At 68.1% G+C, this 57490-nt stretch carries 49 protein-coding genes, 1 tRNA gene and 1 pseudogene; 24 read left to right on the top strand and 27 right to left on the bottom strand.

Annotated features, from left to right (window positions below; genetic code table 11):
• The 5 genes and pseudogenes from Q0L89_RS08730 to Q0L89_RS08750 all read left to right on the top strand — a co-directional run.
• A pseudogene (locus Q0L89_RS08730) lies at positions 1–604 on the top strand (hypothetical protein); the annotation flags it as partial.
• Positions 601–1098 (top strand): cytochrome c maturation protein CcmE, encoded by a 498-nt coding sequence (gene ccmE / locus Q0L89_RS08735; RefSeq protein ID WP_296763901.1) that lies wholly within the window; start codon positions 601–603, stop codon positions 1096–1098. The pseudogene Q0L89_RS08730 and the gene ccmE, both read left to right, overlap by 4 nt.
• On the top strand, positions 1095–3071 hold the full coding sequence (locus Q0L89_RS08740; RefSeq protein ID WP_296763903.1) for a heme lyase CcmF/NrfE family subunit: 1977 nt from the start codon (positions 1095–1097) through the stop codon (positions 3069–3071). The genes ccmE and Q0L89_RS08740 overlap by 4 nt, the downstream gene beginning before the upstream one ends.
• 32 nt (positions 3072–3103) lie before the next feature.
• A complete protein-coding gene (locus Q0L89_RS08745; protein WP_296764043.1) occupies positions 3104–3553 on the top strand; it encodes a cytochrome c-type biogenesis protein in 450 nt (149 codons plus the stop codon).
• A gap of 71 nt (positions 3554–3624) precedes the next feature.
• The gene (locus tag Q0L89_RS08750) at positions 3625–4401 is read left to right on the top strand and encodes an enoyl-CoA hydratase-related protein (RefSeq protein WP_296763905.1); all 777 of its coding nucleotides are present in this window, start codon (positions 3625–3627) and stop codon (positions 4399–4401) included.
• 84 nt (positions 4402–4485) lie between these two features.
• Here Q0L89_RS08750 and gltA read toward each other — a convergent pair whose 3' ends face one another.
• Together gltA and gltX are read right to left on the bottom strand one after the other, a co-directional pair.
• Positions 4486–5781: a citrate synthase gene (gene gltA / locus Q0L89_RS08755; protein ID WP_296763908.1), complete on the bottom strand. Its 1296-nt coding sequence runs from the start codon at positions 5779–5781 to the stop codon at positions 4486–4488.
• A gap of 148 nt (positions 5782–5929) precedes the next feature.
• Positions 5930–7330, bottom strand: coding sequence for a glutamate--tRNA ligase (gltX, locus tag Q0L89_RS08760; RefSeq protein WP_296763910.1), 1401 nt, complete (start codon positions 7328–7330; stop codon positions 5930–5932).
• 88 nt (positions 7331–7418) lie between these two features.
• Here gltX and Q0L89_RS08765 point away from each other — a divergent pair, with 88 nt between their 5' ends.
• Positions 7419–9437 (top strand): ComEC/Rec2 family competence protein, encoded by a 2019-nt coding sequence (locus tag Q0L89_RS08765; protein WP_296763912.1) that lies wholly within the window; start codon positions 7419–7421, stop codon positions 9435–9437.
• On the opposite strand, the gene lexA is transcribed toward Q0L89_RS08765, so the two are convergent.
• From lexA to Q0L89_RS08795, 6 genes are all read right to left on the bottom strand, one after another.
• The gene (lexA, locus tag Q0L89_RS08770) at positions 9431–10147 is read right to left on the bottom strand and encodes a transcriptional repressor LexA (protein WP_296763915.1); all 717 of its coding nucleotides are present in this window, start codon (positions 10145–10147) and stop codon (positions 9431–9433) included. The genes Q0L89_RS08765 and lexA overlap by 7 nt on opposite strands.
• Before the next feature lie 88 nt (positions 10148–10235).
• On the bottom strand, positions 10236–11408 hold the full coding sequence (gene glp, locus Q0L89_RS08775) for a gephyrin-like molybdotransferase Glp (protein ID WP_296763917.1): 1173 nt from the start codon (positions 11406–11408) through the stop codon (positions 10236–10238).
• Positions 11405–11881 carry a cyclic pyranopterin monophosphate synthase MoaC gene (gene moaC / locus Q0L89_RS08780; RefSeq protein WP_296763920.1) on the bottom strand — a complete coding sequence of 159 codons (477 nt, stop codon included), beginning with the start codon at positions 11879–11881 and terminating at the stop codon, positions 11405–11407. The genes glp and moaC overlap by 4 nt, the downstream gene beginning before the upstream one ends.
• Entirely contained in the window at positions 11881–12693 is an 813-nt protein-coding gene (gene trpC / locus Q0L89_RS08785; RefSeq protein ID WP_296763922.1) for an indole-3-glycerol phosphate synthase TrpC, read from the bottom strand. Before trpC ends, moaC begins: the two co-directional genes overlap by 1 nt.
• Complete coding sequence (gene trpD, locus Q0L89_RS08790) at positions 12690–13715, bottom strand: anthranilate phosphoribosyltransferase (protein WP_296763925.1); 1026 nt, start codon at positions 13713–13715, stop codon at positions 12690–12692. The genes trpC and trpD overlap by 4 nt, the downstream gene beginning before the upstream one ends.
• Positions 13712–14305, bottom strand: coding sequence for an aminodeoxychorismate/anthranilate synthase component II (locus tag Q0L89_RS08795; RefSeq protein WP_296763928.1), 594 nt, complete (start codon positions 14303–14305; stop codon positions 13712–13714). Before Q0L89_RS08795 ends, trpD begins: the two co-directional genes overlap by 4 nt.
• Before the next feature lie 174 nt (positions 14306–14479).
• On the opposite strand from Q0L89_RS08795, the gene Q0L89_RS08800 reads away from it, so the two are divergent.
• Complete coding sequence (locus Q0L89_RS08800; RefSeq protein ID WP_296763930.1) at positions 14480–15991, top strand: divergent polysaccharide deacteylase family protein; 1512 nt, start codon at positions 14480–14482, stop codon at positions 15989–15991.
• Positions 15992–16019: 28 nt separating this feature from the next.
• Here the strand turns inward: Q0L89_RS08800 and Q0L89_RS08805 are convergent, their stop codons facing one another.
• The 6 genes from Q0L89_RS08805 to fabI form a co-directional block, all read right to left on the bottom strand.
• The gene (locus Q0L89_RS08805) at positions 16020–16571 is read right to left on the bottom strand and encodes a pseudouridine synthase (RefSeq protein WP_296763933.1); all 552 of its coding nucleotides are present in this window, start codon (positions 16569–16571) and stop codon (positions 16020–16022) included.
• Positions 16572–16670: 99 nt separating this feature from the next.
• A complete protein-coding gene (gene trpE / locus Q0L89_RS08810; protein WP_296763935.1) occupies positions 16671–18182 on the bottom strand; it encodes an anthranilate synthase component I in 1512 nt (503 codons plus the stop codon).
• A 12-nt stretch (positions 18183–18194) separates the two neighbouring features.
• A complete protein-coding gene (locus Q0L89_RS08815) occupies positions 18195–20045 on the bottom strand; it encodes a peptidylprolyl isomerase (RefSeq protein ID WP_296763938.1) in 1851 nt (616 codons plus the stop codon).
• A 48-nt stretch (positions 20046–20093) separates the two neighbouring features.
• Positions 20094–21305 (bottom strand): aminotransferase, encoded by a 1212-nt coding sequence (locus Q0L89_RS08820; protein WP_296763940.1) that lies wholly within the window; start codon positions 21303–21305, stop codon positions 20094–20096.
• Positions 21306–21419: 114 nt separating this feature from the next.
• On the bottom strand, positions 21420–21926 hold the full coding sequence (gene gpt, locus Q0L89_RS08825) for a xanthine phosphoribosyltransferase (RefSeq protein WP_296763943.1): 507 nt from the start codon (positions 21924–21926) through the stop codon (positions 21420–21422).
• Between the two features lie 39 nt (positions 21927–21965).
• Positions 21966–22775 carry an enoyl-ACP reductase FabI gene (gene fabI / locus Q0L89_RS08830; RefSeq protein WP_296763945.1) on the bottom strand — a complete coding sequence of 270 codons (810 nt, stop codon included), beginning with the start codon at positions 22773–22775 and terminating at the stop codon, positions 21966–21968.
• 109 nt (positions 22776–22884) lie between these two features.
• Here fabI and pdxH point away from each other — a divergent pair, with 109 nt between their 5' ends.
• The 11 genes from pdxH to Q0L89_RS08885 all read left to right on the top strand — a co-directional run bounded on the left by pdxH (position 22885) and on the right by Q0L89_RS08885 (position 36455).
• Positions 22885–23490 (top strand): pyridoxamine 5'-phosphate oxidase, encoded by a 606-nt coding sequence (gene pdxH, locus Q0L89_RS08835; RefSeq protein WP_296763948.1) that lies wholly within the window; start codon positions 22885–22887, stop codon positions 23488–23490.
• Positions 23491–23612: 122 nt separating this feature from the next.
• Entirely contained in the window at positions 23613–24152 is a 540-nt protein-coding gene (locus Q0L89_RS08840) for a cold-shock protein (protein WP_296763950.1), read from the top strand.
• Positions 24152–24622 carry a DUF192 domain-containing protein gene (locus tag Q0L89_RS08845; protein WP_296764044.1) on the top strand — a complete coding sequence of 157 codons (471 nt, stop codon included), beginning with the start codon at positions 24152–24154 and terminating at the stop codon, positions 24620–24622. Before Q0L89_RS08840 ends, Q0L89_RS08845 begins: the two co-directional genes overlap by 1 nt.
• A gap of 76 nt (positions 24623–24698) precedes the next feature.
• A tRNA-Pro gene (locus tag Q0L89_RS08850) sits at positions 24699–24775 on the top strand.
• A gap of 578 nt (positions 24776–25353) precedes the next feature.
• Complete coding sequence (locus Q0L89_RS08855; RefSeq protein WP_296763953.1) at positions 25354–29055, top strand: vitamin B12-dependent ribonucleotide reductase; 3702 nt, start codon at positions 25354–25356, stop codon at positions 29053–29055.
• A 213-nt stretch (positions 29056–29268) separates the two neighbouring features.
• Positions 29269–29499: a DUF2188 domain-containing protein gene (locus tag Q0L89_RS08860; RefSeq protein ID WP_296763955.1), complete on the top strand. Its 231-nt coding sequence runs from the start codon at positions 29269–29271 to the stop codon at positions 29497–29499.
• A gap of 223 nt (positions 29500–29722) precedes the next feature.
• Positions 29723–30583, top strand: coding sequence for a PhnD/SsuA/transferrin family substrate-binding protein (locus Q0L89_RS08865; protein ID WP_296763958.1), 861 nt, complete (start codon positions 29723–29725; stop codon positions 30581–30583).
• Positions 30583–32016: a HAMP domain-containing sensor histidine kinase gene (locus tag Q0L89_RS08870; RefSeq protein ID WP_296763960.1), complete on the top strand. Its 1434-nt coding sequence runs from the start codon at positions 30583–30585 to the stop codon at positions 32014–32016. Before Q0L89_RS08865 ends, Q0L89_RS08870 begins: the two co-directional genes overlap by 1 nt.
• The gene (locus tag Q0L89_RS08875; RefSeq protein ID WP_296763963.1) at positions 32016–33242 is read left to right on the top strand and encodes a response regulator; all 1227 of its coding nucleotides are present in this window, start codon (positions 32016–32018) and stop codon (positions 33240–33242) included. Before Q0L89_RS08870 ends, Q0L89_RS08875 begins: the two co-directional genes overlap by 1 nt.
• A 149-nt stretch (positions 33243–33391) precedes the next feature.
• Entirely contained in the window at positions 33392–33913 is a 522-nt protein-coding gene (locus tag Q0L89_RS08880) for an arsenate reductase (azurin) small subunit (protein WP_296763965.1), read from the top strand.
• A gap of 16 nt (positions 33914–33929) precedes the next feature.
• A complete protein-coding gene (locus Q0L89_RS08885; protein WP_296763967.1) occupies positions 33930–36455 on the top strand; it encodes an arsenate reductase (azurin) large subunit in 2526 nt (841 codons plus the stop codon).
• Between the two features lie 126 nt (positions 36456–36581).
• Here the strand turns inward: Q0L89_RS08885 and Q0L89_RS08890 are convergent, their stop codons facing one another.
• From Q0L89_RS08890 to Q0L89_RS08905, 4 genes are all read right to left on the bottom strand, one after another.
• The gene (locus tag Q0L89_RS08890; RefSeq protein WP_296763971.1) at positions 36582–39707 is read right to left on the bottom strand and encodes an efflux RND transporter permease subunit; all 3126 of its coding nucleotides are present in this window, start codon (positions 39705–39707) and stop codon (positions 36582–36584) included.
• The gene (locus Q0L89_RS08895) at positions 39704–41008 is read right to left on the bottom strand and encodes an HlyD family efflux transporter periplasmic adaptor subunit (RefSeq protein ID WP_296764005.1); all 1305 of its coding nucleotides are present in this window, start codon (positions 41006–41008) and stop codon (positions 39704–39706) included. The genes Q0L89_RS08890 and Q0L89_RS08895 overlap by 4 nt, the downstream gene beginning before the upstream one ends.
• The gene (locus Q0L89_RS08900; protein ID WP_296764007.1) at positions 41005–41628 is read right to left on the bottom strand and encodes a TetR/AcrR family transcriptional regulator; all 624 of its coding nucleotides are present in this window, start codon (positions 41626–41628) and stop codon (positions 41005–41007) included. Before Q0L89_RS08900 ends, Q0L89_RS08895 begins: the two co-directional genes overlap by 4 nt.
• A 110-nt stretch (positions 41629–41738) precedes the next feature.
• Positions 41739–43286 (bottom strand): cation:proton antiporter family protein, encoded by a 1548-nt coding sequence (locus Q0L89_RS08905; protein WP_296764008.1) that lies wholly within the window; start codon positions 43284–43286, stop codon positions 41739–41741.
• A 219-nt stretch (positions 43287–43505) separates the two neighbouring features.
• On the opposite strand from Q0L89_RS08905, the gene Q0L89_RS08910 reads away from it, so the two are divergent.
• Complete coding sequence (locus Q0L89_RS08910) at positions 43506–44744, top strand: DUF4147 domain-containing protein (RefSeq protein ID WP_296764010.1); 1239 nt, start codon at positions 43506–43508, stop codon at positions 44742–44744.
• Here Q0L89_RS08910 and Q0L89_RS08915 read toward each other — a convergent pair.
• The 7 genes from Q0L89_RS08915 to Q0L89_RS08945 form a co-directional block, all read right to left on the bottom strand.
• Positions 44741–45121 (bottom strand): Na+/H+ antiporter subunit G, encoded by a 381-nt coding sequence (locus tag Q0L89_RS08915; protein ID WP_296764012.1) that lies wholly within the window; start codon positions 45119–45121, stop codon positions 44741–44743. The two genes, Q0L89_RS08910 and Q0L89_RS08915, sit on opposite strands and share 4 nt — an antisense overlap.
• Positions 45122–45130: 9 nt before the next feature.
• Positions 45131–45400: a K+/H+ antiporter subunit F gene (locus tag Q0L89_RS08920; protein ID WP_296764015.1), complete on the bottom strand. Its 270-nt coding sequence runs from the start codon at positions 45398–45400 to the stop codon at positions 45131–45133.
• On the bottom strand, positions 45397–45888 hold the full coding sequence (locus tag Q0L89_RS08925; protein WP_296764046.1) for a Na+/H+ antiporter subunit E: 492 nt from the start codon (positions 45886–45888) through the stop codon (positions 45397–45399). Before Q0L89_RS08925 ends, Q0L89_RS08920 begins: the two co-directional genes overlap by 4 nt.
• A gap of 21 nt (positions 45889–45909) precedes the next feature.
• Positions 45910–47466 (bottom strand): monovalent cation/H+ antiporter subunit D, encoded by a 1557-nt coding sequence (locus tag Q0L89_RS08930; RefSeq protein WP_296764017.1) that lies wholly within the window; start codon positions 47464–47466, stop codon positions 45910–45912.
• Positions 47463–47825: a Na+/H+ antiporter subunit C gene (locus Q0L89_RS08935; RefSeq protein ID WP_296764020.1), complete on the bottom strand. Its 363-nt coding sequence runs from the start codon at positions 47823–47825 to the stop codon at positions 47463–47465. The genes Q0L89_RS08930 and Q0L89_RS08935 overlap by 4 nt, the downstream gene beginning before the upstream one ends.
• 1 nt (position 47826) lies before the next feature.
• Entirely contained in the window at positions 47827–50703 is a 2877-nt protein-coding gene (locus tag Q0L89_RS08940; RefSeq protein WP_296764022.1) for a monovalent cation/H+ antiporter subunit A, read from the bottom strand.
• A 181-nt stretch (positions 50704–50884) separates the two neighbouring features.
• Complete coding sequence (locus Q0L89_RS08945) at positions 50885–51295, bottom strand: Rrf2 family transcriptional regulator (RefSeq protein WP_296764025.1); 411 nt, start codon at positions 51293–51295, stop codon at positions 50885–50887.
• Positions 51296–51376: 81 nt separating this feature from the next.
• Between Q0L89_RS08945 and Q0L89_RS08950 the strand changes: the two genes are divergently transcribed.
• Genes Q0L89_RS08950 through Q0L89_RS08960 form a run of 3 tightly spaced genes read left to right on the top strand, consistent with a single transcriptional unit; the run spans position 51377 to position 53976 of the window.
• Positions 51377–52084, top strand: coding sequence for a 5-formyltetrahydrofolate cyclo-ligase (locus Q0L89_RS08950; protein ID WP_296764028.1), 708 nt, complete (start codon positions 51377–51379; stop codon positions 52082–52084).
• On the top strand, positions 52081–53280 hold the full coding sequence (locus Q0L89_RS08955; protein ID WP_296764030.1) for an NnrS family protein: 1200 nt from the start codon (positions 52081–52083) through the stop codon (positions 53278–53280). Before Q0L89_RS08950 ends, Q0L89_RS08955 begins: the two co-directional genes overlap by 4 nt.
• A 3-nt stretch (positions 53281–53283) precedes the next feature.
• On the top strand, positions 53284–53976 hold the full coding sequence (locus Q0L89_RS08960; RefSeq protein WP_296764033.1) for an NnrU family protein: 693 nt from the start codon (positions 53284–53286) through the stop codon (positions 53974–53976).
• A gap of 9 nt (positions 53977–53985) precedes the next feature.
• Here Q0L89_RS08960 and Q0L89_RS08965 read toward each other — a convergent pair whose 3' ends face one another.
• A complete protein-coding gene (locus Q0L89_RS08965) occupies positions 53986–56139 on the bottom strand; it encodes a protein-disulfide reductase DsbD domain-containing protein (RefSeq protein WP_296764035.1) in 2154 nt (717 codons plus the stop codon).
• A 263-nt stretch (positions 56140–56402) separates the two neighbouring features.
• On the opposite strand from Q0L89_RS08965, the gene Q0L89_RS08970 reads away from it, so the two are divergent.
• Positions 56403–56564 (top strand): hypothetical protein, encoded by a 162-nt coding sequence (locus tag Q0L89_RS08970; protein WP_296764038.1) that lies wholly within the window; start codon positions 56403–56405, stop codon positions 56562–56564.
• Entirely contained in the window at positions 56561–56758 is a 198-nt protein-coding gene (locus Q0L89_RS08975) for a hemin uptake protein HemP (protein ID WP_296764039.1), read from the top strand. Before Q0L89_RS08970 ends, Q0L89_RS08975 begins: the two co-directional genes overlap by 4 nt.
• 39 nt (positions 56759–56797) lie before the next feature.
• Here Q0L89_RS08975 and Q0L89_RS08980 read toward each other — a convergent pair.
• Positions 56798–57490, bottom strand: a 693-nt coding sequence (locus Q0L89_RS08980; protein WP_296764042.1) for a hypothetical protein, incomplete at its 5' end; no start/stop codon positions are given.

Below are 57490 nucleotides of genomic sequence, written 5' to 3' on the forward strand. Positions count from 1 at the left end.
AGCGCCGGGGCCGAGCGAAGCCGACATGGCCGCCGCCTCCGAAATGTCGGTCGATGACCGTCAGGCTATGATCAAGGGTATGGTCTCGCAGCTGGCAGCCCGGCTGGAATCAAACCCGGACGATCTCGAAGGATGGAAACGGTTGATCCGGTCCTACACGGTTTTGGGAGACGGCGAGAAAGCGGCTCAGGCCTTGACGACCGCCTCCGATGCCTTCGCGCCGGATTCCGCGGCTGGCCGGGAGATCGCCGCGCTTGGCGAGGAATTGGGGCTGACGCCGGTGGAAACGACGCGATCCGTACCGCCTCGGCCGAGCGAGGCGGATGTGGCCGCCGCCTCCGAAATGTCTGCAGGCGACCGGCAGGCGATGATCCAGGGAATGGTCTCGCAACTGGCAAGCCGGCTGGAATCCAACCCGCGGGACGTGGAAGGGTGGAAGCGGCTGATTCGCTCCTATAAGGTCTTGGGCGAGACGGACAAGGCGAGCGACGCGCTGCGAACGGCGTTTCAACATTTTGAGGCGGACACTGCTGCGGGCCGAGAAATCGCCGCTCTCGGACAGGAACTCGGCCTGGCGGACGCGGAGGCGACACAAACCCAATGACACGGAAAGCGAAACGGCTCACTTCCATCGCGGCCATCCTCCTCGTCATCGGCGCGGCGGCCGGCCTCGTCCTGACCGCGCTGTCGGATTCGGTGGCGTTCTTCAATTCACCCACCGACATCGTCGCCAGTGCACCGGCGCCTTCGCAGCGTATCCGGCTGGGTGGCCTCGTCGAAGAGGGGTCGGTCGTGCGCGGCGGTTCGCAGAAAGTGACATTTCGGGTCACCGACACGATCGAGAGCGTGCCGGTGACCTATACCGGGCTTCTGCCAGACCTTTTCCGGGAAGGGCAGGGCGTCGTCACCGAAGGCACGCTCGGACCCGACAACATCTTCGTTGCGGACACGGTCCTGGCCAAGCACGACGAGAACTACATGCCGAAGGAAGTCGTCGACGACCTGAAGGCGCGTGGCTTGTGGGAAGAGGGCACGGGCGTCGTCAAGTCCGATACGGAGCCGGCACAGACACCGACGGCAACCGGAGCGAGCTCATGATCGTCGAAATCGGCCTCTACGCGCTGATCCTGGCGCTGTCCCTGTCGCTGGTCCAGTCGCTCTTGCCGGTGATCGGCGCCCGGACAGGCGACGCCCGGCTGATGGAGACTGGAACGGTGACCGCCACCGGTGGGTTCGTGCTCCTCGCCATATCGTTTTCAGCCCTGACGACCGCCTATGTGACCTCGGACTTCTCGGTCGCCAACGTCTTCGAGAATTCCCATTCGCTGAAGCCGATGCTCTACAAGGTCACCGGCGTGTGGGGCAATCACGAGGGCTCGATGCTGCTGTGGGTGCTGATCCTGACGACGTTCGGGGCCGCCGCGGCGTGGTTCGGCGGCAACCTGCCGCCGACGCTGAAGGCGCGGGTGCTGGCGGTGCAGGCGTTGATCGGCGTGGCGTTCTTTGCCTTCATCCTGGTCACCTCGAACCCGTTCGAGCGGATCGCCGTGCCGCCGATGAACGGGCAAGACCTGAACCCCTTGTTGCAGGACCCCGGCCTGGCGTTCCATCCGCCGTTCCTCTACCTGGGGTACGTTGGGCTGAGCATGGCCTTTTCCTTCGCCGTGGCGGCGCTGATCGAGGGGCGCGTCGATGCCGCCTGGGCCCGCTGGGTGCGGCCGTGGACGCTGGCCGCCTGGATGTTCCTGACCGTGGGCATCGCCCTTGGCAGTTGGTGGGCCTACTACGAGCTGGGCTGGGGCGGTTTCTGGTTCTGGGATCCGGTCGAGAACGCCAGCTTCATGCCCTGGCTGATCGCCGCGGCGCTGGTGCATTCGGCGATCGTGGTCGAGAAACGGGAATCGTTGAAAAGCTGGACGATTCTGTTGGCGATCATGGCTTTCGGCTTTTCGCTGATCGGCACGTTCATCGTGCGCTCGGGCGTCATCACCAGCGTGCATGCGTTCGCCAACGACCCCGAGAGGGGCGTGTTCATCCTGGCGATCACCGCGTTTTTCATCGGCGGCTCGTTGGTTCTCTATACCCTGCGGGCCGGTGCGCTGGAAGCGCGCGGCGTGTTCGGCCTCGTCAGCCGCGAAAGCGCACTGGTGCTCAACAACATCCTGCTGGCGGTGGGCTGCTTCGTGGTGTTCATCGGCACCGTCTGGCCGCTGGTGGGCGAGCTGATACTCGGGCGCAAGCTGTCGGTCGGCGCGCCGTTTTTCAACCTCGCGTTCACACCGTTCATGGTGGTGCTCGGGCTGGTGATGCCGGTCGGCGCGATGATGCCGTGGAAACGCGGCTCGATCAGGCGGGTCGTGGCCAAGCTGCGGGGCGCCTTCGTTCTGGCGCTGGCGCTTGGGGCGCTGGCCTTCGCGATGCAGACCGGGCGCAGTGCCCTGGGCCCGGTGGGCGTTTTCCTTGGCGCGTGGCTGGTCAGCGGCGCGGCGGTGGACATGTGGCAGAAGACCGGCCGCCGCGGCCAGCGGCTGTCGCGGCTGATCCGCCTGCCCGGTGCCGACTGGGGCAAGGCCCTTGCCCATTCGGGGCTTGGCATCACCATGGTCGCGATTGCCGGCATGATGGCCTGGGAGCAGGAAGATATCCGCGTCGTGCAGGTGGGCGGATCGTTCGACCTGGCCGGCTATACCCTGACCCTTCAGGATGTGCGGCAGGTGCAGGGGCCGAACTACCGCACCACGATCGCCGACGTGCTGCTTGAAAAGGACGGTCGCGAAATCGGTGTTCTCAACCCCGAGAAGCGCGTCTATCCCGTCCAACAGATGCCGACCACCGAGGCGGCGCTCGATATCGGGGTGTTGCGCGACATCTACGTGGTGATCGGCGACCCGCAACAAAACGGCGGCTGGGCGGTGCGCAGCTATTACAAGCCGCTGGCCAACTGGATCTGGGGCGGCGCCATCCTGATGGCCCTGGGCGGGCTGATCAGCCTTACCGACCGCCGCTACCGCGTCGCCGCCGGCGCGCGCCGGCAGGCGGCGACCCCGACGCGGGGGGTGCCTGCGGAATGAAGGGGCGTATGCCGGCAATAGTGCGCCAAGCGATGCTGGCGCTGGCGCTGTGCCTGGCGGTGCCCGGCCCGGTGCTGGCGGTGCAGCCCGACGAGGTTCTGGCCGACCCCGGGCTGGAGGCGCGGGCGCGCGAGATATCGAAGGGCTTGCGCTGCCTTGTCTGTCGCAACGAAAGCATCGCCGAGTCGAACGCCGAATTGGCGCGCGACCTGCGGCTTCTGGTGCGCGAGAGGCTGCAAAAAGGCGACAGCAACGAGGAAGTCGTCGATTACATCGTCGCCCGCTACGGCGAATACGTGCTGCTCAAGCCCACCATGACGGGGGGTAACTGGCTGCTCTGGGCGGCGGGGCCGGTGATGTTGCTGATCGCGCTCGGCGGCGGGCTGGTCTATGTGCGCTCGCGCGCCCGCGCGACCGAGCCGGCACAGCAGGCCCTGAGCGACGCCGAGAAGGCCCGGTTGCGCGAAATTCTTGGCGACTGAAGCCGGTTTTACCCTTTTCCTTACCGCGCGGTCGGTTATTCTGAACGCCGGACCGCAAAGGGAGGCCCGAGATGGACTACCAGACCATAAAGTTCGAGATCGCCGACGACGTGGCGGTCATCACGCTCGACCGTGCCGACAAGATGAACGCGCTTAATGCACAGATGCGCGCCGAGATCGCCGACGCCGCGACCGAGGCCGGCAAGACGGCGCGCGTCCTGGTCCTGACCGGGGCCGGGCGGGCGTTCTGCTCGGGGCAGGACCTGAGCGACCGCGCCAATGCCGACGACCTGGATCTCGAACGCACGCTGCGCGACGAGTACGCCCCGATGCTGCGGGCGATCTTCGATTGCCCGGTACCCACCATCGCCGCCGTCAATGGCCCCGCCGCCGGGGCAGGGGCCAACATCGCGCTGGCCGCCGACGTGGTGATCGCGGCTGAAAGCGCCTATTTCCTGCAGGCCTTCACCCGCATCGGCCTGATTCCCGACGCCGGCGGCACCTATTGGCTGACCCGCAACATGGGCAGCGCCAAGGCCATGGGCGCGGCGCTTTTCGCCGACAAGATCACCGCCCGGCAGGCCGACGACTGGGGAATGATCTGGGAGGCAGTGCCGGATGCCGAGTTCGATGCCGTCTGGCAGGCGCGCGCCGGGCACCTGGCCAAGGGGCCGACGCTGGCCTATGCGCATGTCAAGAAGGCGATCCGCGGCAGCTGGGACAACAGCGTCGAGGACCAGCTGGCGCTGGAGGGGCGCGCGCAAGGGGCCTGCGGGCAGAGTCGCGATTTCAAGGAAGGCGTGCTGGCATTCCTGGAAAAGCGTCCGCCGAAATACGAGGGGCGCTGACCGCCCCGAAGCCCGCAACGAAGGTCGCGCAAACGAAAAGGGCCGCCCGGCGGGGCGGCCCCTGGCATGTCGCGCGGCTGGAGCTCAACGGTTTTCGACGTCGATGTAGTCGCGCTCCAACGCGCCCAGGTAAAGCTGCCGCGGGCGGCCGATCTTCATTTGCGGATCGGCGATCTGTTCCTTCCACTGGCTGACCCAGCCGACAGTGCGCGCCAGCGCGAAGATCGGCGTGAACATCGACATCGGAAAGCCCATGGCTTCGAGGATGATGCCCGAGTAGAAATCGACGTTCGGGAACAGCTTTTTCTCGATGAAATACTCGTCGTTCAGGGCGATCTTTTCCAGTTCCTTGGCGACCTTGAGCAACTCGTTGTCCTCGACGCCCATCAGTTCGAGTACCTCGTCGGCGGATTGCTTGAGCACCTTGGCGCGCGGGTCGGTGTTCTTGTAAACCCTGTGGCCGAAGCCCATCAGGCGGAACGGGTCGTCCTTGTCCTTGGCGCGTTCGATGTATTCGGGGATGCGGTCGACGCTGCCGATTTCCTTGAGCATCTCCAGGCAGGCCTGGTTGGCGCCGCCATGGGCCGGCCCCCACAGGCAGGCGATGCCCGCCGCGATGCAGGCGAACGGGTTGGCGCCCGACGAGGAAGCCAGCCGCACCGTCGAGGTCGAGGCGTTCTGCTCGTGGTCGGCATGCAGGGTAAAGATACGGTCCATCGCGCGGGCGAGGATGGGGTCGACTTCGTAGGTCTGCGCCGGCACCGAAAAGCACATGTGCAGGAAGTTGGCGGCATAATCCAGATCGTTGCGCGGATAGACGAACGGCTGCCCGATCGAGTACTTGTAAGCCATCGCGGCGATCGTCGGCATCTTGGCCAGCAGGCGGATCGAGGCCACCTCGCGCTGCCACGGGTCGCTGATATCGGTGCTGTCGTGATAGAAGGCCGACATTGCGCCGACCACGCCCACCATGGTGGCCATCGGGTGGGCATCGCGCCGGAAGCCACGGAAGAAGTTGTGCATTTGCTCGTGAATCATCGTGTGATGGGTCACGCGTTGCTCGAAATCCTCAAGCTGCGTGGCCGTGGGCAATTCGCCGTAAAGCAGCAAGTAGCAGACTTCGAGGAAATGCGATTTCTCGGCCAGCTGGTCGATCGGGTAGCCGCGATGCAGCAAAATGCCGGCGTCGCCGTCGATATAGGTGATGGTGCTGTCGCAGCTCGCCGTCGAGGTAAAGCCTGGGTCGTAGGTGAACACGCCGGCCTGCGCGTAGAGCTTGCGGATGTCGATGACATCGGGCCCCACGGTGGGCGAGAATATCGGCAGGTCCACCTGCTGGCCGTCGAAACTCAGGGTGGCGGACTTCGTGGATTCTGGCATGCGAATTCCCTTTCACTGGCCACATGCGCGGACCGCATGGGGGATAGGTGTTATCGTGCCAAGGCCGGCACGGGCGGTATTGTCGCGCGCCGACGCATCAACGAGATGTCGCGTCAGCACGCCGGCATTCCTAGTCCGCTGCGCCCGGTCAGGCGGCCGCGTCGGTCAGGCGAGCGATGGATTCGTCGCGCCCAAGAACCAGCATCATGTCGAAGACGCTCGGAGTCGCGCTACGCCCGGCCAGCGCCGCCCGCATGGGGGCGGCCAATTGCCCGAACTTCACCCCCTTATCGGCGGCGAAGGCGTTTGCGACGGCCTCCAGTTCTTCGCGGTTCCAGCTAGCATTTTGCAGCTGCGGCGTCAATTCCCGCAGTATACCACGGGATACGGAATCGAGCGATTCCAACGCCTTCTCGTCCGGCTCGATAGGTCGTTCGGCGGTGACGAATGCTGCCTTTTCAAGAAGTTCCGGGTATGTCCGGGCGCGCGTCTTGAGGTACGGCATGGCGCGCTCCATCAGGCTTGCCTTGGCGTCATCCAGCGGCGCCGCGCCGATGCTGCGCAGGTAATCGCGCAATTCGTGCAGCACTGCGGCATCCTCCATGGCAGCCATGTGCTGGCCGCAGAGATTGGCCAGTTTCTTGAGGTCGAACCGGGCGGGCGACTTGCCGATACCGTCGAGATCGAACCACGCGCGCGCCTGCGCATCGGTGAAGAACTCGTCGTCGCCGTGGCTCCAGCCCAGGCGCGCCAGGTAATTGCGCATCCCCGCCGCCGGGTAGCCCATCGCGCGGTATTCATCGACGCCGAGCGCGCCGTGACGCTTGCTGAGCTTCTTGCCGTCAGGGCCGTGGATCAGCGGGATATGCGCCCACACCGGCACCCGCCAGCCCATGGCCTGGTAAATCATCATCTGGCGCGCGGCGTTGTTGAGGTGGTCGTCGCCGCGGATCACATGGGTCACGCCCATGTCGTGGTCGTCCACCACCACCGCCAGCATGTAGACCGGGCTGCCGTCGCCGCGCAATAGTACCATGTCGTCGAGCTGGTCGTTGCGGATGCGCACTTCGCCCTGCACGCGGTCGCTGATCACTGTCTCGCCCTCGCGCGGGGCCTTGATGCGGATCGCATATGGCGCGTCGGGGTGGCTGGCCGGGTCGGCATCGCGCCACGGGCTGCGGAAAAGGGTCGAGCGGCCGGCGGCGCGGGCCTCTTCGCGGAAAGCGGCGATTTCTTCGGACGTGGCAAAGCACTTGTAGGCCTTGCCCTGCGCCAAAAGCTGGTGCGCCACCTCGGCGTGACGCTCGGCGTTGGCGGCCTGGCTCACCGCCGCGCCGTCGTGGTCGAGCCCCAGCCAGGCCAGCCCGTCATGGATCGCCTGCGTCGCCTCCGCGGTCGAGCGCGCCCGGTCGGTATCTTCGATCCTGAGCAGGAAACGCCCCCCCCGCCCGCGCGCGTAAAGCCAGTTGAACAGCGCCGTGCGCGCGCCGCCGATATGCAGAAAGCCGGTTGGCGAGGGCGCGAATCGGGTAACGACCTGGTCGGACATGGGCGGATTAACCTTTCGGTAAGCATCTGGTGCGTAGCCTTGGCGCCTGTCTACCGAGGCACCGGTGCGGGGGCAAGAGTTGCGGATCATGGGCGCAGTGGGCGACGGGTTCCTACGTCAGCGGGGGCATCTGTTCCCGTGGGTGCCGGTCTGCCTGGCGGCCGGGGTCGGCGGCTATTTCGCCCTGCCGGTGGAGCCGCGCGCGCCCCATTACGCACTGGCCGCCGGGCTGGCGCTGGCGCTCGCCGGCCTGGCCCTAAGGGTGCGACCGGCGGCAACCCCGCCGCTGATGGCGCTGGCGCTGGTGCTGGCGGGGGTCTGCGTCGCCGGGGCGCGCGCCCACATGGTGGCCGGCCCGGTTCTGGAGTGGCGCTACTACGGGCCCGTCGCGGGGCGCGTCGTGGTTATCGACCGGTCGGCCTCGGACGCGCTGCGGCTGACGCTCGACCGGGTAACGCTGCGCGACATGGCGCCGGCGCGCACCCCCGAACGGGTGCGCGTCTCGCTGCATGGCCGGCAGGGGCTGTTTGCGCCGCGCCCCGGCCAGCGGGTGGCGATGACCGCGCATCTGAGCCCGCCTGCCGGCGCGGTGGAGCCCGGCGGCTTCGACTTCCGCCGCCACGCCTGGTTCAAGCGCCTGGGCGCGGTCGGTTACACGCGCGCGCCGATGGTTCTGCTGCGCCCGGCACAGGCAGGCGCGTTGCCGGTGGCGCGGGCGCGAATGGCGCTGTCGGAGCGTGTCCGGGCGGCGCTGCCGGGCGAGGCGGGAAGCTTCGCCGCCGCGATCATGACCGGCGACAGGTCGGCCATCGGGCAGCCGACGCTGGAGGCGCTGCGCATCTCCAACCTCGCGCATCTGCTTGCCATTTCGGGGCTGCACATGGGGCTGCTGGCAGGCGTCGTGCTGGGCGCGCTCAGGCTCGGCCTTGCCGCGGTTCCGGCGGTCGGTCTTCGGGTGCCGGCGCGCAAGATCGCCGCGGCCGGGGCGTTGCTGGCCGCGGCGGGCTACCTGGCGTTGTCGGGGGGCAACGTGGCGACCGAACGCGCCTTCATCATGGTGGCGGTAATGCTGGTGGCGGTGATCCTCGATCGCCGCGCGATCAGCCTGCGGGCGGTCGCGGTCGCCGCCGTGGTCGTGTTGCTGCTGCGGCCCGAGGCGCTGTTGGGCCCCGGGTTCCAGATGTCGTTTGCGGCCACCACGGCGCTGGTGGCGGTGTTCGGATGGATGCGTGGGCGTGCACCGGCGGATGTGCCGGGTTGGCTGCGACCGGTTTTTGGGGTGGTGATCGCTTCGCTGATCGCGGGCCTGGCCACGGCGCCGGTTGCGGCCGCGCATTTCAACCAGATCGCGCGCTTCGGGCTGCTGGCCAACCTCGCCTCGGTGCCGCTGATGGGCACGCTGGTAATGCCGGCGGCGGTGCTGGCTGCCTGCCTGATGCCGCTGGGGCTGGAGGGCGCGGCGCTGTGGGCCATGGGGCTGGGGCTGGAGTGGATCCTGGGCGTTGCGCATTGGGTCGCGGCGTTGCCCGGCGCGCGCGGCGCGGTCGTCTCGCCCAGCGGCGCGGTGCTGCCGCTCATGGCGGTCGGGGCGCTGTGGCTGATCCTGTGGCAGGGCCGGCTGCGCCTGGCCGGGTTGGCCCTGGTGGCGGTGGCCCTGCTGCTGTGGACCCAGGCGCAGCGCCCCGCGATCCTGGTTTCGGGTGACGGGGGCCTCGTCGGGGTCATGACGGCAGAGGGAAGGGCGCTGAGCCGGGCACGCGGAAACGGGTTCGTGGCCCGCATCTGGTTGGAAAACGATGGCGATAGCGCCGGCCAGCAGGCCGCCGCAGCCCGCTGGCAGGGCGTGGCCCGCGTTCCCGGCGGCGGGCGGCTCATCCATGTGCGGGGCAAGCGCGCGGCACGGGACGCCGCGTGCCGCGCCGGCGATTGGATGGTCCTAAACGTGACCGCGCCGGAACGCGCGTTGCCGTGCCGGGTGATCGACCTTGCCGAGTTGCGCGAAAGCGGCGCGCTGGCGGTCAGCGGCGCGCGCGCGCGCCGTGTCCTGCGCGCCAGCGACACGGCCGGGCGCCGGCTTTGGTCGCCGCGGGTGAATCGGTTTCAGTAAGTGCGGATCAGCCCCACCAGGCGGCCCTGGATCCTGACCTGATCCTCGGGCAGCAACCGGGTTTCGTAGGCGGGGTTCGCGGCCTCCAGCGCGATGGCGCCGCCACGCCGGAAGAACCGCTTGAGCGTCGCTTCGTGATCGTCGATCAGCGCCACCACGATATCGCCGTTGTCGGCGGTCGCGGTTTCGCGGATCACCACAACGTCGCCGTCGTTGATGCCGGCGTCGATCATCGAATCGCCGCGCACCTCGAGCGCGTAATGCTCCCCTTGTGCGCCCAGCATCGCGTCGGGCACGGCGATGCTGTGCTCGGCGTTGCTGATCGCCTCGATCGGAACGCCGGCGGCGATGCGGCCCATCACCGGCAGGGACCGCGCCGGCGCGGACGCCGTGACATCAAGCGCCGCGCCGGGGCGCGGGGCGGCATCGCCGTCGATCACCTCGGGCGAAAACCCGCCGGCCTGCGGCTGATCGCGCTGTTCGGCCGCGGTCAGCACCTCGGGCAGCTTGACGATTTCCAGCGCCCGCGCGCGATGCGCGAGGCGGCGGATGAATCCGCGTTCCTCCAGCGCCGTGATCAGCCGGTGGATGCCGGATTTCGAGCGCAAATCGAGCGCCTCTTTCATCTCGTCGAAACTGGGCGGAACACCGTCGCGCTGAACGCGCTTGTGAATGAAATCAAGCAGGTCGATCTGTTTGCGTGTCAGCATGGCGCGGCATCCTCAGGCTCATCCATATTGCTTTGTTCTACGCATGTTCCCGTTTTGTGTCAACAACCGCGGATTCGAGGGCAAGATGTCAGAGCGGGATGTACGCGACCGTATCGCCGGGCACGCGCGGGCCATCGCCGATGGGGCGCGGCAGCAGGGCGTTGGCCTCGGCCAGTACGCTCAGCAGGGCGCTGTCCTGCGTCTGAAAGGGGGTGATGCGCCCTTCGCTGACATGGGCGCGCATGAAGTGCTGGCGCGGCCCGTTTTCGGGCAGGCGCGCTTCGAGCGTGGCGTGCCGGCGCACCGGGGCCCGCGGCGGCAGGCCCAGCATCGCCTCGATCATCGGGCGCAGGAACAGCACGCCGCAGACGATGGCCGAAACCGGGTTGCCGGGCAGGCCAAGCATCGGCGCACCGTCCAGGCGCCCGGCCATCAGCGGCTTGCCCGGGCGCATCGCCACCTTGTAGAACGACCGCGCCAGCCCCAGGTCGGCGGCCACCTTGCCGACGAGGTCATGATCGCCCACCGAGGCGCCGCCGATCGTCACCGTCAGGTCGGCGCCGCGCGCCAGGTCGAAGGCGGTGGTGAGCGAGGCCTCGCTGTCGCGCGCGATCGGCAGCATCCGCACATGCGCCCCCGCCGCCTCGGCCAGCGCCTTGAGCCCGAAGCTGTTGGACGCGATGATCTGGTCCGGGCCGGGGTCTTCGCCCGGCATCACCAGCTCATCGCCGGTGGCGATCAGCGCGATCTCGGGTCGCCGCGTCACCGGCAGACAGGGCAGGTCCATCGCCGCCAGCAGCGCCAGGTCGGCCGGTGACAACCGGCGCGGCGCCGCGATGCGGTGCCCGTTGGTGAAATCGGCGCCGGCGGGGCGCACATGGGTGCCGGTACCCGGCGTGCCGGTGATCTCGATCACGTCGCCGGTGCGGGTGCAATCCTCCTGGATCACGACGCGGTCGGCGCCGACGGGCATCGGCGCGCCGGTAAAGATGCGCACCGCTTCGCCCTCGTTCACGGTGCCGTCGAACCGCGCGCCGGCGGCAGATTCGCCGATCACTTCGAACCGCGCGCCCGGCCCCAGATCGGCCGCGCGGATGGCATAGCCATCCATGGCCGAGGCGGCGAAGGGCGGCTGATCGCGCCGGGCACTGACATGGCGGGCGAGCACGCGGCCAGCGGCATCGGCCAGCGGCACCTCTTCGACATCGAGCGGCCCGACCAGCGCGAACAGGTCTTCCAGCGCGTTTTCGACGGTTATCATTGTGCCTCGTATCTACCTGATTTGCCGCCATCTTTCAGTGTGACGCGGATACCGCCGATCTGCATCGCGCGGTCCACTGCCTTGGCCATGTCATAGACCGTGAGCGCGGCGGTGCTGACTGCGGTCAGCGCCTCCATCTCGACGCCGGTCTGGCCCGATGTCCTGACCGTCGCCGCGATGCGGATGCCGGGTAGGTCGGCGTCGGGCGCTAGATCGACCGCCACCCGCGTGACGGGCAGCGGATGGCACAGCGGGATCAGATCGGCGGTGCGTTTCGCGCCCATGATCCCGGCCAGCCGGGCCACGCCCAGGACATCGCCTTTTTCGGCACGTCCTTCCCGAATTATATCAAGGGTTTGCGGGTCCATCTTCACCCAGCCTTCGGCGCTCGCAACGCGCGCGGTGACGGCCTTGCCGGAGACATCGACCATGTGCGCCTTGCCGTCGGCGTCGAAATGCGTGAGTTCAGCCATCACACGCCCCCCGCGTTCAGCGGATTCGCGAGCAGCGCGCGCGTGGCCTGCGCCACGTCCGCCTGCCGCATCAGGCTCTCGCCGACCAGAAAGCAGCGCACCCCGTAGCGCGCCATGTCGGCCAGGTCATCGGGGCCGGAAAGACCCGACTCGGCGACGATCTCGCGGTCGGCCGGCACCAGCCGCGACAGTGTTCTGGTGGTGTCAAGATTGGTCTGGAAGGTGTTGAGATCACGGTTATTTATCCCGATCAAGTGCGAGTCCAGAAGCGCCGCGCGTTCCAGTTCCGGGGCATCGTGAACCTCGACCAGCGCCTCCATCCCCCAATCCGCGGCGGCGCTTTCCAGTTCCTTGGCCTGGGTATCGCTGACGCTGGCCATGATGATCAGGATGCAGTCGGCGCCAAGCGCGCGCGCCTCGGCCACCTGGTAGGGGTCGTACATGAAATCCTTGCGCAGCACCGGCAGTTCGCAGGCGTCGCGCGCGGCGGTCAGAAACGCCTTGTCGCCCTGGAAACTCGGCCCGTCGGTCAACACGCTCAGGCAGGCTGCGCCGCCCTCGGCATAGGCGCGGGCCAGCGCCGGCGGGTCGAAATCGTCGCGGATCAACCCCTTGGAGGGGCTGGCCTTCTTGATCTCGGCGATCAGGCCATAGCCGCGCTGCGATGCCTTGTGCAGGGCATCGGCAAACGAGCGCACGGGCGGCGCGGCGCGCGCCTCGGCCTCGACCGCCTCGAGCGGTCGGTCGGCCTTGTCGGCGGCGATCTCGTCCAGCTTGTAGGCCTTGATCCGTTCGAGGATGGTGGGGGTCATGCGGCCTCCTCCGTGGTGACGGTGGCGAGAATGGCAAGGCGGCGGCGCGCCTCGCCGCTGTCGATGCTCTCGGCGGCCTGGGCCACGCCCTCGTGCAACTCTGCGGCATGGTCCGCCACCACCAGCGCCGCGGCGGCATTGAGCAGCACCGCGTCGCGGTAGGCGCTTTTCTCGCCATCCAGAAGGCCGCGCAGGGCGCGCGCGTTTTCCTGCGGCGTGCCACCGAGGATGGCCTCGAGCGGATGCACGGGCAGGCCGAAATCCTCGGGGTGTAACTCGACCTCGCGGATGCGGCCATCCTCTTCCAGCGCGGCCACCCAGGTGCGGCCGGTGATGGTCATCTCGTCGGTGCCGTCGCTGCCATGGACCAGCCAGGCGCGTTCGCTGCCCAGGCGCGCCAGCGTTTCGGCCATCGGGCGGATCAGGTCGTGGCTGTAGGCACCGGTAAGCTGGCGCTTGACGCCCGCGGGGTTCGACAGCGGCCCGAGGATGTTGAAGATGGTGCGCGTGCCCAGCTCGGCCCGGCTGGGCCCGACATGGGCCATGGCGGGGTGATGCATGGGCGCCATCATGAAGGCAATACCAGCCATTTTCAAAGCTTTTTCAACAACCTCCGGCCCAATCATAACCTTGACGCCAAGTTCCGACAGCGCGTCGGCGGCGCCCGATTTCGAACTGAGGTTGCGGTTGCCGTGCTTGGCCACCGGCACGCCGGCCCCGGCCACCACGAGCGCGGCCGCGGTCGAGATGTTGAGCGTGCCCTTGCCGTCGCCGCCGGTTCCGACGATGTCGATGGCGCCGGCGGGCGCATGCACCTTGTTGCACTTGGCGCGCATCACCGCGGCGGCGGCGGCGTATTCGTCAACCGTTTCGCCGCGGGTGCGCAGCGCCATCAGCAATCCGCCGATCTGCGCCGGGGTGGCCTCACCTTCGAACAGGATGTTGAAGGCAGCCTCGGCCTCGTCGCGGCTCAGCGCGCGGTCGGCGGCGGCGCCGATCAGAGGTTTCAGCGCGTCGCTCATGCCGGCTCCTTTGCCCTTTCGGGCATGGTTTGCAGGAAGTTGCGCAGCAGCGCATGCCCGTGGTCCGAGGCGATGGATTCGGGGTGGAACTGCACGCCCTCGATCGGTTTGTCGCGGTGGCGCAGGCCCATGATGGTGCCGTCCTCCAGCTCCGCCGTTACCTCCAGGCAGTCGGGCAGCCCGTCGCGGGCGACGACAAGCGAGTGATAGCGCGTCGCGGCAAAGGGCGAGGGCAGCCCGGCAAAGACACCGCTGCCGGTGTGGTGGATATGACCCAGCTTGCCGTGCACGATCTCGTCGGCGCGCACCACCTTGCCGCCAAAGGCCTGGCCGATGACCTGGTGACCAAGGCAAACCCCCAGCAGCGGCACCTCCGCCGCCGCCGCGGCATGGGTCAGCGCCAGGCAGATGCCCGCCTTGTCGGGGTCGCACGGGCCGGGAGACAGCACGATGCCCGCGGGCCGCATCGCCATCGCCTCGGACACGCTCAGCGCGTCGTTGCGGCGCACCTTTACAGCGGCGCCCAGCTCGCCCAGATAGTGCACGAGGTTGTAGGTGAAACTGTCGTAATTGTCGATCAGGAGCAGCATCGGGTCATTCTTTGCGGTCTTGTGTTGATTTCCGGGGCTGGAGGCCCGCATCATGGTCAGGTAATACTTGTTCAGGCTTGCGCGTGAGCGTCAAGAGGGGCCGCCGCGGAACCATTCGCACGGCGCTGCGGGGCGCAAGGGATACGGCCGAACGGAACCCGGGAGGCAAGGGCAGTGGTACGAGGCGTGATAAGCGGTGTGGTCTGGGGCGGCGTGGTGTCGGTGCTGGCGGCGGCGGCGGTGTCGCTGATCAACGGCCCGGTGAGTTTTCCCCGCCCCGAGACGGCGGCGGTCGAGGTGCCACCGGGGTCGCAGTTCGACCGCGCTGCCGAGGACCGCGCCGCCAGCCCGCCGGCCGGCGACAGTGCCCCGGACGCCGCCCGCCGGGCGCCGCGTGCCAGTGCGCCGCCATCCGATGACCTGACCCCGCTGGAGGGTGCCGATACCTCTCCCGGCGCGGCGCCGCGCGCGACCATGGAGGAGCCGGGGCTGAGCCGACCCCCCAACGCGGCGCAGGATACGCCGGGAATGACGGGCCAGCGCGATGCGCCCGCCGCGAGCCCCGACCGCGACACGCCGCGGGCCAGCGCGCCCGATGCCGATACCGACGCGGCACCGACGCCGGGGCGCTCCGCGGCGCTCCCGGTGCCGCCCGATCAGCAGGGGACGGCGCCGGGCGCGTTTCCCTCCGACAGCGATGCGGCCGCGCAGACGCCGGCGCCGCTGATCCGGTCGCAGGATGACGACGCCGCCGCGGCGGCAGGCGATGAGCCCCGCGACGATGCGGCGCCGGCGGGCGCCGACGCGCCGGGCGGCGACGACAGGGCCGATGCCGGCGCATCGGGTGCCCCGGCCACGCGCCTGACCGATCGCAACGGGCAAGGCGACGGCGGCGGGCGTCTGCCCACGATCACCGCGCCGGCCACCCCGGATGCGGCGGTCGGGCCCGGCGAGGATTCTGGGGCCACCGATGATGCGACCGCGGGCGCGGCGCTGCCTGACGACGGGTCAGCGCCTGCGATACGCCGCCACGCCGTACCGTTCGAGGCCCCCGAAGATGCCCCTATGATGTCGATCGTCCTTATCGACGCAGGTCGCGGCAACATCGGCCTGGAGGCGCTGTCGGCCTTTCCCTACCCGCTGAGTTTTGCCGTCGATGCCAGCCATCCCGACGCCGCCGAGCGCATGGCCCGATACCGCGAGGCCGGATTCGAGGTGGTGGCCCGCACCGGCCTGCCCGCTGCGGCCACGCCCGCGGATGCCGAGGTGGCCATCGCGGCGGCGCTGCGGGCCGTGCCCGAGGCGGTCGCGGTGATGGAAAGCGCCCCGGGCAGCTTGCAGCACAACCGCCCGCTGGCCGAGCAACTGGGCGCCATCCTTGACGAAAGCGGCCATGGGCTGATCCTGTATCCCGAGGGGCTCAACACCGCGCGCAAGCTGGCCGCAAAGGCCGGGGTGCCCGCAATAACGGTGTTTCGCGATTTCGACGATGGCGATGCCGACGCCGCGACGATCCGGCGCTACCTCGACCGCGCCGCGTTCCGGGCCCGCCAGGGCGAGGGCGGGGTGGTGATGGTCGGGCGGCTGACGCCGGACACGATCTCGGCGCTGATCCTGTGGGGCTTGCAGGACCAGACCGGAAACGTAGCACCCGCTCCGGTCTCGGCGCTGTTGCTGTCGCAGTAAGCGGGCATGGGCGCGCCCGTCGGCGCGCTCAGACCCGCAGCGCGCGCCATTCGCCGGGCGCCAGGTCGCCCAGCGTCCAGTCTCCCACCGACAGGCGAACCAGCCGCAGGGTGGGATGGCCGACATGCGCCGTCATCCGCCGCACCTGGCGGTTGCGGCCTTCGCAGATGGTGATTTCCAGCCAGCAATCGGGCACCGATTTGCGGGCGCGCACCGGTGGCGTGCGCGGCCACAGCCAGCCGGGCGGGTCGACGCGGCGGATGGTGGCGGGGCGGGTCGGGCCGTCCTTGAGCGTGACACCCGCCTTCAGCGCGGCGAGGGCATCGTCGTCGGGGATGCGTTCGACCTGCGCCAGGTAGGTCTTGGCCATCTTGTGACGCGGGTCCGCAATGCGCGCCTGCAAGCGCCCGTCATCGGTGAGCAGCAAGAGCCCCTCGCTGTCGCGGTCGAGCCGCCCGGCCGGGTAGACGCCGGGCATGTCGATAAAGTCGGACAGCGTGGCGCGCGTGTCGCCGCCGCCGCGGTCGGTGAACTGCGACAGCACGCCCATGGGCTTGTTGAACGCGATCAGCTTCGACATGGCGGCGGTGTCATGGGACGCGGGCGTCGCCGGGGGCGCTGCCCCCCGTCGGCTGCGCCGACGCCCCCCGGAGTACTTGGGGAAAGATGAAGGGACACATCAGCCGTTGCCGCCATCGGTGAAGCGGGCCGCGTCGGCGGCGGCGCGGCGGATGGCGCCGGATTTGTGGACGGTTTCCTGGTACTCGGCCTCGGGGTCCGAGTCGTGGACGACGCCGCCGCCGGACTGGATGTAGAGCTGGCCGTCCTTGACCAGCGCGGTGCGCAGGGCAATGCACATGTCCATGTCGCCGCCGGCCGAGAAATAGCCCACACCGCCGCCATAGGGGCCGCGCTTTTCGGGTTCCAGCTCGTCGATGATTTCCATCGCGCGCACCTTGGGGGCGCCGCTGACGGTGCCGGCGGGCATGCCCGCGAAGAAGGCGCTGAGCGCGTCCTGGTCCTCGGCCAGTTCGCCCACCACGTTCGAGACGATGTGCATGACGTGGCTGTAGCGTTCGATGGTGAACTGCTCGGTCGGGCGCACGCTGCCGATGCGGGCCACCTTGCCCACGTCGTTTCGCCCCAGGTCCAGCAGCATCAGGTGTTCGGCGCGTTCCTTGGGGTCGGCCAGCAGCTCGACCTCGAGCGCCTTGTCGGCGTCGGGCGTCGCGCCGCGCGGGCGGGTGCCGGCGATCGGGCGAATGGTGACCTCGCGCCCGAACACCCGCACCAGGATTTCGGGGCTGGCGCCGACGAGCTGGAAGCCGCCGAAGTTGAAATAGAACATGAACGGCGACGGATTGGTGCGCCGCAGGCTGCGGTAGAGCGTGAACGGCGGCAGCGTGAAGGGTTGGTGCCAGCGCTGCGACGGCACCACCTGGAAGATGTCGCCGGCGCGTATGTAATCCTTGGCCTTTTTCACCGCGGCCAGGTAATCGGGCTTGGCGAAATTCGACACCGGCGCGCCCACGTCCTGGGCATCGCCCATCTCGCGGGTGGCCTGGGGCAGCGCGCGGTCGAGGTCGCGCAGCGCGTCCATCACCCGTTCGGCCGCTTGCGCATAGGCGGCGCGCGCCGACTGCCCATCGCTTGCCCAGGCCGGCGAGACCACCGTGACATCGCCCTTCACCCCGTCGAGCACCGCGACCACCGTGGGCCGGATCAGAGTCGCGTCGGGCAGGCCGAGCGGATCGGGGTTGATATCGGGCAGGTGTTCGACCAGCCGGATCATGTCGTAGCCCAGGTAACCGAACAGCCCGGCACTGGCGGCGGGCAGGTCATCGGGCAGCTCGATGCGGCTGTCGGCAATGAGCGCGCGCAGCGCGACCAGCGGATCGCCCGGCTGTTCCTCCCATGCGTCGGGGTCGAAGCGGGCCATGCGGTTGATGCGGCTGGTGGCGCCGTGGCATTGCCAGATCAGGTCGGGTTTCAGCCCGATGATCGAGTAACGCCCGCGGGTCTCGCCGCCGGTGACCGATTCCAGCATGAAGGCGTCGCGCGCCGCGCCGGCGAGCTTGAGCATCAGCGACACCGGTGTGTCGAGATCGGCGGCAAGCCGCGCATAGACCACCTGGTTGCGCCCCGCCGCATAGGCGCGCGCGAAATCGTCGAAGGCCGGGGTCAGCTCCACGCGCCGGGCTCCCTACTGGAAATTGCTGTGCACGGCGTTGATGGCCGCCTGGTTCAGGCTTACCCCGGCGCGGGCGCGCGCCGCATCGGCGAAGGCGGAATAGAAATCCTGCGCCATGGCATCGCTTGCCTGTTGGAGCAGCCGCTCGCGCATTTGCGCGACGTCGGGCGCCGCCTGGTCGGGCGCGCGCACCGCGTCGAGCCGCACCGCCGCGACGCTGTCCTGCCCGCGCACGACGCGCGCCTCGCCGACTTCCATGTCGAACACGGCCGCGATCATGTCGTCGGGGGCGTCCTGGATGAAGCGGTTGCGGGTGATGCCGCGTTCGCGGGTCAGGGTGAGCCCGAGCGCCCCGGCATCGGCCCCGTCCGCCAGTTCGGGCAGCAGGCCGCGCGCCTGCTCGGCGAGCCGGTCGCGCGTCTCGCGGGCGCGCCAGCCCTCTTCGACCGCGGCGCGCACTTCGGCAAAGGGTTTGACGCGCGCCGGCACTTCTTCGTCGAGGCGCAACGCGAAGATGCCGCCGTCCTCCAGCATCATCACCTCGGGATAGTCCTCGGCCGTGACCGCGGCGGCGGCCTCGGCGAAGGCGGCGTAGGCCGCGACGCCCTCGTCGACGTTCTCGTTCCACACGATTTCGTCCACTTGCATGGCCGTCTCTCCGGGCAGTTCCTCAAGCCTGGCGCCTCCGGCCAGCAGGTTGTTGGCTTTTTCCATGCGGTTTTCGATCATGCGGCGCGCCCTGTCGCTGGCCAGCGCCGCGCGCAGTTCGGGGCGCGCTTCCTCGAAACTGGTTTCCTGCGCCGCGAGAACGCCGTTGATGCGAAACAGTGCCGGGCCGAGGTCGGTTTGCACGGGGCCGGCGACTTCGCCCGATGCCGCTTCGAAAACCGGCCCCGCGGCGCGGCCCAGGTCATCGCGGCTGACATCGCCGAGGTCGACATCGGCCAGATCCAGACCGCGCTCTTCGACCAGCGCCTCGAAGGTGGATGCACCGGCCTCAATGGCCGATTTCGCCGCCCGCGCCGCGTCCATGTCCGGAAATGCCAGCCGCTCGACCAGCCGCCGCTCGGGGCGGATATAGGTATCGGCGCGCGCCTCGTATTCGCGGCGCAGGTCCGCTTCGGGCAACTCGACCTCGTCGATCAGCATCTCGGGCGTCAGCAGCGCATAGGTGATACGCTTGGAAGGCGGAACGGTGAAATCGGGTTCGTTGGCCTTGTAATAGGCGCGCAACTGCGCCTCTGTCGGGGCGGGCAGGGGCGCGTCGAGGTCGCGCGGTCCAAGCAGGCCCCAGACGAAATCGCGCCGCTCGGCGGCATACCCGATCACGGTGTCGGTATAGGTGTCCGGCATCCGCGCGCCGCGCATCACCGCGCCCTGAAGCAGCGTGCGCGCGGTTTCAAGCCGCAGGCCGCGTTCGAACCCGGACTCGGTCATCCCGGCCTGTTCCAGCGCGAAGGTATAGGCGTCGCGGTCGAAATTGCCGTCGGGGCCCTGGAAGGCGCTGATATCGACGATCTGTTCGCGCAGGTTCTCGTCGCCCATGGAAATGCCCAGCCGGGTGGTCTCATCGTCCAGCGCGGCGGCCGCGACCAGCCGCGCCAGCACGGCTTGGTCGATGCCCAGTTCGCGCGCGCGCTGAAAGGTCAGCGCCTCGCCGGTCTGCGCCTCGAAGGCGCGGATTTCCTCTTGCAGGGCGCGGGCGTACCTGTCGATGTCGATCTCCTGCTCGCCGACCTCGCCGACCGAGCGCACGGTGCCCGACAGATTGGTGACGCCGAAGCCGCCAAGCCCGAGGATGAGCAGGCCCATCAGTATCCACACCAGGATCTTGGTAATGCCGCCGCTGCCGCCGGTTGCCATGTCGATGCCCTTTCGATGGGAAGTCGTTGCGCTTGTTCGCCTGCGTGTCTACGCGCTGCCGGATAGCTGGGCAAGGGGCAGCTCCAGCGCCGCGAGACGCTCGAAAAGCTGCGCGATCCCGTCGTTGTCGACATTGGCGAAGGCGATGCGTAGCTGCGCCTTCCCGTCCGCGTCACCGGCGGGCATGAACATGGTGCCGGGCAGGGCGAGGACGCCGGCCCGGCCCACCATGTCGCGCGCCAGCGCATCGGAAGGCGCCGCGAACGGGTGGCGCAGGTAGGCGAAATAGGCCCCCGCGCCCATTAGGCGCCAGCCGCGTGCTTCGAGCGCCGGCATGCCCGCCTCGATCGCCGCGCGCCGCGAGAGGATCTCGGCGCGCTCGCCGGCCAGCCACTGGCGCAGGGTACGCATGCCTTCCAGCGCTGCGATCTGGCCCAGTTGGTTGGGGCAAATGGTGACCGTGTCGAGGAATTTCTCGGCCTCGGCCAGGCGCGCGGCGCTGGCCACCATCGCCCCGACCCGGTGGCCGGTCAGCCGGTAGGCCTTGGAAAAGGAATAGAGATGAATCAGGGTCGCGTCCCAGTCGGGATCGGCGAACAGCGTGTGCGGAGCGCCGTCGCGGCTGTGGAAATCGCGGTAGGTCTCATCGACGATGAGCGCCAACCCGTGCGCGCGCGCCATATCGGCGAAGGCCCGGATCAGATCGGGCGGATATTCGACCCCGCCGGGGTTGTTGGGCGTGACCAGAACGATGGCCCGCGTGCGCGGCCCGATCAGGGTGGCGGCGCGCTCGGGGTCGGGCAGCAGGGTGGGCCCCGTCGGCAGCGGCACCGCGGTGGCGCCGGCCATGTCCAGCCACATCTTGTGGTTGAAATACCACGGCACCGGCAGGATCACCTCGTCGTTCGCGCCGCACAGCGTGGAGATGGCGGCGCAAAAGGCCTGGTTGCAGCCCGAGGTGATGGCGACCTGGCTTTCCGACACCTGACCGCCATAGGCCGTCGACCACTGCGCCGCCACCTCGGCGCGCAGTTCCGGCCGGCCGAGCACCGGGCCGTAAAGATGCGCCTGCGGGTCGGTCATCACCGCCTCGGCCATGGCGCGGCGCAGGGTCTCGGGCGGCGGGTCGACCGGCGCGGCCTGGCTGACGTTGATCAGCGGGCGCTCGGGCGGGAAACTGACGCCGTCGAGCCAACGGCGCGCCTCCATGACGGGCGGGCGGAACGTGGCCTGTGTCCTGGCGGTCGAGGTGTCGCTCACGTGGGGTTCTCCTTTCGGGCCGGGCAGGGGGCGCTGCCCCCTCTTGGCCTGCGGCCAATTCACCCCCGGAGTATTTCGTGAAAGGCGAAATGCCGGGGCTTGTCGCCGCTTGTGTCAGTCGCGGCCGCGATAGGGTTCGACATATTGCAGGGCCATGTCCCAGGGGAAGAATATCCAGGTGTCCTGGCTGACCTCGGTGATGAAGGTGTCGACCTGCGCGCGCCCCGCCGGCTTGGCGTAGACGGTGGCGAAATGGGCCTTCGGGTAGCGCGCGCGCACCAATTCCAGCGTTTTGCCGCTGTCGACAAGGTCGTCGACGATCAACACCCCCTCGCCGTCGCCGACCAGCGCCGCATCGGGCGCCTTGAGCACGTTCGCCTCGGCGCGGGTCTGGTGGTTGTAGGACTTGACCGCGATCGTGTCGACGATGCGGATGTCCAGCTCGCGCGCGACGATCATCGCCGGTGCCATGCCGCCGCGGGTGATCGCCACCACCACGCGCCAGCCGCCGTCGTCCTGGGGGGCGAATTCCTGCAGGCGCCAGGCCAGGGCGCGGCTGTCGCGGTGGATCTGGTCCCAGCTGATGTGAAACCCCTTTTCATGGGGCAGACGATCGGTCATGCGGGCCTCATGGCAATGGTGACGGGCGGCGGCGCGCGCTTAGCGCGTCGCGTCGATGTCGGGGGCGTCGACGGCTTTCATGCCCACGACGTGATAACCGGCGTCGACGTGCAGCGTCTCGCCGGTGGTGCCCGAGGCAAGATCGCTGAGCAGGTAAAGCGCCGATTTGCCCACGTCGTCGATGGTCACGTTGCGCCGCAGCGGCGAGTTCAGCTCGTTCCACTTCATGATGTAGCGGAAATCGCCGATGCCGCTGGCCGCCAGCGTCTTTATCGGGCCGGCGCTGAGGGCGTTGACGCGGATGCCGTCCTTGCCAAGGTCTTCGGCCAGGTACTTGACCGATGCCTCGAGCGCCGCCTTGGCGACGCCCATGACGTTGTAGTGCGGCATCACCTGTTCGGCGCCGTAATAGGTCAGCGTCAGCATCGAGCCGCCGTCGCCCATCAGTTTCTCGGCACGCCGCGCCACGGCGGTGAATGAATAGACGGAGATATCCATCGTGCTGGCGAAGTTCTCGCGACTGGTTTCGATGTAGCGGCCGCGCAGTTCGTTCTTGTCGGAATAGCCGATCGCGTGAACGATGAAGTCGAGCCCACCCCACGCCTCTTCGATGCCGGCGAAAGTCGCGTCGATCGACGCCGGGTCGCCCACGTCGCAGTCGAAAAGCAGCGTGGCGCCGAGCTGTTCGGCCAGGGGCGCCACGCGCTTGTGGAAGGGCGCCCCCATGTAGGTGAAGGCCAGTTCCGCCCCGGCATCCGCACAGGCTCGGGCAATCCCCCAGGCCAACGACTTGTCGTTGGCCAGCCCCATGATGAGCCCGCGCTTGCCGGCCATGAGTTCATTTGACATCGCGCTATCCCCGCCCAGTATTGTCCCTGCAATTCCTTTATGGGATCGGCACTGATCCATCAAGGGCGGCAACGCCGACGCCGCCGCGACAGCAGGGATAATATCGGGAATGAGCGACAGAACAGGCATCTTTGCGGGCGACGACCCGTTCGAGATCGCGCGGCAATGGCTGGCGGAAGCCGAGCACAGCGAGATCAACGACCCCAACGCCATCGCGCTGGCCACGGTGGACGAGGCCGGCATGCCCAATGCCCGGATGGTGCTGCTCAAGGAAATCGAGGCGGATGCCTTCGTGTTCTATACCAATTTCGAGAGCACCAAGGCGCGCGAGATCGACCAGGCCGGCAAGGCTGCCTTCGTGATGCACTGGAAATCGCTGCGCCGGCAAATCCGGGTGCGCGGCACCGTCACCCGCGAGGAAGGCCCCAAGGCCGATGAATACTACGCTTCGCGCTCGCTCAAGAGCCGGCTGGGCGCCTGGGCGTCGCGGCAGTCGCGGCCGCTGGAATCGCGTACCGCGCTGATGGCCGAGGTGGCCCGCGTCACCGCCCGCAAGGGGGCCAACCCAGACAGGCCATCCTTTTGGGGGGGTTACCGAATCGCGCCGGATGAGATCGAGTTCTGGGCAGACGGGGCGTTTCGGCTTCACGACAGGTTCGCCTGGCGGCGGGAGGGGCCCGGTTTCGCGTGGACGATCACCCGATTGAACCCGTGACATTCGCGTGACGCGAAATGTAAGCGCCCGAAAAGAAACCAAGATTTTCCTTGCATTGCGGCGACGCTTTAGACCATGACACGGCTACCCGGGGATGGGTATGCAATGATGGATGAGGAACTTTGACAGACGATGCGGACGAGAATCGCAGGGTATACGGTCAGGTAAAGTGGTTCGATCCCGGCAAGGGATTCGGGTTCGTGGTTGCGCAAGAAGGAGGGCCGGACATCCTGTTGCATGCGAATGTATTGCGCAATTTCGGACAAAGCTCGGTCGCCGACGGCGCCGGGATCGAGATCGTGGGGCAGGAAACGTCGCGCGGCATTCAGGCGATCGATGTGCTCGGGATCGACCCTCCCGACAGCGACGACACCGCGGTGCTGTCCGATTTCGAGGAGATCGACCCCGAAGTGATCCGCGCCGCGCCGCTGGAGCCGGCCCGCGTCAAGTGGTTCGACAAGGCCAAGGGCTTCGGGTTCGGCAACGTGTTCGGGCGCGGCGAGGATGTGTTCATTCATATTGAGGTGCTGCGCCGCTCGGGGCTGGCCGATCTGCAGCCCGGCGAGGCTGTCGGCCTGCGCACGATCGAGGGCAAGCGCGGGCGCATGGCCACCGAGGTGTGCGCCTGGGAAATGGCGCTGCGCGAAGGGCCCGAGGCGTGATGCGCGCCCTGGTGGCCCTGGCCCTGTGGGCGGGGCTTGCCGCGACCACCGTGGCCGGCGCGCCGGCCTGCCGCGAAGATCGGGTGGCGCTGCGCGGTGATTGGGGACGCGCCTTTTTCACCGTCGAGGTCGCCGAGACCCCGCAGGCCCGTTCACGCGGGCTGATGCACCGCGAAACCATGCCGCGCGGCAGCGGCATGCTGTTCGTCTATGACCGGCCCCAGCGGGTGGCGTTCTGGATGAAAAACACGCTCATTCCGCTCGACATGATCTTTGCCGATGCCACGGGTACCGTGCGCCGCGTCCACCACATGGCGCGCCCGCACGACGAGACGCCGATTCCCGGCCAGGGCCCGGTCAAGCTGGTGCTGGAGATCAACGGTGGGCTGGCGCGCGCCTTGGGCATCGCGCCGGGTGCGCAACTGCGCCATCCTGCCATCGACCAGGACCGCGCTGCCTGGCCGTGCTGAGAGGCGCGGTTTTTGACGGCGCCGTGCGCAATGCCCTTTTCAAATCCGCCGCGCCGGTTTAGGTATCGCTCCGGTTCGGGGCGTGGCGCAGTCTGGTAGCGCACCTGTTTTGGGTACAGGGGGTCGTGAGTTCGAATCTCGCCGCCCCGACCACCGTCGCCATGGGTCATCGCGACTCGGGCGCGATCGGCCGGTTGGCGGCTCGGCAGCGGCTGTCACGACACATTCCCACCAGATATTGTGGCACAATTGCAAGGCTGCCCCATGGGTATGTCGTTAACTCTTATTTCCGTTCTGCGGATGCCATGCACGGCGCGACCTGAGGCACGGCATCAGTGCCACCCGGTAAGCGCCGCGAAAAACAGGCTTTTCGGCCCGTGCGGTGGTGTCCGCGAGGTGGCGGTCGGTCACATCGCCGGTGGCGCGGTGAATCAGCCGCGGTGTCGCGAAATCGCGTCAACAAAAATTGCTTTCAAAAAGATGAAAAAATCCGTTGTTCGCGGGCCGGGTTTGGGCCAGATTATGTAGGCCAGCGGAAATCGCCACTAAATGTAGTATGCGGTTGCTGGTTCGGGGAAAACAGACAATCCAAGCCGACCGGCTGCGACCGGTCGTTCGTGCCCTGTATGCAGGGCACGGGCCGGGCGAGCGATGTCTGCACCCCGACAACAGGCCAGGCGGCGTCAAGCCGCGCGAATTTGAAAACGCTGATCAATACGGGGCGCAGTGACATGAAAATCGAAAGACAATTCACCACGGCAGGGCAGGACGCATACGCGGCGCTGGAATTCACCACCACCGCGTCGGAAATTCGCAACCCCGACGGCTCTGTGGTGTTCCGGCTCGACAATGTCGAGGTGCCCCGCGGCTGGAGCCAGGTGGCCTCGGACGTGATCGCGCAGAAGTATTTCCGTAAGGCGGGCGTCCCGGCGCGGCTCAAGCGGGTCCGCGAAAAGGGCGTGCCGTCGTTCCTGTGGCGCTCGGTCGCGGACGAGGCGGCACTGGCCGACCTGCCCGAGGCCGAACGCCGCATCGGCGAGACCAGCGCCAGGCACGTCTTCGACCGCCTGGCCGGCGCCTGGGCCTACTGGGGCTGGAAGGGCGGCTATTTCACCACCGAAGAGGACGCGCGCGCCTATTATGACGAGATGCGCTATATCCTGGCGGCGCAAATGGGCGCGCCCAACTCCCCGCAATGGTTCAACACCGGGCTGCACTGGGCCTACGGCATCGACGGGCCGGGGCAGGGGCACTATTATGTCGACTACAAGACCGGCAAGCTGACCCGCTCGACCAGCGCCTACGAGCACCCGCAACCGCACGCCTGTTTTATCCAGTCGGTCAAGGACGACCTGGTCAGCGATGGCGGCATCATGGATCTGTGGGTCCGCGAGGCGCGGCTGTTCAAGTACGGCTCGGGCACCGGCACCAACTTTTCAAGCCTGCGCGGCGAGGGTGAGCCGCTTTCGGGCGGCGGCAAGTCGTCCGGCCTGATGGGCTTTCTCAAGATCGGCGACCGGGCGGCGGGCGCCATCAAGTCGGGCGGCACCACGCGTCGCGCCGCCAAGATGGTGATTGCCGATGTCGATCACCCCGATATCGAGGAATTCATCAACTGGAAGGTGATCGAGGAGCAGAAGGTCGCCAGCATCGTCGCCGGCTCCAAGATGCACGAGGCGCGGCTCAACGACATCTTCGCCGCGATCCGCGCCTGGGACGGCAGCGCCGAGGATGCGGTCGACCCCAAGGCCAACGCCGCGCTCAAGGCGGCGATCCGTGCCGCAAAGCAGGTGCAGATTCCCGAAACCTACGTCAAGCGGGTGCTTGACTATGCGCGTCAGGGCTATGCCAGCATCGAGTTTCCCACCTATGACACCGATTGGGATTCCGAGGCCTATGCCAGCGTATCGGGCCAGAATTCCAACAACTCGATCCGGGTCACCGACGCCTTTCTCAAGGCGGTCGCGGACGACAGCAACTGGGAACTGATCCGGCGCACCGACGGCTCGGTCGCCAGGACCGTTCGCGCTCGCGATCTGTGGGAAGATATCGGCCACGCCGCCTGGGCTTGCGCCGATCCGGGCATCCAGTATCACGACACCGTCAACGCCTGGCACACCTGCCCCGAAGATGGCGCGATCCGCGGCTCGAACCCGTGCTCGGAATACATGTTCCTCGATGACACGGCCTGCAACCTGGCATCGATGAACCTGCTCAAGTTCTACCATAACGGGGAATTCGACGCCGAAAGCTACATGCACGCCACCCGGCTGTGGACGCTGACGCTGGAAATCAGCGTCACCATGGCGCAGTTCCCGTCGAAGGAAATCGCGCGGCTTTCCTATGAATTCCGCACGCTGGGCCTGGGCTATGCCAATATCGGCGGGCTGCTGATGAACATGGGGCTGGGGTATGACTCGCCCGAGGGCCGCGCCATGGCCGGCGCGCTGACCGCGATCATGACCGGCGTATCTTATGCCACCAGCGCCGAAATGGCGGGCGAGTTGGGCGCGTTCGCGGGGTACGAACGCAACGCCGCCCATATGCTGCGGGTGATCCGCAACCACCGCACCGCCGCCTATGGCGCGAACGACGGGTACGAGGATCTGGCGGTCAAGCCTGTTGCACTGGACCATGGCAATTGCCCCGATGCGCGGCTGGTCGAACTGGCCAAGTCGAGCTGGGACGAAGCGCTGCGCCTGGGCGAGAGCAACGGCTATCGCAACGCGCAGGTATCGGTGATCGCGCCCACGGGCACGATCGGGCTGGTGATGGATTGCGACACCACCGGCATCGAGCCCGATTTCGCGCTGGTGAAGTTCAAGAAACTGGCCGGCGGCGGCTATTTCAAGATCATCAACCAGTCGGTGCCCGCGGCACTGGAAAAGCTGGGCTACGGCCCGGCGCAGATCGAGGAGATCGTGGCCTATGCCGTGGGTCACGGCAGCATCGGTAACGCACCAGGCATCAACACCAATTCGTTGATCGCCAAGGGCTTCGGCCCGGGCGAGATCGAGAAGGTCGAGGCCGCGCTCGGCAGTGCCTTCGATATCCGTTTCGTGTTCAACCAGTGGACGCTGGGCGCCGAGTTCTGCACCAACGTGCTGGGCATCCCGGCCGAGCGGCTGAACGATCCGACCTTCGACATGCTCACCTATCTGGGCTACTCGAAGGCCGATATTGAGGCGACCAACGACCATGTCTGCGGGACCATGACGCTGGAAGGGGCGCCGCATCTGAGCCCCTCGCATTACCACATCTTCGATTGCGCCAACCCATGCGGCAAGCGGGGCAAGCGGTTCCTCAGCGTCGACAGCCACATCTACATGATGGCGGCGGCGCAGAGCTTCATCTCGGGGGCGATTTCCAAGACCATCAACATGCCCAACGATGCCACCATCGAGGACTGCCAGCGCGCCTATGAACTCAGTTGGTCGCTGGGGGTGAAGGCCAACGCGCTTTACCGCGACGGCTCGAAACTCAGCCAGCCGCTCGCTTCGGCGCTGGTCGAGGACGACGACGAGGCGGCCGAGGTGCTGGAAACCGGCAGCCAGCACGACAAGGCCGCCATGCTGGCCGAGAAGATCGTCGAGAAAGTGGTGGTGCGCGAAGTGGCCCGCGGGCGCGAAAAGCTGCCCGAGCGGCGCAAGGGCTACACCCAGAAGGCGGTGATCGGCGGGCACAAGGTATACTTGCGCACCGGCGAGTACGAGGATGGCAACATCGGCGAGATCTTTATCGACATGCACAAGGAAGGTGCGGGTTTCCGCGCCATGATGAACAACTTCGCCATCGCGGTATCGGTGGGCCTGCAATACGGCGTGCCGCTGGAAGAGTTCGTGGATGCCTTCACCTTCACCAAGTTCGAGCCCGCGGGCCTGGTGCAGGGCAACGACAGCATCAAGAACGCCACCTCGATCCTCGACTACATCTTCCGCGAACTCGCGGTCAGCTACCTCGACCGCACCGACCTGGCGCATGTCAAACCCGTGGGCGCCAGCTTTGACGACATCGGTCACGGCGAGGAGGAGGGCGTCGGCAACGTGTCGGAGTTGAGCGATACTGCCGCCAGCCGGTCGCTGGAGGTGCTCAAGCAGATCAGTTCCACCGGCTATCTGCGCAAGCGGCTGCCGCACGAGTTGATGGTGCTCAACGGCGGGCAGGCCGATGCGGCGACGCTGTCGGCCACCGGCGAGACGGTTCAGACGTTCGACCGTGTCACCGCCGGCGGCGCCGAGTTGCGCACCGTTGCGACACGGTCGGTTTCGGCCGCGGCGGTCACCGCGGGGAGCACCGGCATCGACCCCCGCAGCAAGGCCCGCATGCAGGGCTACGAGGGCGAGGCCTGCGGCGAATGCGGCAACTACACGCTGGTGCGCAACGGCACCTGCATGAAGTGCAACACCTGCGGCGGCACGAGCGGGTGCAGTTGAGGAAATTGAGGGTTGGGGACCGGTGTTGCAGCACCGGTCCCCGGCTCTTCCCTCGCCTGATCAGTGCGGGCGAAGGAATAACCAAATCGGCCAAAGGTCGATTGAGTGAAGCCAAACAGAAGCGGATTTGGAGATCAATAACGCACTGAGTTACGCACAGATCTGACCCCAACATATTCGGGAAATCTGTGGATAAACTGGAGCACAATAGCAATGACCAAGAAAGAGAACTATTGGACCTCCCCTCGCGCAGATGGGCGATGGGCTTCGCAAAGAGAGGGTAGTCAGAGACCGTCTCGGGTTTTCGATACCCAGAGAGAATCTTGGGAGTATTCGCAAGACAGGGCTCGCGATACCGGCGGCGAAGCCATTCTTCAGGGACGAGGCGGGCAAATTAGAGAGCGTAACACCTACGGCAGAGATCCATTTCCTCCGAAGGGTTAGGCCAAACCGGGTGTGACGCTCGAAGACAGGGCCGGGGCGGGTGCGCTCGCCCCGGGCCGATCGGGAAACAGGCGAGACGGCGAGCGGTCAACGATGCGCCCGATCGGCCAGACTGGGGGCGCCTGCGGGCGCCCCTTTTCTTGTCCGGTGCCTTGCCGCCGCGCGCGGCGAGGCGTTAGGCTGTCTGATCGGGGCAGGGCACATCCGGGGAGGAGACGCGATGATGCGCGCGATCACCAGGCGGGGGTTTGTCGGCGCGGCGGCGGCCGCGTCGCTTTGCGGCGCCCCGGCCGCGATCGCGGCGGGGGACGCGCCGTTCCGCCTCGGGCTGACGCCGGTGTTCCTCGACAACGATGCCGCCGTCATCGCGCAGCTTCGCAACACGTTCCACGCGGCCATGGACCAGCCGATCGAGTTGCTCCAGAGGCGCACCTACGAAGAAGTCACCGGCCTGCTTCTCGAAGGCGCGATCGACGCCGCCTGGCTGTGCGGGTATCCGTTCCTGCAACATCGCAAGGCGCTGTCGCTGATCGGGGTGCCGGTCTGGAACGGCCGGCCGCTCTACCGGTCGTACCTGATCGCCGCGCCGGGCGATCCGGCGACCGGGCTGGCAGACCTCGAAGGCGGCCTTCACGCCTTTTCCGATCCCGATAGCAATTCGGGCTGGCTGGTGACGGCGTCGAACCTGGCCCGGATGGGGCGGACGCCGGACGATTTCTTTGCCCGGTCCATCTTTACCTACGGCCACCGCAACGTGGTGCGCGCGGTGGCCAGCGGCCTGACCCGTTCGGGCAGCGTAGATGGCTATGTCTGGGACGTGCTGTCAGAGGTGGACCCGGGGCTTGCCGGGCGCACCCGCGTCGTTTCACGATCCGAATGGTTGGGGTTTCCGCCGTTCGTGGCGCGCGCAGACCGGGTCGCGGCCCCCGCGGTGGCCCGGTTCGCGCAGGCGCTGTCGAGTATGGAGACAACGCCGGAGGGCCGCGCGGCGCTGCGCACCCTGCACCTCGACGGGGTCGCACCGGGCGAGGTGTCGCTGTTCGACGGCATCGCGGCCCGGATGCGCGACGTGAGCCGCCTGTGATGATCCGCGCCTTCGCCAGGCTGCCGATTTCGGTGCGGGTCCCGATCATGTCGGCGGCGCTGATGGTGCTGGTCGGTTTGATCGCGTCGCATCAGGTTCTCACCGCGCTCACGCGCGCGCAGGAGGCGCGGCTGGAAGAGCTGATGCGCCTGCACGTCGACGGCCTGTCGGTCGCGCTCGGCCCGTCGGTATTGCGCGAAGACGTCTGGGAAGTCTACGACACGCTGGACCGGGCGCGGCAGGCCGGCGCCGATCAGCGCATGATCCTGACGGTGGTTTCAGACAGCGACGGTCAGGTCATCGCGGCGACCGATCCGCGCCGCGCCCCGGTGGGCAGCGAATTGTCGGACCTGACCGATCTGGACACCGTGCCGAAGCTTGACGAGATCGCGTTGACTTCGGCCGACGGGCACGTTCGCGTTCTGGCGCCGCTGGTCTATCAGGGGCGCGGCGTCGGGCGCATCCTGACCGAGATGGATGTATCCGATCTCGCCGCCGAGCGCCGCCGCGCCACGCTGGCGCTGATCGTCTTCAACACGGTGGCCACCGGGGGGCTGGCGCTGATCGGGCTTGTCGTGACGCGGCGGATGCTCAGGCCGATATCGGTTCTCGCCGGTCGCATGGCGGCCGGTGCCGGACGGCCCGAGCCGATACCGCCGCAGGAGGTGCCGTCGGGCGATTCAGAGGTCGCGCGCCTCTTTCGCACCTACAACGACATGGTAGATGCCATTGCGGCGAAATCCGATACCGAGCGGCGCCTGGCCGAGCGCGAACGCCTCGTCAGCCTGGGCCGTCTCAGTTCGTCGCTCGCGCACGAGATCAACAACCCGCTCGGTGGCCTGTTGAATGCCGCGGACACGATCGAGACATATGCCGAACGCCCCGATACCGTTCGCAAGTCTGCGGGGATACTGGTGCGGGGGCTCAGGCATCTGCGCGATGTCAGCGCCGCGGCGCTGGACCACAACCGGGTCGACCGGCGCGGCGAGGCATTGAAACCCGAAGACCTTGAAGACCTGCGCATGCTCGTCGCGCCGGAGGCGCAGCGGCAGCGGCAAAGCCTGGGCTGGATGATCGACGCCTCGGCGGACGATCTTGCCCCGCATCCTGCCGGCCCGGTGCGCCAGATTGCGCTGAACCTTGTGCTCAACGCGCTGAATGCGGCGGGACCGAGCGGCACCGTATCGTTGCGCGTCGACGGCTTGGAAGATGGCTTGCAACTTGTCGTCACCGACGGCGGGCCCGGCCTTTCGGAGGCGGCGCTGCGGCGGCTTTTCAGCTCGGCACCCACCGAGCCGGGCGGCGGTGTGGGGCTGCGCGTGGTGCGCGACCTGGTCTCGTCCCTGGGGGGCCGCATCGCGCATGACCGCCACGAGGGGCGCACCGTGATCACCGTGACCCTGCCGGGCAAACGGGCGCGCGAGGTGGCGTGATGTTCCGGGGCGCACGCATCGTGCTGGTCGAGGATGACCACATCATGGGCGAGTCGATCACCCAACGGCTGGAGTTGGAAGGCGCCGAGGTGACCTGGGTCAAGCAGGCCGTGCGCGCCATTCACGCGATCCGCTCGCCGCGCGCCCGGGTTCATGCGGTCGTCTGCGACATTCGCCTGCCCGACGGAACCGGCGAGGAAATCTTCACCACCCTGTGCCAGACGATGACGCCGCCGCCCTTTCTTTTCATCACCGGGCACGGCGGGATCGACCAGGCGGTGCGCCTGATGCAGGCCGGGGCGGCGGACTACGTGACCAAACCCTTCGAGATGGGCGCGTTCCTCGATCGTTTGCGCCGGTTGGTAGATTCGCGGGACGACGAGGGACAGGCAACGCCGTTCGGCACGTCCGCCGCGGCGATGAAGCTCGATGCGCAGGCGGCCCAGGCCGCGCGGTCGTCGCTTCCCGTGCTCGTTCGTGGCGCCCCGGGTACCGGAAAGACCCGTGTCGCGCGGCGCGTGCACATGCTGTCCGACCGCAGCGCCGCCCCGGTGATCGAAGTCGATCTGGCCCGGGACCCGAGTGCGCGCGAAACGCTGTTCGGAGCCGATGGCGCATTGACCCGGGTCGGCGAGGGCACCGTTGTACTGATCGCGGTCGAGCGCCTGGATCCGGCCGAGCAGGACGCGCTCACGGCCCGGCTTGACGCGGGATTTGCCGGCCGGATCGTTTCGACCATGGGGCCGGGGACCGGGCACCAGGCGGCGGGGCGGGCGTTTCGCCGGGATCTGCTATCGCGGTTGGCCGGGGTCGAGATTCCGGTGCCGCCGCTGCGGGAGCGCCCCGAAGATGCGGTATGGCTTCTGGGCGAGATGTTCAGACGCTTCGCAGGCAGGTGGTCGACGAGACCCCTGAAAGGGCTCTCGAGCCTCGCAGAGGACGCGGCCCGCGCCCATGACTGGCCCGACAACGGCCGCGAGGTGCGCAGCCGTCTCGTTGGCGCGCTCCAGCTTGCGGAAGGAGAGTGGATTCAGCCCGCGGACCTGTTCCCCGAGCAGCAGGCCGCGGGACGGTTTCCCACGCTCGCGGAAGCCCGCGAGGCCACGGAACGGCGCCAGATCATCGCCGCGCTCGACCTCGCGGGTGGGCATGTGACCGAGGCGGCGAAGCTATTGCGGGTGTCGCGAACGACGCTGTGGGAAAAGATGCACAAGCTCGGGCTTTAGCATCAAGGGCATGTTCGGATTTCCGAACAGGGATTTAAAACCCTGCGATAACAATATGTTATGACATCTGCGCAGCATGTGAAAAACGCCGACTCCGCCCGCGCGCCCTTGTTACCCTGAACAGGTTAAGCAAGGGAGGACCCAAGCCGATGAAATGTAACAAGCTAGTCGATGCCGGTCGTCGTCAGTTCCTGCGCGGGGGGCTCATGGCCTCGGCCGGGGCGGCGGCGGCAACGGTCGCGGGAACCAGCGAGGCCGAGGCGAAGCCGGCGCTCGCGCGCGTGGATTACCCGGCGAACCGCCTCGCCAACATGGCCGATCTGGCGGTGAACGAACCGATGGATGTGGCCTATCCCGATGCCGACAGCCCGGGCGTCCTGCTGAAGCTGGGCGAGGCGGTCGAGGGCGGTGCCGGCCCCGATGGCGATATCGTCGCCTTTTCGGTGCTGTGCCCGCACAAGGGGTGGTTCCTGAACTACAACGCCGACGACCGCACGCTCAATTGCCCCGGACACTATTCGCGCTTCGACGCCGAGGCCGGCGGCCAGCAGGTCTGGGGTCACGCCACCCACAACCTGCCGCAATTCGTGCTGCGCGTGGACGATTCCGGCGACATTTATGCCGAAGGCGTGGACGAGCTGATCTACGGCCGCCTGTCCAACACGCTCTGAGGGAGGAACAAGACCAATGGCTTACAAAAGACAGATCGACCGTCTGCCGATCATTCCCGCAGACGCCAAGGAACACAATGCCGTGTGCCACTACTGCATCGTCGGCTGCGGCTACAAGGCCTACACTTGGCCGATGAACAAGCAGGGCGGAACGGCCCCGAACCAGAACAAGTTCGGCACGGACCTTTCCGAACAGCAGTTCCAGGACACCGAAGCCTGGTATTCGCCGTCAATGTACAACATCGTCAAGCAGGACGGGAAGGATGTTCAACTGGTCGTCAAGCCCGACGTGAATTGCGTGGTCAACTCGGGCCTCGGCTCGGTGCGCGGCGCACGGATGGCCGAAAACCACCCCTCCACCGTCACCGGCACCCAACAGCAACGGCTGACCGATCCGCTGGTGTGGCGCTATGGCAGCTACCAGCCAACCAGTTGGGAGGACGCCTTCGACCTGGTTGGTCAGGTGACTGCCCGCATCGTCGCCGACGAGGGCGAGGACGAGTTGCTGGTGTCGATGTTCGACCATGGCGGCTCGGGCGGCGGGTATGAGAATACCTGGGGCACCGGCAAGCTCTATTTCGAGTCGATGAAGGTCAAGAACGTCCGCATCCACAACCGCCCGGCCTACAATTCCGAGGTGCACGCCACCCGCGACATGGGCGTGGGCGAATTGAACAACGCCTACGAGGATGCCGAACTGGCCGACACCCTGGTCGCCTGGGGCTGCAACCCGCTGGAATGCCAGACCAACTACTTCCTCAACCACTGGATCTCGAACTTGCAGGGTGTCAGCAGCACCAAGAAGCAAGACATGCTGCCCGGCGAGGCGCACCCGCAGGCGCGGGTCATCTTCGTCGATCCGCGGCGCACCGTGTCGGTCAACGCCGCCGAACAGGCCGCCGGGGCCGACAATGTTCTGCACCTGCCGATCAATTCGGGCACCGACCTGGCGCTGGCCAACGCGATCTTTACCTACATCGTCGATCAGGGCTGGCATTCGATGGACTTCATCGAGGCAAGCACCCTGCGCGAGGCGCAGGACCGTCCGCCGCTGTTTCCCGCGCGCGGCGTGGCCGACGGCCAGCCGGGGCACCTGTCGAGCTTCGAGGATGCCGTGGATGCCAACAGGATGTCGATCGAGGAAGCCGCCGATATCTGCGGTGTGCCGGCCGAAGACATCCGCAAGGCGGCCGAGTGGATCGCGCAACCCAAGGAAGACGGGGCGCGCAAGCGCACGATGATCGGCTACGAGAAAGGCATCATCTGGGGCAACGACAACTACCGCACCAACGGCGCGCTGGTGAACATCGCGCTTGCCACGCACAATATCGGTCAGCCGGGCGGTGGCTGTGTGCGCATGGGCGGCCACCAGGAGGGCTATTTCCGCCCGCCCGAGGGCCATGTCGGGCGCCCCGCGGCCTATGTTGACCAGTTGCTGATCGGCGGCAAGGGCGGCGTCCACCACATCTGGGCCTGCAACCACTACCGCACGACGCTGAACGCCACCGAGTACAAGCGCGCCTACAACCGCCGCACCAATATGGTGAAGGAAGCGATGGATGCTGTCGCCGGCGGCGACCGCGAGGCGCTGATCGAGGCGATCGTGGTCGCAGTCAAGCAGGGCGGCCTGTTCGCGGTCAACATGGACATCGTCCAAAACGAGATGGGCAAGCAGGCGCATGTGGTGCTGCCCGCCGCGCAGCAGGGCGAGATGAACCTCACCTCGATGAACGGCGAGCGGCGGATGCGCCTGGCGGAGAAATACATGGACCCGCCGGGTAACGCCAAGCCCGACTGCCTGATCGCGGCCGGCATCGCGCAGGCGATGGAAAGGGCGCTGCGCGATCTGGGGCTCGACACCTATGCCGAGCAGTTCAAGGGGTACGACTGGCAAACCGAGGCCGATGCCTTTGCCGATGGCTATGGCAGCGCCAACCCCGAGGTCACCTATGACCGGCTGCGCAAGCTGGGCACCAACGGCTTCCAGGAGCCGCCGCAGGGCGTGGAAGGCGATACCATCGTCGGCACGCCGCGGCTTTATGCCGATGGGGTGTTCTCGTCCGACGACGGCCGCGCGCGCTTCATGGCCGGGCCGTGGCGCGGCCAGGTGACGCCGGGCAAGGCGGTGGAGATGGATCGCTATCCGTTCTTCATCAACAACGGCCGGTCGAACCTGAACTGGCAGAACTGGTTCCTCGATCAGGACAACGACTTCGTCCTCGATCGCTGGCCCTACCCGTTCATCGAGATGAATCCCGAGGACATGGCCGAACGCGGCATCACCGCCGGCGATCTTGTCGAGGTGTTCAACTCGAACGGCGCCGCCCAGGCGATGGCCTATCCCACCGACACGGCCAAGCGTGGCCAGACCTTCATGCTGTTCGGCAGCCCGCGCGGCACGCAGGGCAATGTCGTCAACGAGGGCGTGAACGAGCTGGTGATCCCGGTCTACAAACAGACCTGGGCGGATATCCGCAAGATCAGCGACACCCCGATGGTGGCGCAGGGCATCTCCTTCAAGTCGAAGGAATTCAAGCTCTGATCGCGCCAACATGATCTCTGCCCCCCGCCCCCGCGAGCCCGGGGGCGGGGTTATTGCGTGGCGGTCGCCAAACAGACAGCGGCTGGCAGCCGCGCTTCATGCCATGCGAGCGATGTCAGAGCGTAATCAGCCTGCCGCGTCGCCGGACAGGCGCGGCTTCATGCCGGATTGCGCATCGGCAAACCCCATGTCATCGAGTATGGCATAGAACGCCGGCAGCACGATCAGCACCAGCACCGTGGCGGAAAACAGCCCGAAAACGACCGAGATCACCAGCGGCTTGACGGTCTGGGCCTGGGTGCTGGTCTCGGCCAGCAGCGGCAACAGCCCCATGATGGTGGTCGAGACCGACACGACGATGGGGCGGAATCGCTCGCGGCTGGCCCGGCCTGCCGCCTGAACGAGGGCCATCCCCTCGCCGGCGCGCCGCTTGATGACCTGGATCAGCAGGATCGCGTTGTTGACCACGATCCCCGCCAGAGAGGCCGCGCCCATGATCGAGGGCATCGAGATGTTGTACCCCATTGCCAGGTGCCCGAGCACCACGCCAACCAGCGCCAGCGGGATCGTCAGCATGACGATGACTGGTTCGACATAGCTGCGGAACTGGAACGACAGCACCAGGTAGATGCCCACCAGCCCGACGAGAAAGCCGCGCAGGATCGAGCCGATGGTTTCGGCCGAGTTGGCGTTCTGGCCGCCGATCTCGACCGACAGGCCCGGAAACTCGGCGACGAGGTCGGGCAGGTAGCCGGCCGCCAGATCGCTGACGATGGCGTCGGCATTGCCCGTGCGCCCGTCCACATCCGCTGCAACGGTAAGCGTGCGGCGCCCGTCCACATGGGTGACGCTGCCCCAGCTTCGCGCCTCCTCGATCCGCGCCACGGTGCCGAGCGGAACGCGCGCGCCATCGGGCAACAGCACCTCGAAGGCCATCAGGTCGTCGAACGAGGCGCGGTCTTTCGCGGCCTGTTCCAGCTCGATCTCGTGGGAAATGTCGCCCTCCTGTACGGTCGCCACGATCTCGCCCAGCCAGGCAGAGCCGATCTGCGCGGCGACATCCCGCGCCGTCAGGCCCAGCCCTGTCGCCCCTTCGGCAAGCGCAAGGCGCAGCTCGGGCCGACCGGGACGCAGGTCGTGGATCGCGTTGTAGACACCGCCATAGGTTTCGAGTTCGGCGATCAGGCGGTTCCCGGCCGACTCGAGCCGCCCCAGATCGGGTGCCGTGAGGCGGATTTCCACCGCGCGACCCTGCGGCCCGATCCCGGGTTCGAGCAGTGTCACGGCGATGGCGCCCGGCACCGCCCCGATACCCGAGCGCCACGCGGCGATCAGTTCGTCGAGCGTGGTGGTCCGCGTCTCGGCGCCCAGAAGGTCGGCCGAGATCGTGGCCACGTGCGGGCCGCTCTCGCCGGCAGTGGCGTTGCGTCCGAAGAACACCTGCACCGACTCGACCAGCGGTGCGCCGCCGGGCTGCTGCGGCGTCAGGCGCGTGTTGACCGCGTCGAGTGCGGCAACGATGTGGTCGGCCACGTCGCCCGTGCGCGACAGCGGCGTGCCTTGCGGCATCAGGATGCGCGCCTCCAGCACGTCGCCGTCGATCTCGGGCAGCGCCTCGCGTTGCACATAGCCGCCGCGCATCAGCGCGGCGGTGATCACCAGCGCCGCCAGCGTCATCCCGGCCACGAGGTAGCGCCAGGCGATCGCCGCGTCGACCACGGCCCCGAGGCCGCCGTCGCGAACCCGGGCGAAGCCGCGCTCGAACCATGCGCGCAGGGCCGAGGGCGCGCTCTCGGCCGACTTGAGCCCGTGCGACAGGTGGTGCGGCAAGACCCAGAACGCCTCCAGCAGGCTCGCCGAGAGCGCCGCGATCAGGACCACGGGCAGAACCTCCAGCACCGCGCCCAGCTCGCCCGCGAGAAAGGAAAGGGGGGCGAAGATCGCCACCGTCGTGGCAAATGACGACAGCACGCCGGGCAGCACCCGGCGCGTACCCTCGATCGCGGCTTCGGTCCGCGAGGCGCCATCCGCCGCCGACTCGGCGATTGAATCCGATATCACGATCGAGTCGTCCATCACGATCCCGATCGCCATCAACAGCGCCACCAGCGTGATCATGTTGAGCGACAACCCCGTGACCGCCATCACCACGAAGGCCCCGAGAAAGGCCACCGGCAGCCCAAGCGCCGCCCAGATCGCGTAGCCGGGGCGGAAGAACAGGCTCATGACGGCCACCACCAGCACCAGGCCGATGATGCCGTTTTTGACCAGCATCGTGAGGCGGTCGCGCACGATCGAGGTCATGTCCTGCACCACCTCGACGCGCAGTGTATCGGGCAACACCGCCCGTTCCGCCGCAACAAGCGTTGTCGTGCGGTCGAAGACGCGCAGCGCGTCGGCGCCAAGCGCCTTGTCGACTTGCAGGAAGACCGCGCGCTGCCCGTCGAGAAAGGCGCGCTCCTCCTCGGGGCTGAAGCGTTCCTCGATGCGGGCAATCTGGCCAAGCGTCAGTTGCGCCCCGCCGGGTTTCGACAGTACCACGATCTCCGCCAGCGCCGCCGCGGTCCGGCGTTCATCGGCAAAGCGCAGCGCGATTTCGCGCGCCGGCGTCTCGATCGCGCCAAGCGGGCGGTCGACGCTCTGCGCACCGATCCGCGCCGCGAGGTCCGAGGCGCTCAACCCGTGCTGCACCAGCACGCCGCGCGGCACGATGATGCGAAACTGCCGTGCACCAACGCCGGTCATGCTGACATCCGCCACCCCCGGCAGGGCCGCGAGCCGATCGCGTAGCCCGGCGGCATAGCGATCAAGCTGCGTTACCGGCAGATCGCCCGCCACCGCGACCGAAGCGACCCTGTCGGCGCGGTGCAACTGGCGCACCACCGGTGGGTCGGCGGCATCGGGAAAATCGTCGACCGCTGTCACCTCGGTGCGCAGATCGTTGAGGAAACGGCCGGCATCGCCGGCCGGCGCCATGGTCGCCACGGCCCGGCCCGTGTTTTCCTGCGCGGTGCAGGTCAACTCCTCCAGGTGTTCGACCGCTTCGACCGCGTCCCAGATCCGGCGGCAGATGGAATCCTCCACTTCCGCCGCCGAGGCGCCGCGATAGACCACCGTGATCTCTGCCTCGCTGGGGCGGAAGTCGGGAAACGTCTCGCGCATGAGCATTGGCGCGGCGAATATCCCGGCCGCTGCAATCAGCACCAGAAGCAGGTTTGCGGCGGTCGGATGGCGCGCAAACCAGCCGATCATGACCCGTTCTCCGCCGCGATCACCCGCAACCCGGGAATCGCCGGCACGATGTCGTCGAGAACCACCTCGTCGCCCTCATCAAGGCCCGCCTCGATCACCGCCATCCCGCCCTGTCGCCAGCCGAGCGTGATTTGTCGCAGCGCAAGCAGGCCGTCACCGTCGCGCAGGTAGACGGTGTCACCCTCGTGGACCGCGCCGGCGGGAACCGCGATCTGCGGTGGCCCCGGCGGCCCGGTCAGCGTCACCTCGACATACATGTTGGGCACCAGCGGCAAGCGCAGGGGCGGGTTGGCATCGCCGTAGGGCGCCTCGACGGCAACCACCACCGGGACCGACCGGGCTTGCGGGTCGAGCGCATTCTCCACCCGGATCACCCGGCCCTTCCAGCTCTGTCCGTTGCCGGGGACCAGCCTGAGTTCCGCCTCTATCCGGCCCAGTACCTGGTTGAGTTCGCCGGCTTCGAGCTCGCTACCGTGGGCCGCCGCCCCGATCAGCCGCGGGAAGGCCTCGAACGGCACATGCGCCGTGACCTCGGCACGGTCGATCCCGTCGCCGCTCACAAGGGGCGCGCCCGCAGGCACGAACTGGTGGCGTTCGACATGGACCTGCCCGACCCGCAGATCGAACGGCGTCTCGATGCGCGTCTTTTCCAGGTCTCGCCGGGCGCGGCTGAGCCCGGCCTCGGCCCGCGCTACCTGGGCATCAAGCCGCGCACGCTGAACCGGGATCAAGGACAGCGTATTTTCCAGCTCCTGCACGCCGCGGCGCAGTTGCAAGGTCGCGCGTTCCTGATCGTCCAGACGGCTTTGCGGAACGGCCCCGCGCGCGGCCAGCGCGCGGACACGGTCGAGGTCGCTCTCGGCCAGCGCGCGCCGTTCGCGTTCGATTTCGAGGATGCGGCGGGTGTTTTCCGCCTCCATTTCAATCTGGCTCTTCTCGGCGCGAAGCGCGGCAAGATCGGCCTGTGTCTGGCGCAGCGCGATCCGGTAGCGCGTCGGGTCGATTTCCAGCACCCTGGTGCCCTCGGAGACAAGCTTGCCGGTCTCCAGATCGGGATGCCTGTAGGTCACCGCGCCGGCGACCTCGGCCACGGCCTCCCAACTTCGCGCCGGGCGCACGGTCCCGAATCCGCGGGCCACCGGGCGTATCTGCCGGGGCGCGACGATCTGCGTTCGGGCGGTGACGGAGCGCACCTCGCGCGTCACCCGTTCGGGCGGTTCCGATCCGGCGATCAGCCATGCCGCGATTCCCGCGCCGACAGCGAGCGGCGGCAGAAGCCGCAATATCCGTGCGCGCTTCATGCTGTCGCCTCCCTTCTGGCCCCGGATAACAGCCGGATCTGGATTTCCACGAGCCGCATACCTTCTGCGACCAGATCGAAACTGCCGTCGCATAGCCGCCAGCGCAACACCGTGCCCTGCACGAGCCCCAGGAACAGGTCGACGGCGTCCTCGGGCGACGGGCCGGCCGCCACTTCGGTTGCGGCGGCGCGCAATTCCACGAGGAGCCGCTTGCGTAGCCCCTGCATGATCCGTTGGTGAACCGGGCGGATGGCGGTCTCGGCCGCGATTCGACCGGCGCTGAAGATAAGTACCGGTATGGCCGGAACCGCGGCGATGAGCGACAACTGGGCCCGCAGAATAGCCCGCAACCGCGCCAGCGGGCGCGCCTCGTCCGCCGTCGCGGCATCCCAGGCGTCGATGGCGCGGGTTTCCACCGCTTCCAGAACCGCTCCCCAAAGCGCGTCCTTGGTCGGAAAATGCCGAAAGATCGCGGCCTGGCTGATTCCGACCGTCTCGGCGATGCGCGCGGTCGAGAGCTTCTCGACCGGGGTGAAGGTCAACAGCCGCAGGGTCGTTTCGACAATCTCGGCCCTGCGGTCATGGGCGGTCTTTCGGCCTGGCGGCATGGCGCGCTCCAATTGTTAGTTACCAATCACTAACAACTTTCTTGCGCGCCATGCAAGACCGCGTTGGTAGCCGGATTGCCCCGGTCCGGAGCAGCGCCGCAGGCAGGAATACCGCTGGCGGGTCAGCCGGCACGCATCGCCTTCATGGTCTCTTCGGCCAGGCTGACGCCGGCCTGGGTCATGGTCGGATAGGTGAAATCCGCGCCTGCCTCGCTCAGGGACTGTTGGTGCGATTCGTGCAGGGCATGGGCGACGATCGGACCGGTAAAGCCGCGCTGTCGCAGCGAGCGCGCGGCGACAAGCTTGGCTTCGAGGTCGTCCATCGCAAGGATGGCTGCCCTGATCCTGCCAAGGTTGCAACTGCGCCAGAAATCGCTGTCCTCGGCGTCGGCGAACGCGATGTTGCGGCCTGCTTGCCGGTGGGATTCGGCCTTGTAGGTGTCGGCATCGAGCCCCAGCGGCCTGAGCCCCTGCGCCACGATCTGCTCATACGCGGCGCTGCCGGTGCGGCCCATGCCGAAGATCACGACATCGGCGTCACCCATGTTGCGGGGCTGCTCGTCCCGGTGAATCGTGTCGCGTTCGAAGCGGCGCAACGGGGCCTCGAAACGATCGAAGAGCGGGTGCGCGTAGCGATTGAGCGGCGCCGAGATCAGGAAAGAAACCGACACCGCGATTGCCAGTGGCACCAGGTACTCGGGCAGTACCCCGGCGGCAACGATCAGCCCGAATTCGGAATAGGCCGTCAGGCTGAGCGCGCTGAGAAAGGCGCTGCGCGCGCGCAGCTTGAACGCGATCATCAGCACAAAGAACAGCCCGCCCTTTAGCGCAAGCGCGACCCCGGCGCCGAGGGCGAACGCCAGCGCGCCCCAATCCGGCAGCCCGGTCAGCCCGATTTGCAGGAAGAACCCTACCAGGAAGACCTCCTTGAGCGACCACAGCGACGCGCCCAGTTCTTTGGCGCGGTTGTGGGTGGACAGGATCACTCCCATGGCCAGCGCCCCCAGTTCCGACGACAACCCCATTGCCTCGAACCCCATGCCGCCGATCACCAGCGACAGCAGCATGCCCATCAGCACCAGCAACTCGTCGTGGCCGGCCAAATCCAGCAACCAGTGCAGCACCGGGCGCAACAGCGGCACCCCGAAGACCAGCAGCGCCCAGACGTTGGGCGATTGTCCCGACCAGATCGCCAGCACCACCAGCGCGATGATGTCCTGCACGATCAGGATGCCGATCGCGGTACGGCCATGGAAAGCGCCCAGTTCGCGTTTGGACTCAAGCAGCTTGGCGGCCAGAACCGTAGACGAAAACGACAGCGCGATCGCCAGCAATAGTGCTGTGTTCCAGTCGAGCCCCATGAGCAGCGCCAGTACCGGCGCGAACAGCGCCACGGATATGGCGAAGTGGATCAGCGCGCCGCCGATCACCTGCGGCTGCGCGATCTGGTTGATCTTGAGCTTCAGCCCCACCGTGAAGAGCAGCATCAGCACGCCCAGATGCGCCACATGCCCCAGCGTTTCGCCGGAATATTTCGGCAGGCCGAGTGACGGGCCGAAGATGTTGATCGCGAACCCCGCCGCGAGAAACCCGACAAGCGGCGGCAGGCCGACCTGACGCACCGCGAGGCCGAAGAAAAAGGCGAAACTGATGGTGATCACTTCGAACACGCGGGGATGCTCCGGCTATGTGGTGTCGCGGCGCTGCGCGCGCTCCGTGCTGACGCGACTATAGATGGCATTTCGGCCCGGTGAAAACCGCGAACTGGGCTATCCGTGCCCGTCATGGCGAAAGGGCCTGACCTTTTGTTGCGATCCGCGGTATGGCTGGGGCGCCGGACCGGGTGCGCGGCCGGCAATCGAAGCGGGCGAGGTGAGATCATGCACGACATGGCTGAATTGCGCGCGCGCTGCATGGCGGCGTTCAGGGCCGGGTTGACGGCTGCCGATCCCGCGACCGCGATGCGCCGCGCCTTGTCCGATGCCCCGCGGCCGCGCCCCGGCCCGGGCGGGCGGCTGTGCCTGGCGGCGGTCGGAAAGGCAGCGGTGGGGATGGCCCGCCCCGCCATGGCCGCGCTGTCGCCCGAACGCACGCTGGTGGTGACCAACGACGGCAACGACGCGCCGCTGCCGGGGGCAGAGGTGATGGTCGCCGGCCACCCGGTGCCCGATGCGCAAGGCGCCGCGGCGGCAGATATGCTGAGCGCGCTGGCGCGCGGGCTGGGGCGGGCCGACGTGCTGGTGGTGCTGGTCTCGGGCGGGGCTTCGGCCATGTTGCCGGCGCCGCGCGACGGGCTGACGCTGGCCGACGAGGTTGCGGTCAACCGCCTGGCCCTGGCCAGCGGCGCCGATATCACAGCGACCAACATCCTGCGGCAGGCGGTGTCCCGGCTCAAGGGCGGGGGGCTGGCACGCATCGCCGCACCGGCGCAGGTCGTGGCGCTCATCCTCTCGGACGTGGTGGGCGACGATCCGCGCGTCGTTGCCTCGGGCCCGACCGCGGCGCCGATCGCCGACCGTGACGCGGCGCGGGCGGTCGCGCGGAGCCTGGGTATCTGGGACGATCTTCCCGCGGGCGTGCGCCGGCTTCTTTCGGCCCCCGAACGGCCCGCACCCCCGACACAGGCAGACAACCGCGTGATCGGCGGCAACGCGGCCTCGGTCGCGGCGATGGCGGCGGCAACGCCCGGCGCGCGTATTCACGGCGCCCCGTTGACGGGCGACGTGAACGAGGCGGCGGCGGCCGTCCTGTCGCATTTCGATGAGCCCGGCGGTATCGTGCTTTTCGGTGGCGAAACGACGGTGCGCCTGCGCGGCCATGGCCGCGGCGGGCGCAACCAGGAACTGGCGCTGCGCGTGGCGATGCAGGGCGCGGGGCAAGGGCGGGACTTTGCCTTCCTGTCGGGCGGCACCGACGGGCGCGACGGGCCGACGGATGCGGCCGGCGGGCTGGTCGACGCGGCCACCTGTGCGCGCATTGCTGCGGCGGGCGGTGATACCGCCGCCCTTCTGGCCGAAAACGACAGCAACCGCGCGCTGGCGCTGTCGAATGATCTGCTGATGACCGGGCCCACCGGCACCAACGTGGCCGACCTGCAGGTGCTGGCGCTGGCACCGCGCGGCTGCTAAAGCTCGTGACCCTCGGTGCGGGTGCGCGCATCGTCGCTTTCGAAACTGGCCCATGGGCGCGCGCCGCCGGGGGGAGGCAGGGTATCGGGGCGCTCGTGGCGGTGAATATGCACCTTGGCGATGAAATGCCCGGTGATCGGCGCGGTCAGGAACAGAAACAGCGTAATCAGCAGTTCATGCCACGAAAACCGGCCGACCACGAAGTAGAAGTAGAAAAGCGAAGCCAGCAGCGCCCCGCCAACACCCAGCGTGGTGGCCTTCGTGGGCGCGTGCAGGCGCATCATCGGGTCGGGCAGCTTCACCAGCCCGATCGACCCGACAAGCCCGAAGACGCCACTGACGACCAGGAACGCGCTGATGAGGATGTCGATGATCATGCCCGCCCCCTATTCGATGATGTCGCCGCGCAGGATGAAGCGCGTGTAGGAAACCGTGGCGACGAAGCCGGTCATGGCAAAGATCATGGAGGCCTCGAAATACATCGTGGTCTCCATCAGAATCCCGTAGAGCGTGATCAGCGCGATGGCGTTGATCGCCAGCGTGTCGAGCGCCAGGATGCGGTCGCCGATACCGGGGGCCGTGATGATCTTGTAAAGGTTGATCAGGATCGCCAGGCCGAAGCATCCCAGGGCGAAGATCAGGGCAATCTGGATCATTCGAAAATCTCCTTCAGGCGGCGTTCGTAGCGGGTCTTGATCTGTTCGCGTACCGCGTCGGGGTCGGGGGCGTGCAGGCAATGCACCAGCAGGCTGTGGCCGTCGGCGGACAGATCGCTCGACACGGTGCCGGGCGTCATGGTGATGGTGCCGGCAAGCACGGTGATCGCTTCGGGGGAGTGCAGCTCCAGCGGCACCGTGATCCAGGTCGGGCGGATATCGGCGTTGCGCTTGAACAGGATGATGAGGGCCACCTGGATGTTGGCCACGACGATGTCCCACAATACGATCACCATGTATTCGACGATCCGCGGCAGACTGCCCAGCCGCGGGCGGTTGGGCCAGTAGGGCGCCGTCAGGATCGGGATGATCAACCCCAGGACAAGCCCCAGCACGAGGTTGCCGAGCGTCAGCTTGTTGACCAGCATCTGCCACACCACCACCAGCATCAGCGTGAGGTATGGGTGCGGCAGGATCTTGCGTATCAGCATTGCGCACATTCCCCCCTGTCAGCGGCCGGCCATGACGGCGTCGATGTATTCGCCCGGCAGGTAAAGCTGCGCGGTGATCGCGGCCAGGTAATCGGTCAGCGGCCCGGCCAGCACCGCCAGGGCCGCCACCGCGAACAGCGCCGCGAACACCACCGCGAAGGCAAGCGCCGGGGCAGGGTGGTCGTGCGCCAGCGGCGCGCCGTTGGCCGTCGTGGTGCCCTCGGTCGCGGCGGGCGGCGTGGCGTCTTCGGCAAGCGGTTTCCAGAACACCGCGCTGCCCGCCTGGGCGAAGCCCAGCAGCGCCAGCAGCGAGGTGGCCAAGATCACCGTCCAGATAACCCCGGCCTGCGGCGCATCGCGCAGCGCGTCGAGGATCAGCAGCTTGCCCACGAAGCCGGAAAGCGGCGGCAGCCCGGCGGTGGCGATGGCGGCGCCGAAGAACAGCGCCGCGATGATGCCGTGCCGGGCCATGCGCGGGCCGGGGCGCAGGGCGCCCGCCCAGGCGCCGCGATGCTCGCGCACCAGGTCCACGGTAAAGAAAAGCAGCGCACCGCCGATGGTCGAGTGTACCAGGTAGTAAAGCGCCGCCGTGGTCGATGCCGGCGTGAACCCGGCCGCCGCGATCAGCAGCGTCCCCATCGAGCCGATGGTGGCGAAGGCGGCCAGCCGCCCGATTTCGCGCGCGCCCAGGATGCCGATCATCCCCACCGCCAGCGTGACCAGCGCCGCGACCATGATCGCCGGTGCCACCAGCGCGGTCGTCGCCGGAAGGTCGGGGCCGAAGATCAGCGTGTAGACCCGCAGGATTGCGTAGGCGCCCACCTTGGTCATGATGGCGAACAGCGCCGCCACCGGGGCGGGGGCGCGGGCATAGGTTTCGGGCAGCCAGAAGTGCAGCGGCAGCAGCGCCGCCTTGACCGCGAAAACCAGCAGCAAGAGGATCGCGCCGATCCGCATCAGCCCGGCGTCGGCGGCGGGGATCTCGGCGATGCGCAGCGCCAGGTCGGCCATGTTGAGCGTGCCGGTCACCGCGTAAAGCGTGCCGAGCGCGAACAGGAACAGGGTCGAGCCAAGCAGGTTGTAGACCACGTATTGCAGCCCCGCGCGCAGCCGCATCCGCCCGCCGGCATGGATCATCAGCCCGTAAGAGGCGATCAGCAGAACCTCGAAGAACACGAACAGGTTGAAGGCGTCGCCGGTCAGGAAAGCGCCGAAGATGCCCATCAGCTGGAAATGCATCAGCGGGTGGAAATGCTTGCCGCGGCTGTCCCATCCGGTGCCGATGGCATAGAGCAGCACCATCAGTGCCAACACGGCGGTCAGCACGATCATCAGCGCCGACAGCCGGTCGAGCACCAGAACGATTCCGAACGGCGCCGGCCAGTTGCCCAGTTCGTAAACCTGGATCGCGCCGCTCGACGCCTGCACCGTCAGCCCCAGCGTCACCGCCAGCAGCGCCACCGCGCCGGCCACCGACACGACCCGTTGCAGCGCCAGCTCGTGGCGCATCGACATCACCATGACCGAGGCCAGCACCGCCGGCAGCAGCACGGGAACGATGATCCAGTGGTTCATTGACCGCGCTCCGTTCCGTCGGCTGCCAGGTCGTCGTCGCCGTCCATGTCGATGCCGTCGTCGCGCGCCGACAGGTAGGCGCCGAGCGCCAGCATCACCACCACCGCCGACATCCCGAACGAGATCACGATCGCCGTCAGCACCAGCGCCTGCGGCAGCGGATCGGTGTAGCCGTGGACCCCGTCACGCAGGATCGGCGGCTGGTTCACCGCCAGCCGTCCGCTGGCGAACAGGAACAGGTTGACCGCGTAGGTCAGCAGCGACAGCCCCAGGATCACCGGAAAGCTGCGCAGCCGCAGCACCAGGTAGATCCCCGCCGCGGTCAGCACGCCGATGGCGCTGGCCATGAGCATTTCCATCCTAGTGCTCCTTTCCGTCGATCGGGTCAGTGGCTGCCGGCCCGTTGCGTGCGGGGTTGATGTCCATCGGGTAGATGTTCACGGTCTCGCCGCGCCGCCGGGCCATGCTCGACAGGCTTTGCAACGCCAGCATCACCGCGCCGACCACGGTCAGGAATACGCCCACGTCGAACGCCATGGCGGTGGCCCATTCGAATTTCTCCAGTGGCGGCAGGGTGATGTAGCCGAAGTCGCTGGTCAGGAACGGCCGCCCGGCCAGCCATGCGCCCGCCCCGGTGAGGCTGGCGATCAGAACGCCGGCCGCGATCATCGCATGGTAGGGGGCGCGCTGGCGCGCTTCGGCCCAGGCGAAACCGCTGGCCATGTACTGCATCAACAATGCGATCGCCACGACTAGACCGGCGATGAAGCCGCCGCCGGGTTCGTTGTGTCCGCGCAGCAGGATGTAGGCGCCCACCAGCAGCGCGATCGGCATCATCACGCGGGTGGCCACGACCATCATCAACGGGTGCCGGTCGCCCGCCTCGTTCCGGGCCGGCCCCCAACGCACCAGCCAGCGCCCGCCTGAGCCGCGCAGAACCGCGTCGGTCAGCGCGAAGATGACCAGCGCCGCGATACCCAGCACGGTGATTTCGCCGAAGGTGTCGAAACCGCGGAAATCGACCAGGATGACGTTGACCACGTTGTTCCCGCCGCCGCCGGTGTAGGAGTTGGCCAGGTGAAAGCCCGAAATGCTGTCGAAGGCGAAATCGCGCATCAGCATCGTGTAGGTCAGCCCGGCGACCGCCAGACCGCCGATGACCGACAGCGTCGCGTCGCGCAGGCGGCGCGCGCCGGTGCTTTCAACCGGCGTGGTCTTGGGCAGGAAATTCAGCGCCAGCAGCAGCAGGATAATGGTCACCACCTCGACCGAGATTTGCGTCAGCGCGAGGTCGGGGGCCGACAGGTAGACGAAGGCCATCGACACGCTCAGCCCGATGCCGCCCAGTAGGATCAGCGCCAGCAGGCGGTTGCGGTGGAACGCGATCAGGCACGCGGTGGCGACGATCAGCACCAGCCATCCGACCGCGGGCAGCGGCGGCACCGGCAGCATTGCGCGTTCGGCCGGGCCGGCGCCGGTACCGCCCCACGCCCACAGCCCCGCCGCCACCACGGTGAGGATGAACACCGCCGCGTAGCGCGTCATCGCCGCGTTGTGCAGGCCGTCGGTCAGCGTGGTGCTGGCACGCGTGGCAGCGCGTGCGACGGCGTCGAACATCACCTTGGCCTCGGGGCGCGGCGCCGCCAGCCAGCCGCGCATCAACGGCCGGTGCAGCGCCAGCAACAGCGCGCCGCCGATTACCGCGGCGCCCGACATCAACAGCGCCGGCGTCACCCCGTGCCAGATCTTGAGGTGGAAATAGGGCAGGTCGCTGCCGATCACGGCCCGGGCGGTGGTGCGCACAAGCGGTTCGGCCAGGAACGGCGCGACGCCGATCGCCACCACGGCCACGACCAGCAGCGCCGGCGCCGCCCACATGCCGACATTCGGGTCGTGTGGGTGGCTGGGATAGTCGTTGCGCACGGGCCCGAGGAAAACATGCGCGATGTAGCGCAACGAATACGCGACCGAGAACACCGTCCCCAGCGTGGCCAGCACCGGCACCGCGTTGTGCGAGCCCATCCAGACCGTGTGCGCCGCCTCTTCAAGCATCATTTCCTTGGACAGGAACCCGTTGAGAAGCGGAATGCCCGCCATCGACAGCGCCGCCAGCGTGGCAATCGCGAAGGTCACCGGCATCAGGTGGCGCAGGCCGCCCAGGCGCTTGATGTCGCGGCTACCGGTTTCGTGATCGACGATGCCCGCGGTCATGAACAGCGCCGCCTTGAAGGTGGCGTGGTTGATGATGTGAAACACCGCCGCCACCACCGCCATCTTGGTGCCGAAACCCAGCAGCATGGTGATCAGCCCCAGGTGGCTGACGGTCGAGTAGGCCAGCAGCGCCTTGAGGTCGTCCTTGAACAGCGCGATCACCGCGCCGACGATCATCGTCACCAGCCCCGTGGTTGCCACGATGTAGAACCATTCGGGCGTGCCCGACAGCACCGGCCACAGCCGCGCCATCAGGAACAGCCCCGCCTTTACCATCGTGGCCGAGTGAAGGTAGGCCGACACCGGCGTCGGCGCCGCCATCGCGTGCGGCAGCCAGAAATGGAACGGGAACTGCGCCGACTTGGTGAACGCGCCCACCAGGATCAGGATCAGCGCCGGCAGGTACATCTCTGACGCGCGGATCGCCTCGCCCTGCGTCAGGATCACGCTGATGTCGTAGCTGCCGGCGATGTTGCCCAGGATCAGCATGCCCGCGATCATCGCCAGCCCGCCCAGCCCGGTGACGGTGAGCGCCATGCGCGCGCCCTGCCGCCCCTCGGGCAGGTGTGTCCAGTACCCGATCAGCAGGAAGGAGGATAGCGAGGTCAGCTCCCAGAACACCAGCAGCAGCAGGATGTTGTCGCTGAGCACGATGCCGACCATCGCACCCTGGAACAGCAACAGGTAGGTATAGAACTGGCCCATCGGGTCGTCGGGCGACAGATAATAGCGCGCGTACAGGATGATCAGCAGCCCGATCCCGATGATCAGTCCGGCAAACAGCAGGCCCAGCCCGTCGAGCATGAAATTGACGTTGAGCCCGAGCGCCGGCAGCCAGTCCAGCCGGAATTGCAGCACCTCGCCGCGCATCACCGCCGGTGCACAGACCAGCAGCAGCACGAAGGCCAGCCCGCTGCTGAGCGCGGTGTAGGTCGCGCAGGTGCCGCGCCCGGCACGGATCATGAGCCCCGGAAGCAACGCCCCCAGGAACGGCAGCGCCGCGATCACAGGCAGCAAGTTGTCCATGCGCGACTGTTCCTCCCGTTAACCCCGCCGCCGCGCGCCGATCCGCGCGGGAATTTCTTGTCGCCATGACGTGATAAACGGATGAAAGGGCAGGCGACAAGCAGGTTTGGCGTTTTTTTGGACCCGCCCGTGCCGCATGCCGGCGCCAGGTTGACGGTTGATGGCGCGCGCGCGTGCGGGCTCAGGCCCGGACGGGCCGGTAGATGCAGTCGGCCAGCGTGCTGCGATCCAGCTCGTCAAGGAACGCCGCCTCGGCCGCGGCAAACCGCGCCTTGAGCCGACAGCGCGGCGTCAGCAGGCAGGTATTGCCGGGCCCGAAGCACTCGACCAGCGCCTGGTCGCCCTCCAGCAGCCGCACGACTTCGCCGATGCGGATGCATGCTGGCGGGCGCGCCAACGTCGCGCCGCCGCCGCCACCGCGGCGGGTTTCGACAATGCCGGCACTCGACAGCGCCGAAATCACCTTGGCCAGGTGGTTGCGCGAAACGCCGAATTCCGCCGCCATTTCGGCGGTGCTGAACGCCCGGTCGGGGGCGCCGGCCATGCGCATCAGCGCGCGCATCCCGTAATCGGTGAACGAAGTCAGGCGCATTTTGTCGCTCCGTGGCTCATCGGGGTTGCAATGGGGGATAGCGCGATTTAATCAGTATTTCAAATGCGCATTGAGGATCACATGCCCACACCACACGACCGCGATGAGACGCCCCCGCCGGCATCGGCCCCGTGCCTGGCGCATGAATTGCCCGCGTCGGCACCGGCACCGGGCCCCGACGGGGTGACCCCGCCGCAAGCGGTGGCCCGCTGGCGCCGGGCCGAGCGCACCCGCCTCGTCGCCGCGCGCAAGGCATCCGGCCAGGCGGCGCGGGCGCGAATCGATGCGGCCTTGACGCGGCACCTGCACGATCTGGTGGCACGGCTTGCGGGCGGTGTCGCGGGGCGCGTGATCGCGGGTTACTGGCCGATCCGGGGCGAACCGGACCTGCGCCCGCTGCTGCGCGATTGGCGCGAGGCCGGCGCCACCATCGTGCTGCCCGTGGTCACCGCTCCGGCCACGCCGCTGGCGTTTCGGCTGTTCGCGCCCGACACGGCGCTCGAACGCGGCCATTGGGGCATCCCGGTGCCGCCCGAGACCGCGCCGCAGATGACGCCGGACATCGTGCTGGCGCCGCTGGTCGGCTGGGACGCGGCCGGCTACCGGCTTGGCCACGGCGGCGGGTATTTTGACCGCACGCTGGCCGCGTTCGAGCGCCGCCCGGTGGCGATCGGGGTCGGGCTGCAGGGCGCATGCCTGGCCACGATCCACCCGCAGCCCCACGACATCGCCATGGATCACATCGTGACCGAGGCCGGCCCGCAGCCGGCTGCGAGGGCCGCCCCATGACCACCTCGGCGGAAAGAATGCGCGCCTGGCGCGGGCCGGCGATCCTGTCTTTCGGGTTCCGCCCGTTCTTCCTGGCCGGCGCGGCCTGGGCGGCGCTGTCGATGGCGCTCTGGCTGGGGATGCTCACCGGGGCGCTGACCCTGCCCACGCATCTCGACCCGGTGTCGTGGCACGCGCATGAATTCCTGTACGGCTATCTCGGCGCGGTGGCGGCCGGGTTCCTGCTGACGGCGGTGCCCAACTGGACCGGGCGGCTGCCTGTCGTCGGCTGGCCGCTGGCCGGGCTGGCGGGGTTGTGGCTGGCGGGGCGCGTGGCGATGGCGGTGTCGGGGGCGATGCCGCCGGCGCTGGCGGCGGCGATCGACCTGGCGTTTCCGCTGGCGATGACGGCGCTGCTGCTGCGCGAGGTGGTCGCGGGGGGCAACTGGCACAACCTGCCGGTCGTGGGCATCCTGGCGCTGTTGCTGGTCGGCAATGCGGCGTTTCACTGGCAGGCGTGGGAGGACGGCTACGCCGCGCGCGGGCCGGGGCTGCGGCTGGGGCTGGCGGCGGCGGTGATGCTGATCGCGCTGATCGGCGGGCGCATCGTGCCCTCGTTCACCCGCAACTGGCTGGTGCGCGCGGGACACAGCGCGCGCCCGGCACCGCCGATGGGACGGTTCGACAAGGCGGCGCTGGCGATGTTGCTGGGGGCACTGTTGCTGTGGCTGGGCTGGCCGATGGCGCCGGCCACGGGTGTCGCGCTGCTGCTGGCCGGCGCGATGCACCTGGCGCGGCTGGCGCGCTGGTCGGGGGGCCATACCGGGGCCGAGCCGCTGGTGTGGGTTCTGCATGTGGGCTACGCCTTCGTGCCGGCCGGGGCGCTGGCGCTCGGAGCGGCGGTGCTGTGGCCGGCGTTGCTGGCACCGGCGGCGGCGCAACACCTGTGGATGGCCGGGGCCATCGGCACCATGACGCTGGCGGTGATGACGCGCGCCACGTTGGGCCATACCGGGCAGGAGCTGCGCGCCGGGCCCGGCACCGTGGCAATATACCTGGCGGTGATCGCCGCCACCTTGCTGCGCTTTGCATCGGGGTGGATGCCGGCGTGGAATACGCCGATATACTGGTTGGTCGGCGCGCTTTGGCTGGGCGCCTTCGCCGGCTTTTGCGTGGGCTACGGCGCGGCACTGGTGCAGCGTCGCAAGGCGGGCTGAGCCGTGGGGTGGCTGGAACTGGCCGCGGCGCTGGCCGCCTTCGCGCTCAGCCACGCGGTGCCGGTGCGCCCGCCGGTGCGCGGCATGCTGGTGAACAGGCTGGGCGCGCGGGGGTTCACCGCCGCGTACTCGACGCTGTCGCTGGCGATGCTGGGCTGGGTGATCGTTGCCGCGGGGCGGGCGCCGCATGTTCCGTTGTGGGACTGGGCCGCGTGGCGCGCGGCATTGCCGTTCGGCGTCATGGGGGCGGTATGCCTGTTGCTGACATTCGGGCTGGCGCGGCCCAACCCGTTTTCGTTCGGTGGGCGCGGTAACGCCTGCTTCGACCCGGCACGCGCCGGCGTGGTGCGCTGGTTGCGCCACCCCCTGCTGGCGGCGCTGGCGCTGTGGGCGCTGGCGCACCTTGCCGCCAATGGCGACCTGGCGCATGTCATCGTTTTCGGGCTGTTCGCCGGGTTTGCGGTCCTGGGCATGGCGATGGTGGACCGGCGCAAGCGCCGCGAGCTGGGGCCCGACTGGCACGCGCTGCGGGCGCGGCTGCGGGCCGCGCCGCGGTGGCAGCCGCCGCTGTCATGGACCGGCGCGGTAGTGCGCGCAGGGCTCGCGGTTTTGTTCTACGCGGTGCTGCTGTGGGGGCATGCCTGGTTCGCCGGGGTGCGCCCGACCTGGCCCTGGCCGCTGGCGTGGCCCGGCTAGCGCGGGGGGTCAATCGCCCTGGGCGACGTTGCGCCGTGCCGCGCGGTCTATCGCGTCCAGCACCGCCTGCGCGCTGAGGATTTCGGGCAGGGCGATGCCTTCGGGCGCGCCGGGGCCGTATACCGCGTTGAACGGGATGCCGTAGCGGTCGAAGCTGGCGAGGTAGCGCGAGATACCTTCGTCGGGGCGGGTCCAGTCGGCGCGCAGCGCAACGATCCCGTCCTTGGCCAGGGTGCTTCTGACCGGCTCGCGGTCGAGCACAAGCGCCTTGTTCGCCTTGCAGGTCAGGCACCAGTCGGCGGTCACGTCAACGAACACCGTGCGGCCTGCCGCGACATGGTCCGCGATCGCCGCGCGCTCGAAGGGCTGCCAGTCCGCCGCGTCGGCCCCTGACAGCCGCTGGGGCGCAGGCGCGGGGGTCAGCGCCGGCGCCGCCAGCGCCGCCAGCAGTACCGCGCCCAGACCGGCCGCGCGCAACCCCGGCGCCAGTCCCGGCAGGCGTAGCGCCAGCAGCACCACTGCCAGCGCCATGAGCACTGCCACCGCCAGCACCGCCCATGGCCCGGCGACCCCGTCGAGTACCCAGAACAGCCACAGCGCCGTCAGCGCCAGCAAGCCGCCCAGCACCATCTTCAAGGCCACCATCCAGCGCCCCGGTTTCGGCAGCCGCCCGATCAGCGCCGGGCGCGCCGCCACCAGCAGGTAGGGCAACGCCAGCCCCACGCCCATGGCGGTGAAGATCACCAGCACGTCAACCGCGCGCCCGGCCAGTGCGAAGGCCACGGCGGTCCCCAGGAACGGCGCCGAACAGGGCGTGGCCAGAACCGCGGCAAAGGCGCCGGTCGCGAAATCCCCGGCATATCCGGGCGAGCCGTCGGCGTGGCTGAGCTTGCTTTGCAAGCGCCATGGCAGGGTGATTTCGAACAATCCCAAGAGGTTGGCCGCAAAGATGGTCAGGATCACGATCATCAGCGCCAGGAACACCGGGTTCTGGAACTGAAGCCCCCAGCCCACCGAGAGCCCCAGTCCACGCGCCGCCAGCGTCACTGCCGCCAGTCCCCACATAAAGGCCAGAACGCCGAGCGCCGAGACCAGGAATCCGCGCCGCACCCGCCCGGGGTGGGCGCCATGGTTCTTCAGCGCCGAGCTGAGCTTGATCGACAGCACCGGCAGAACGCAGGGCATCACGTTCAGGATCAGCCCGCCCAGCACCCCGAGAGCGGCGATCCACGCCAATTGCCCCAGCCCCGGTACGACCTGCGCCAGAGTGAAAGGTGGCGGCGGTACCGCGTCGGCGGGCGCGGGCCGCAGCGTTGCCGCGCGCCCCGCATCGGTCACCGTGACGCTGAGCGCCGGAACCTCGCCCGCCGCCGCGCGTGCGGCGACGGCATCGGAAAGCACCGGCAGGCGCGCCCACATCAGCCGCTTGCCGTCGCCCAGCCTGATATCGGGGCGCCCGAAGGCGGCGTCGGGGTGGGCGTCGAGTTCGGGAAAGACATCGGGCGCGGTAAACGGCGTGGCGCTGCGGGCGGTGACCACCATTGCGCCGCCGTCGGGCTCGAGCGCCGCGACGCCGGCGCTCAGCCCGCTTTCGCGCCCGTCATCCGGCACCTTCGCGGCCCAGGTGCTGATCAGTTCCGCCGAGGCGCCATCGACGCCGCCGGTGCCGCCGGGCAGGGCCAGGTTCAGCGTTGCTTCCTCGGGCACGCAGATATCCTTGCACACCAGCAACGACACCTGCGCATTTAGTCGTGCCGCCTTGCCCGGATCGTGCAGCCGGATGTTGATCGGCAGCACCAGTTCGTTCTTGTAGCCGAAATTCTCGATCCCGAAGGCCCGGAACCGCGTCGGTGCCGGCCACAGGATTTCGGCCGCAGCCACGTTTTCCGACCCGCTCCAGTCGATTTCGGGCGGCAGGCCCACCTCGCCGGGCGAGCGCCAGTAGGCGTGCCAGCCCTCGCGCAGATCCAGCGCCAGCCCCGCCGAAAGCGCGCCGGTCCCCGGTGCAACGCCATCCTGCGCGCTGATCAGCCGCGCCGTCATCGTGTCGCGCACCACCGCGTCGGACTGCGCGGCCCGCACGGCCGATTCCGTCGTCGACACCGCCAGCACGACCGCCAACAGCAAGCTCGCCAGCCGGCAGAAGAGGGATGTCATGGTCATGCGGGGCGTGCTCCTTGCAGATTGTGCGCCACTGTAACGGCCAGCCGGTCGGCGGGCCAGTGGCGTCCCCCGCGACCAATGGGCGCCGGTGGCGCCTTGGTCAAGGCATGGGTGGTCACGAGCGCGTGTGGCCGTTGTCCAATGGTGGCGCGAAAATCTGGTTGACATACCTGAGCGATATAGTCAGAAATAGGGGAAGCCCAGCCAACCCGGCACGACGCAGGGGCAGCCCGGTGCGCTTTTTTTCGACAAGGAGTGACCCGATGAGCGTATGCGTCCGACCTTTAGCTTCAAGCCTGCATGCGGCGGCGCGCCGGGACGACGCGGCGGCGTGGTGCGAATTGCTGGCGCTGGCGCCGGCAGCCGGGCTGTTGAGCGAAAGCTGGCTCGATACCCTGCTCGACAGGATCGAGGCCCGGCGATGAGCTGCCACGACACGCGCACCATCCGCGCCGCCGGCGAGAGCCGCGTGCCGAATACCACGCCCGAGGCCGCCGCGCCGCCCGTGCACGAAGCCCGCAGCCTGACCGGGGGCGCAAAAACTGCCTGCATCATGCTTGACGGCAAGGCCTACACGCTGCGTATCACCCGCGCGGGCAAGCTCATCCTGACGAAGTAGGTGGCCGGCCGGGGGAAGGCGCCCCCGGCCGGCCCGGCGTTACTTGACCTCGATCGGCGCGCGGCTGAGCACCTCCTGGCCGCTGACGTCGAGAAAACGCAACTCGTAAAGTCCCGGCGTGTCGGGCAAAGTCAGGCGGACCGGCGGCGGCCCGTCGATCTTTTTTGCCACCACCCAGGTGAACACGGCCTGCCCGCCGCGCGCCAGCGTGATGCGCTGGTCGGCGCTGTCGCTGCCGCCGGTCCACGAGACCTCGATCACCGACCCGGCCGCGGCCGAGTCCGGCGCTTTCAGGGTCGCCCCGGTGGAAAGCTGCGCATCTTCGGCCAGCACTTCGACAGCCGCACGCGCCATCACGCGCTTGCCTTCGTTGAGCACGTAGCGGACCTCGTACAGCCCCGGCGCATCGGGCGTCGCCAGGTCGGCCCGGCCGGCGCCGCCGACCCGCTTGTACTCATCGTAAGCGTCGTCGGGACTGCCGCGCGGTACGATGGTGACGTAGTCGCGCGGATGCACGGCGCCCGTCCATTCAATGCGCAGGCGGTCGCCGATGCGCACCTGTTCGGGCGCGCTCACCGTCACCTCGGGCTCTGACACCTCGATGGACTGGCTGGCCATGGTGCGTTTGCCCTCGTTGAGGACATAGCGGACCTCGTAGAGCCCGGTCTCGGCGGGCGCCTTGAGGCTTTTGGTGCCGTCGCTGTCGCCGACGCGGAAGTAGTCGCCGCTGGC

Origin of the sequence: Sediminimonas sp. (genome assembly GCF_024637375.1) — a bacterium.
In the GTDB taxonomy this organism is placed as follows: Bacteria; Pseudomonadota; Alphaproteobacteria; order Rhodobacterales; family Rhodobacteraceae; genus Sediminimonas.

Bases quoted from the DNA above. Each gene is read 5' to 3' on its own strand.
- Q0L89_RS08975 (WP_296764039.1), top strand. From the start codon at position 56,561: ATGAGCTGCCACGACACGCGCACCATCCGCGCCGCCGGCGAGAGCCGC.
- Q0L89_RS08795 (WP_296763928.1), bottom strand. From the start codon at position 14,305: ATGCTGCTCCTGATCGACAATTACGACAGTTTCACCTACAACCTCGTG.
- Q0L89_RS08965 (WP_296764035.1), bottom strand. From the start codon at position 56,139: ATGACCATGACATCCCTCTTCTGCCGGCTGGCGAGCTTGCTGTTGGCG.
- Q0L89_RS08880 (WP_296763965.1), top strand. From the start codon at position 33,392: ATGAAATGTAACAAGCTAGTCGATGCCGGTCGTCGTCAGTTCCTGCGC.
- Q0L89_RS08860 (WP_296763955.1), top strand. From the start codon at position 29,269: ATGACCAAGAAAGAGAACTATTGGACCTCCCCTCGCGCAGATGGGCGA.
- gltA (WP_296763908.1), bottom strand. From the start codon at position 5,781: ATGCCAGAATCCACGAAGTCCGCCACCCTGAGTTTCGACGGCCAGCAG.
- Q0L89_RS08745 (WP_296764043.1), top strand. From the start codon at position 3,104: ATGCTGGCGCTGGCGCTGTGCCTGGCGGTGCCCGGCCCGGTGCTGGCG.
- Q0L89_RS08750 (WP_296763905.1), top strand. From the start codon at position 3,625: ATGGACTACCAGACCATAAAGTTCGAGATCGCCGACGACGTGGCGGTC.
- glp (WP_296763917.1), bottom strand. From the start codon at position 11,408: ATGATAACCGTCGAAAACGCGCTGGAAGACCTGTTCGCGCTGGTCGGG.
- trpD (WP_296763925.1), bottom strand. From the start codon at position 13,715: ATGAGCGACGCGCTGAAACCTCTGATCGGCGCCGCCGCCGACCGCGCG.
- Q0L89_RS08915 (WP_296764012.1), bottom strand. From the start codon at position 45,121: ATGATCATCGACATCCTCATCAGCGCGTTCCTGGTCGTCAGTGGCGTC.
- trpC (WP_296763922.1), bottom strand. From the start codon at position 12,693: ATGACCCCCACCATCCTCGAACGGATCAAGGCCTACAAGCTGGACGAG.
- Q0L89_RS08740 (WP_296763903.1), top strand. From the start codon at position 1,095: ATGATCGTCGAAATCGGCCTCTACGCGCTGATCCTGGCGCTGTCCCTG.
- Q0L89_RS08970 (WP_296764038.1), top strand. From the start codon at position 56,403: ATGAGCGTATGCGTCCGACCTTTAGCTTCAAGCCTGCATGCGGCGGCG.
- gpt (WP_296763943.1), bottom strand. From the start codon at position 21,926: ATGACCGATCGTCTGCCCCATGAAAAGGGGTTTCACATCAGCTGGGAC.
- Q0L89_RS08870 (WP_296763960.1), top strand. From the start codon at position 30,583: ATGATCCGCGCCTTCGCCAGGCTGCCGATTTCGGTGCGGGTCCCGATC.
- Q0L89_RS08845 (WP_296764044.1), top strand. From the start codon at position 24,152: ATGCGCGCCCTGGTGGCCCTGGCCCTGTGGGCGGGGCTTGCCGCGACC.
- Q0L89_RS08930 (WP_296764017.1), bottom strand. From the start codon at position 47,466: ATGAACCACTGGATCATCGTTCCCGTGCTGCTGCCGGCGGTGCTGGCC.
- Q0L89_RS08855 (WP_296763953.1), top strand. From the start codon at position 25,354: ATGAAAATCGAAAGACAATTCACCACGGCAGGGCAGGACGCATACGCG.
- pdxH (WP_296763948.1), top strand. From the start codon at position 22,885: ATGAGCGACAGAACAGGCATCTTTGCGGGCGACGACCCGTTCGAGATC.
- Q0L89_RS08890 (WP_296763971.1), bottom strand. From the start codon at position 39,707: ATGATCGGCTGGTTTGCGCGCCATCCGACCGCCGCAAACCTGCTTCTG.
- ccmE (WP_296763901.1), top strand. From the start codon at position 601: ATGACACGGAAAGCGAAACGGCTCACTTCCATCGCGGCCATCCTCCTC.
- Q0L89_RS08805 (WP_296763933.1), bottom strand. From the start codon at position 16,571: ATGTCGAAGCTGATCGCGTTCAACAAGCCCATGGGCGTGCTGTCGCAG.
- Q0L89_RS08885 (WP_296763967.1), top strand. From the start codon at position 33,930: ATGGCTTACAAAAGACAGATCGACCGTCTGCCGATCATTCCCGCAGAC.
- Q0L89_RS08920 (WP_296764015.1), bottom strand. From the start codon at position 45,400: ATGATCCAGATTGCCCTGATCTTCGCCCTGGGATGCTTCGGCCTGGCG.
- lexA (WP_296763915.1), bottom strand. From the start codon at position 10,147: ATGCTGACACGCAAACAGATCGACCTGCTTGATTTCATTCACAAGCGC.
- moaC (WP_296763920.1), bottom strand. From the start codon at position 11,881: ATGGCTGAACTCACGCATTTCGACGCCGACGGCAAGGCGCACATGGTC.
- Q0L89_RS08955 (WP_296764030.1), top strand. From the start codon at position 52,081: ATGACCACCTCGGCGGAAAGAATGCGCGCCTGGCGCGGGCCGGCGATC.
- Q0L89_RS08950 (WP_296764028.1), top strand. From the start codon at position 51,377: ATGCCCACACCACACGACCGCGATGAGACGCCCCCGCCGGCATCGGCC.
- Q0L89_RS08895 (WP_296764005.1), bottom strand. From the start codon at position 41,008: ATGAAGCGCGCACGGATATTGCGGCTTCTGCCGCCGCTCGCTGTCGGC.
- fabI (WP_296763945.1), bottom strand. From the start codon at position 22,775: ATGTCAAATGAACTCATGGCCGGCAAGCGCGGGCTCATCATGGGGCTG.
- Q0L89_RS08910 (WP_296764010.1), top strand. From the start codon at position 43,506: ATGGCTGAATTGCGCGCGCGCTGCATGGCGGCGTTCAGGGCCGGGTTG.
- Q0L89_RS08765 (WP_296763912.1), top strand. From the start codon at position 7,419: ATGGGCGCAGTGGGCGACGGGTTCCTACGTCAGCGGGGGCATCTGTTC.
- gltX (WP_296763910.1), bottom strand. From the start codon at position 7,330: ATGTCCGACCAGGTCGTTACCCGATTCGCGCCCTCGCCAACCGGCTTT.
- Q0L89_RS08940 (WP_296764022.1), bottom strand. From the start codon at position 50,703: ATGGACAACTTGCTGCCTGTGATCGCGGCGCTGCCGTTCCTGGGGGCG.
- Q0L89_RS08945 (WP_296764025.1), bottom strand. From the start codon at position 51,295: ATGCGCCTGACTTCGTTCACCGATTACGGGATGCGCGCGCTGATGCGC.
- Q0L89_RS08865 (WP_296763958.1), top strand. From the start codon at position 29,723: ATGCGCGCGATCACCAGGCGGGGGTTTGTCGGCGCGGCGGCGGCCGCG.
- Q0L89_RS08815 (WP_296763938.1), bottom strand. From the start codon at position 20,045: ATGGCAACCGGCGGCAGCGGCGGCATTACCAAGATCCTGGTGTGGATA.
- Q0L89_RS08875 (WP_296763963.1), top strand. From the start codon at position 32,016: ATGTTCCGGGGCGCACGCATCGTGCTGGTCGAGGATGACCACATCATG.
- Q0L89_RS08935 (WP_296764020.1), bottom strand. From the start codon at position 47,825: ATGGAAATGCTCATGGCCAGCGCCATCGGCGTGCTGACCGCGGCGGGG.